Origin of the sequence: Microbacterium sp. MYb62, assembly GCF_002979475.1 — a bacterium.
Taxonomy (GTDB): domain Bacteria; phylum Actinomycetota; class Actinomycetes; order Actinomycetales; family Microbacteriaceae; genus Microbacterium.
Map to the genome: position 1 here is coordinate 114,668 of NZ_PCOY01000007.1, position 55,520 is coordinate 170,187.

Here is a 55,520-nt window from a genome sequence, read left to right on the forward strand (position 1 = left end):
CCTTTCGGCGGTGCGGGGCCCTCTCACTCGGAGTGTCTTCGAGTGTGAACTCAGACGCTGGCGTCCTGACGCTTCAGACGCGCGGTCTCGCGCGCACGGGTGTTCGCGTCGAGGTTCACCTTGCGGATGCGGACGACCTCGGGGGTCACCTCGACGCATTCGTCGTCGCGGGCGAACTCGAGGCTCTCCTCCAGCGTCAGCTGGCGCGGAGGCGTCATCGACTCGAAGGTGTCGGAGCTCGCCGCACGCATGTTGGTGAGCTTCTTCTCCTTCGTGATGTTCACGTCCATGTCATCGGCACGGGAGTTCTCGCCGATGACCATGCCCTCGTAGACCTCCTGCGTGGGCTGCACGAAGAACGACATGCGCTCCTGCAGGGCGATCATCGCGAACGGGGTGACGACACCCTGGCGGTCGGCGACGATCGAGCCGTTCTGACGCGTCGTGATGGAACCGGCCCACGGCTCGTAGCCGTGGGAGATGGCGTTCGCGATGCCGGTGCCGCGCGTGGTGGTGAGGAACTCGCTGCGGAAGCCGATCAGGCCACGCGACGGGACGACGAACTCCATGCGGACCCAGCCGGTGCCGTGGTTCGTCATGTTCTCCATGCGGCCCTTGCGGCCCGCCAGCAGCTGCGTGATCGCGCCGAGGTGCTCCTCCGGCGTGTCGATCGTGAGGTGCTCGAACGGCTCGTAGGTCTTGCCGTCGATCTTCTTCGTGACCACCTGCGGCTTGCCGACGGTGAGCTCGAAGCCCTCACGGCGCATGTTCTCGACGAGGATGGCGAGGGCCAGCTCTCCGCGGCCCTGCACCTCCCAGGCATCCGGACGTCCGATGTCGACGACCTTCAGCGAGACGTTGCCGATGAGCTCCTTGTCGAGACGGTCCTTGACCATGCGAGCGGTGAGCTTGTGGCCCTTGACCTTGCCCATGAGCGGGGAGGTGTTGGTGCCGATCGTCATCGAGATGGCGGGATCGTCGACCGTGATGGCCGGCAGCGGACGCACATCCTCGGGGTCGGCGATGGTCTCGCCGATCGTGATGTTCTCGAACCCGGCGATGGCGACGATGTCGCCGGGGCCGGCGGAGTCGGCCGGGTAGCGCTCGAGCGCACGGGTCTTCAGGAGCTCGGTGATGCGCGCGTTCTGATGCGTGCCGTCGGCGCGGACCCAGGCCACGGTCTGGCCCTTCTTGAGCGTGCCGTTGAAGACGCGCAGCAGCGCGAGACGGCCGAGGAACGGGCTGGAGTCGAGGTTCGTGACCCAGGCCTGCAGCGGGTGCTCGTCGTCGTACGACGGCGCGGGAACGTGCTCGAGGATCGCCTCGAAGAGCGGCTCGAGGTCGTCGTTGTCGGGCAGCGATCCATCCGCGGGACGGTTCTGCGATGCGGCACCGGCACGACCGGAGGCGTAGACCACCGGCACGTCGAGCAGCGCGTCGACGTCGAGGTCGGGCACGTCGTCGACCAGGTCCGAGGCGAGACCGAGGAGCAGGTCATGCGCCTCTTCCTCGACCTCGGCGATGCGCGCGTCGGGGCGGTCGGTCTTGTTGACCAGGAGGATGACGGGGAGCTTCGACTCGAGTGCCTTGCGCAGCACGAAACGGGTCTGGGGCAGCGGGCCCTCACTCGCGTCGACGAGCAGCACGACGCCGTCGACCATGGAGAGGCCGCGCTCGACCTCACCACCGAAGTCGGCGTGGCCTGGGGTGTCGATCACGTTGATCGTGATCTCCTTGCCCTGGGCGTGCTTGCCCTTGTAGGTGATCGCCGTGTTCTTGGCGAGGATCGTGATGCCCTTCTCACGCTCCAGATCGTTCGAGTCCATGGCGCGCTCATCGACGTGGGCGTGTTCGCCGAAGGAACCCGTCTGACGCAGCATGGCGTCGACGAGAGTGGTCTTGCCGTGGTCGACGTGCGCGACGATTGCGACGTTGCGGAGGTCAGAACGGAGGGCGTGCGCCATGCAGGTGTCCTAAAAGATGTGGGGTTTCGCCGGGAAGCCGACGTTCCAGGATAACGCAAGCTCAGGGCGTGTTCCTGAATACAGGTCGTAGCATCGAGATCGTGACACGACCGCAGGCCCACGGAGACCTTCCGGAACTCTCCCCCACGCCCTCCCGCGCGCGCCTCTGGTGGGAGATCTCGATCGTCCTGGCCCTCGGCCTCGGCCAGTCCGCCGTGTACGCGATCGTGCAGCTCGCCTACCGCCTGACCGACGAGACGCCGATCGCCGACCAGGTCGCGAAGCTCAATCCGTCCCGCAGCGACAGGGAGGTCTTCGACCTCGTGTATCAGGTACTGTCGATCGGATTCTCGCTCGTCCCGGTGCTGCTGGTGTGCTTCCTGCTCTGGCAGTCGCGTCGTCCGCACCTGGAGCGGCTGGGTCTGGACGGCACCGGGATCGGGAAGGATGCGGGTCGCGGGGTCCTCCTCGTGCTCGTGATCGGCGTCCCGGGCCTGGGGCTCTATCTCGCCGGGCGGGCGCTGGGGCTCACCGTCGCGATCGACCCCGCGGGGATCGACGCCTACTGGTGGACCGTCCCGGTCCTGCTCCTGGCGGCGGCGCGCGCGTCGCTGCAGGAGGAGATCGTCGTGCTCGGATACCTCTTCACCCGGCTCAGGCAACTCGGCTGGAGCCCGTGGTCGATCATCCTCGGCACCTCGATCCTCCGCGCGAGCTACCACCTCTACCAGGGCTACCCCGCGTTCTTCGGGAACCTCGCGATGGGGCTGCTGTTCGGCTGGCTGTACCAGCGCACGGGACGGCTCATGCCGTTCCTCGTGGCGCATTTCCTGATCGACGCGGCCGCGTTCGTCGGCTACCCGTGGGCGGCCAGCATGTGGCCCGACCTGTTCGGGCTGCCCGGCTGAGCAGGATCAGCCCGCGTTCGCGACGAGGATGGCGATGACCGCCCACACGACGATCACGCCCAGCGCGATCACGGCGGGACGATCCCAGCTGCGGCGGATCGGAGCATCGGCGGTGTCCGGCGCCGCCTGCCAGCGCTCCTCGATCTCGGTGAGAGCACGGATCCCCGCAGGCACCTTCTCTTCGCCGTCACTGCGTGAAGGCATCCGGATCGAGCCGGCTTTGGCGGGGCCGCCGTAGCAGGACAGGTCCTTTCCGTCATCGAGGGAGAACACCAGCTGCCAGCGCAGATCGACCGCGCGCACACGCTGCCATCCGAACTCGATCCGGCGCAGGGCGTTCTGCACCCGCACGCCGTCGTCGTCGACACGGATCGACGACGCGAAGGAGTTGACGTACACGATCCAGAGCACCAGCAGCACCCAGGGCGCCAGCAGCATCATCTGCCCCCACCCGGCGCGCACGACGGCGTCGCCCAGCAGGAACAGCGCGAGCAGCGTGCCGATCAACAGTGCGGCGGGGCCGGAGGGCGCACGGAATGTGCGCACGCCCTCCGACTGTTCGTCGGACATCACCGTCAGCGACCGCCGAGGGCGATCGATGCGCCGGGGATCGCCTGGAGCAGACGATCCGTGTACTCCTGCTGCGGGTTGGCGAAGATGTCGTCGACGGTGCCGTGCTCGACGACGCGCCCCTGCTCCATCACACAGACCCGGTCCGCGATCACACGCACGACTGCGAGGTCGTGCGTGATGAAGAGGTACGTCAGGTCGAGTTCGGACTGGAGCTCAGCGAGCAGGTTCAGCACCTGGGCCTGCACGAGCACGTCGAGCGCCGACACGGCCTCGTCGAGCACCACGATCTCCGGTTTGAGTGCCAGCGCCCTGGCGATCGCCACGCGCTGACGCTGACCCCCGGACAGCTCGTTCGGATACCGGTCGGCCACGCTCGAAGGGAGCGCCACCTGATCGAGCACCTCGAGCACCCGCTTCCGACGCGAGGCGGTGTCGCCGACGCCGTGCACGCGCAGCGGCTCCGCCACCGTGTTGCCGATGTTGTGCAGCGGATCCAGCGACCCGTAGGGGTCCTGGAACACGGGCTGCATCTCGCGGCGCAGCGCCTGCAGCTCGGACCGCGAGAGCGTGTCGGTGTCCCGACCGTTCACGAGGATCGAGCCCGACGTCTTGGTCTCCAGGCGCAGCAGCATCTTGGCCGCGGTCGACTTCCCGGATCCCGATTCGCCGACGATGGCCATCGTGGAGCCCTTGGGCACCTGGAAGGACATCTTGTCGACGGCCGTGAAGTCGCTGGAACGGAAGCCGCTCCCCCGGATCTTGTAGACCTTCGTGACGTCACGGAACTCGATCACCGGCTCGGCGGGAACCACCTCGGTGTGCGCGATCGACGCGAGGTCGACCGTGCCCGTGGTCTCCGTGAGCACCTCGGCGAGCGGGTCCACATGACCGCTGACCGCGGTCTGGATGCGCTTCGACGCCAGGCTCGGCGCCGCTGCGACCAGTCGCTGCGTGTACGGGTGCTGCGGGTTCTGCAGGATCTCGAGCGCGGGGCCGGACTCCACGATGCGGCCTCGATGCATCACGACGAGGTTCTCCGCCCGTTCCGCGGCGAGCCCGAGGTCGTGGGTGATGAACAGGACCGCGGTGTTGCGCTCCTTCGTGAGGGTGTCGAGGTGATCGAGGATCCGCTTCTGCACGGTGACGTCGAGCGCGCTGGTGGGCTCGTCGGCGATGAGCAGCTTCGGATCGGAAGACAACCCGATGCCGATGAGCACGCGCTGGCGCATGCCTCCCGAGAACTCGTGCGGGAACTGACGCAGTCGTCGATCGGCGTCGGCGAGACCCGCTTCCTTCAGCACGGCGATCGCCCGCTTGCGCGCAGCCTTGCGTCCGTCGGCCTGCCCGTTGGCGAGGATCGTCTCCTCGACCTGGAAGCCGATGCGGTGCACGGGGTTGAGGCTGTTCATCGGGTCCTGGGGAACCAGGCCGATGAGGTTGCCCCGCACGTGCTCGATCTCGGAGCGCGTGAGCTTCGTCAGCTCGCGCCCTTCGAACTTCACGGCGCCGCCGGTGACCGTCCCGCTGCCGGGGAGCAGGTTGATGATCGCGTGCGCGGTCGTCGACTTGCCCGAACCGGACTCGCCGACGATCGCCATGGTCTCGCCGGGGTAGATGTCGAAGCTCACGCCGCGCACCGCCGGCACGAAGCCGTCCTGCGTCTTGAACGCGACCTCCAGGTTCTCGATCGAGAGCAGGGGGACGTCAGGGGTGTAGTCGGCGGTCATCGCAGTGCCCTCGCCTTCGGGTCGAGTGCGTCTCGCACCGTCTCGCCGAGCATGATGAACGACAGCACGGTGAGCGAGAGAGCGATCGACGGATAGATCAGCGGCATGGGGTCGGTGCGCAGGCGCTGCTGCGCCTGCGCGATGTCGTTGCCCCAGGAGATGAACTCCGGGGGCAGTCCGACGCCCAGGAAGGACAGCGTGGCCTCCGCGGTGATCGCCGCGGCGAGACCCACCGTGCTGAGCACGATCACCGGGGCGATCGAGTTCGGCATGACGTGCGAGAACATCGTCCGCACCCGGGAGACCCCGAGCGCCTCGGATGCCATCACGAAGTCGGCGGAGCGTACCCGCAGGATCTCGGCCCTCAGGATGCGGGCCACAGCCGGCCACCCGAAGAAGCCGATCGCCAGCGAGACCACGAGGATGTTCCGGTTGTCCAGGAACATCGACATGATGACGACCGCGGCGAGCACGTAGGGGATCGCGAAGAACATGTCGCCGATGCGCATCAGCAGCGAGTCGATCCAGCCGCCGAAGAATCCGGCGAATGCACCGATCACGATGCCCATGATCGCGATGATGATCGTCACGAGGATGCCGACCGAGAGCGAGGTACCCGCGCCGTGCACGACACGGGAGTACACGTCGCAGCCCTGGAAGGTGTACCCGAAGGGGTGTCCTTCCGAAGGACCGTCGTTCGAGAACTTCAGTTCGCAGGCGAACGGATCGACCGGAGCGAACAGATCGGGGAACGCAGCCACGACGACCAGGATCACCACGAAGGCACCAGCGGTCCAGAACATCCAGCGACCGCGGAGGTCGCGCCACGCGTCGAGCCACAGGTTGCTCTTGCGCTCGCTGACGCGGACGGCGTCGACGGCTCCGAGACCGACTTCGTCGGACTCGGCCACATAATGCGCCATACGGCGGACGGAAGGCTTATCGGACATAGCGGATCCTCGGGTCGAGCACACCGTAGAGCAGATCGATGAACAGGTTGACCAGGACGTAGATCACGACGAGAACGGTCACGATCGAGACGATCTCCGGGCCGTCGTGCTGGTTGATGGCCTTGAAGAGCTCGTTACCGATACCGGGCACGTTGAACACGCCCTCGGTGACGGTGGCGCCGACGATCAGGATGCCGAAGTCGGCAGCGAGGTTCGTCGTCACGGGAATGAGCGAGTTGCGCAGCACGTGCACGGGGATGACGCGCCGTGTGGGAAGCCCCTTGCCGAACGCCATCCGCACGAAGTCCTGCTGGCGCGTCTCGATGACCGAGTTGCGCGTGAGGCGGACGACGTAGGCGAAGTTCAGGGCAGCGAGGACGATCGCCGGGAGTATCAGGTCCGACCATGGTGCGCCTCTGCCGACCGTGGGTCGGAACAGATGCAGCTCGATGGCGAGGAAGTACTGCGCGATGAAGGCGAGGACGAACACCGGGATCGAGATGAGCACGAGGCTCACCAGCATCGACGCGTGGTCGAACAGACTGTTCTTGCGCAGACCGGAGATGAGGCCGACCACGACGCCGAAGAGCAGCTGGATGATGATCGCGAGCAGCGCGAGACGCAGCGTCACCGGGAACTTCGCGGCGAGGATCTCGTTGACGCTCTGACCTCGGAAGGTCGTTCCCAGGTCGCCCCGGAACAGATCGCCGAGGTAGATCAGGTAGCGCGTGAAGAACGGCTGGTCCAGGTGGTACTGCGCCTGCAAGGCCGCGTACTGCGCGTCGGTCGGCGTCTTGTCGCCGAACAGAGCGAGGATCGGGTCGCCAGGGAGGAGGAAGACCATCGAGAAGATCAGGAAGGTCGCCCCGAGGAAGACGGGTATCGCCTGAAGCAGGCGACGAATGATGTAGGCAGTCATAGCGTGAACCGAACCGCGCCGTGCGGGGCGACGCATGAGCATCGCCCCGCACGGCGGGTTCAGATCAGAGCGGGAGTGTTACTCGCCGGCCTTGCTGATCTCGTACACGATCGGCCAGCTGTCCCAGCCGTACTCGACGTTGTCGACGAGCGTGGAGAAACCGGCGTTGGTCGAGCGGTACCAGAGCGGCAGGACGGGCAGGTCCGCGAACAGGACCTCCTGCGCCTGCTCGAAGAGCTTGTTGCCCTCCTCGACCGACGGAGCCGTTGCGCCCTCCTGCACGAGCTTGTCGTACTCGGGGTTCGCGTAGTCGCCGTCGTTCGAGCCGGCACCGGTGATGAACAGCGCACCCAGGATGTTGTACGCACCCGGGTAGTCGAACTGCCAGCCCGAACGCGTCGCCGCGTTCAGCGTGCGGTTCTTGATCTCCTCGCGGAGCGTCGCCAGGTCGGGGAAGGACTGACCTGCGGCGTCGATGCCCAGCGTGTTCTTGATCTGGTTCGAGACTGCGTCGACCCATGCCTGGTGTCCGCCGTCGGCGTTGTACGCGATGGTGAACGTGCCGCTCCACGGCGCGATGGCGTCGGCTTGGGCCCACAGATCCTTCGCCTTGGCGGCGTCGGCGTGCGTGACCTCGGAACCGGCGATCTCGTCGTTCCAGCCCGCGATGACCGGCGAGGTGTAGTCGACGGCCGGCGTGCGCGTGCCCTCGAAGATCACATCTGTGATCTCTTCACGGTCGATCGCGTAGGAGATGGCCTGACGGCGCAGGTTGCCCTCTTCGTCGTTGCCGAAGTGGGCGAGGCGCGCCGGGATGGTCAGGCCTTCCCAGATCGCGGCCGGCTGGTCGACGGCACGGTCGCCCAGGTCGTCCTTGTACGTGGCCAGAGCCGTCGGCGGCACGCCGGGGTTGAGCACGTCGAGGTTGTCCGAGAGCAGGTCGGTGTACGCGGCCTCGGCGGTAGCGTAGCTGACGAGGTCGACTCCGCCGTTCTGTGCCTTGCGCGGACCGTCGTAGTTCTTGTTCGGGAGAAGCGAGATCACGGAGTCGTGCTCCCACTTGTCGAGCACGTACGGGCCGTTGCCCACGGGGGCCTGACCGAACGCGTCGGGGTCCTCGAAGAACGACTCGGGCAGCGGAGCGAACACCTGGTAGCCGAGCGTGGTCGGGAAGTCCGACTGCGGAGCAGCGAGCTCGACGGTGAAGGTCGTGTCATCGACGACCTCGAGGGCGAGGGAGTCCTCGACCACGATGGAGCCGTCTTCGCCACCGTCGTTGTACCCGGCGAAGTTCGCGAACCACCACTGGTTCTCGAACGAGGCATCCGACGCGGCGTACTGCCACGCGTCGACGAAGGACTCAGCGGTCACGGGGGTGTCGTCGCTGAACTTCTCCCCCTCCTTGATCTTGATGGTCCAGTTCTGGTTGTCGTCCGACTCGATCGACTCGGCGAGCTCGTTGGCGAGAGCGCCATCAGCTTCGTAGTAGACGAGACCGGCGAAGATGTTCTGCAGAACGAGTCCGCCACCGACCTCGTTGGTCACGGCCGGGAGGAGCGGGTTCTGGGGCTCGTTGCTCTGAACCGTGACGATTCCGGTCGACGCTTCGCCGCCTTCTTCGCCGCTGCCGTTGTCGCCGCCGGATGCGCAGCCGGCGAGAGCGATCGCGCCGACGGCGAGCAGAGCGGTGCCCGCGAGGGCAGTCCTGTTTCTTTTCACTTTTCGTCCTCCTGTGGACAGTGCTGAGTCTGCACGCTCACCGTCGAGCACGCAGGGATACCTGAGCGTAACCCGCGGCCTCCTCGTGGCCGTCCTCAGCTAACGAACTGTTACTGAGTGGTGACCATCCGAAACATCGGCGAAACACGGGGAAATGCGAGACGGTGCTGCGCTCCTCGACACCAGCGCAGCACCGTCTGCTCACAAGAGCACGCGACTCAGGCGAAAGCCTCCACCGGCGGGCAGGCGCAGACGAGGTTCCGGTCGCCGTATGCCTGGTCGATGCGGCGCACAGGAGGCCAGTACTTCCCGGCGACCAGCGCAGGCACCGGATACGCGGCGTCCTCTCGCGAGTACGCGTGGTTCCACTCCCCCGCGATGAGCGACACCGCGGTGTGCGGAGCGTGCACCAGGGGGTTGTCGTCCGCAGGCCAGCGACCGGCGGCGACCGCCTCCGCCTCGGCCTTGATCATGACCATCGCCTCGATGAAGCGCTCGATCTCGTCGAGGTCCTCCGACTCGGTCGGCTCGACCATGAGGGTGCCCGCGACGGGGAACGACATGGTCGGTGCGTGGAAGCCGTAGTCGATGAGGCGCTTGGCCACGTCGTCGACCGTGATGCCAGTCGCCTCCTTGAGCGGACGCAGGTCGAGGATGCACTCGTGCGCCACTCGCCCGTTCTCGCCGGTGTACAGCACCGGGAAGTGGCTGCCGAGGCGCTCGGCGATGTAGTTCGCGGAGAGCACCGCCGCCGCGGTGGCGCGGCGCAGACCATCGGCCCCCATCATGCGCACGTAGGCCCACGAGATCGGCAGGATGCCGGCCGATCCGTAGGGTGCCGCCGAGATGACGCCGCCCTCGAACGTGTAGCCCCCGAAATGCTCGGCACTCTGGGCCAGCGGGTGCGAGGGCAGGAACGGCGCGAGGTGCGACTTCGCCGCGACCGGTCCGATGCCGGGGCCGCCGCCGCCGTGCGGGATCGCGAACGTCTTGTGCAGGTTGAGGTGCGAGACGTCGCCGCCCAGGTCGCCGAAGCGCGCATAACCGAGCAGCGCGTTGAGGTTCGCACCGTCGACGTACACCTGCCCGCCCGCGTCGTGCACGGCGGCCGTGATCTCGACGACCTGTTCCTCGTACACCCCGTGCGTGGAGGGGTAGGTGATCATCAGGGCCGAGAGGTCGTCGGCGTGCAGGGCGATCTTCGCGCGCAGGTCGTCGAGGTCGACGTTGCCGAGTTCGTCCGTCGCGACGACGACGACCTTCATGCCCGCGAGCACGGCCGAGGCCGCGTTCGTGCCGTGCGCCGACGACGGGATGAGGCAGACCGTGCGGTGCACGTCGCCGTTCGCGTGGTGGTAGCCGCGGATGGCGAGGAGACCCGCGAGTTCCCCCTGCGAACCGGCGTTCGGCTGCAGCGAGACCGCGTCGTACCCCGTGACCTCGGCGAGCCACCCTTCGAGCTGGTCGATGAGCTCGAGGTAGCCCTGCACGTCGGCGGCCGGTGCGAACGGGTGGATTCCGGCGAACTCCGGCCAGGTGATGGCAGCCATCTCGGTGGCCGCGTTGAGCTTCATGGTGCACGAGCCCAGGGGGATCATGCCGCGATCGAGCGCGTAGTCGCGGTCGGAGAGGCTCTTCAGGTACCGCATCATGGCGGTCTCCGAGCGGTGCGAGTGGAAGACGGGGTGCGTGAGGTAGTCGTCCTGACGCCGCAGGTCTTCGGGGAGTGCCCGCAGCTTCTCGTTGCCGAAGAGGCCGAACGCCCGCTCGTTCCTGCCGCCGAAGACCATGGCGACCTGGTGCAGCTCGCCGAGCGTGGTGGTCTCGTCCACCGCGATGCCGACCGTGTCGGCGTCGGCGACGTGGAGCAGGATGCCGTAGCCGTCGTGCGCCTGCGCGGCGTACTCGGCGGCGCGGCCGGGCACGCGCACCTGCAGGGTGTCGAAGAAGTTCGCGTGCACGATCTCGACACCGGCCTCGGTCAACCAGTCGCGCAGCAGCGCGGCCTTCGCGGTCGTCTGGGTCGCGATCTCGCGGAGCCCGTCTGGACCGTGGTAGACCGCATACATCGAGGCCATGACGGCCAGGAGCACCTGGGCGGTGCAGATGTTCGACGTGGCCTTCTCACGACGGATGTGCTGCTCACGGGTCTGCAGCGACAGGCGGTATGCGGGCTTGCCGTCGGCGTCGACGGACACTCCGACCAGGCGGCCGGGGAGCTGACGCTCGAGGCCGGAGCGGACAGCCATGTAGCCGGCGTGCGGCCCGCCGAAGCCCATGGGCACACCGAAGCGCTGGGTCGTGCCCACAGCCACATCCGCGCCGAGAGAGCCGGGTGAGGCGATCAGGGTCAGCGCGAGCAGGTCGGCGGCGGCGACGGCGAGAGCACCGGAGAGGTGCGCGGCATCGAACACGGCCGACGGATCCCAGACCCGTCCCGATGCCCCGGGGTACTGGACGAAGACGCCGAACAGGTCTGCCGGCAACTCCTCCCCTGCGGCGAAGTCGACCGGGACGATCTCGATGCCGAGTGCCTCTGCCCGCGTGGCGAGCATGGCCTTGGTCTGCGGAAGCGCATCCGCATCCATCGCGAACACGGTCGACGATGACTTCGAGGCACGCCGCGCGAGCAGCATCGCCTCGACGACAGCCGTCGACTCGTCGAGCATCGACGCGTTGGCGGTGGTGAGGCCGGTGAGTTCTGCGACCATCGTCTGGAAGTTGATGAGCGCCTCCAGGCGCCCCTGGGAGATCTCCGGCTGGTACGGGGTGTACGCCGTGTACCAGGACGGGTTCTCCAGCACGTTGCGCTGGATCACCTGCGGCGTGATCGTGCCGTAGTACCCCAGGCCGATCATCGGCCGGTTCACGGTGTTGCGCGCGGCGAGCGTGCGCAACTCGGCGAGGGCCTCGGTCTCGCTCGCGGCGACCGGGATGCGCGAAGGCGCCTCCGCGGCGTCCGACGACGGTCCGGTGTAGATCGACGCGGGAACGGCCTGGCGCATGAGCGCCTCGACCGGGCTCAGCGCGTCGTCGACTCCGGTGGTGTCGAGACCGAGAGCGGCGAGCATCCTGCGCTGCGCGGCATCCGTTGGTCCGATATGACGATCGGCGAAAGTGACCACGGGTGGATCAGCCCTCCGTGAGCGCGACGTAGGCGTCGCGGTCGAGCAGCCCGTCGAGCGCGTCGGCGGCGACGGAGACCTTGAGCAGCCAGCCGCCTTCGAACGGCGCCGCGTTGACGAGCGACGGGTCGTCGATGACCGCGTCGTTGATCTCGACGACGGTGCCGGAGACGGGCGCGTACAGCTCGCCGACCGACTTCGTCGACTCGATCTCTCCGACCACCGCCCCCGCGGCGACCTCGGTGCCGACGGCGGGGAGCTCGACGAAGACGACGTCCCCGAGCTTCTCGGCGGCGTAGTCGGTGATGCCGATGGTCACGGTGTCGCCCTCAGCGGCGATCCACTCGTGCTCTTCGGTGTACTTGAGTGCGGCGAGGTCGGTCATTTGGTCCTCCGGTAGAAAGGCAGGGCGGTCACGGTCGCGGGGATGCTGGTCCCCCGCACATCAAGGAATACTGCGGTTCCCTCTTCGGCGGAAGAAGGGTGCACGTAGGCCATCGCGATCGGATGGCCCAGCGTCGGGCTGAGGGCGCCGCTGGTGATCTCGCCCAGCTGCGCTCCGTGTTCGTCGATCACGGAGTATCCGGCACGTCCGGCGCGCTTGCCCTCGGCGACGAGTCCGACCAGCACCGGAGCTTCCGATGCTTCGGTCGACTCCTCGGCCGCGGAGAGCGCTTCCTTGCCGACGAAGCTCTCCTTCGCGGTCACGACGACGCGCCCGAGGCCCGCCTGCGAGGGCCGGGTGTCGAGGCTCAGCTCGTGCCCGTAGAGCGGCATCCCGGCCTCGAGCCGAAGGGTGTCGCGCGCGGCGAGGCCGGCGGGAACGAGGCCGTGCGGCGCGCCGGCCTCGAGCAGGGCGTCCCAGAGCGCGGCCGCGTCCTCAGCCGTGACGAGGAGCTCGAAACCGTCCTCGCCCGTATAGCCGGTGCGCGCGAGCAGGAGCGGTTTCCCCTGGTAGTTCGCGGACGCCCAGGCGTAGTACTTCTGCTCGGACCAGGGAATGCTCACGTCGGTGATGTCGCCGGTCGCGGCGAGGATCGCCTCGGCGTTCGGGCCCTGCACGGCGATGAGTGCGTAGGAGTCGGACACGTCTTCGACGTCGACTCCGCGGTCACCGAGGAACCCCGCGAAGCTGCGCTCCTCGCCCGGTGCTCGAGGGGGGAGATCGCGCTCGACGAGCGACGGGAAGTCACGGACGCGTTTCGCGAATGCCGAGTCGACGAATCCCCGGTTGCCGGCGTTCGCGATCACGAGGTAGCGGTCATCGGCCAGCCGATACGCGATGACATCGTCGATGATGCCGCCGGCCTCCGCGAGCAGGAGGGAGTACTTCGCTTTGCCGACCGGCATCGCCGAGATGCGGCCGGCCAGCGCGTAGTCGAGGAAGGCTGCGGCGGCCTCGCCCGTCACCAGGAACTCGGCCATGTGCGAGATGTCGAAGATGCCGGCGCTCTGCCGCACGGCGTGGTGCTCGGCGAGGTCGGATGTGTAGCGCACCGGCATCTGCCAGCCGCCGAAGTCTGTGAACGACGCGCCGAGCGCCTCGTGGCGTTCGCGCAGCGGGGTGTAGCGGGGGTCGGACATGGAGTTCTCCCGGGCTGTGTCGGGCGGAACGGCGGCATCGCCGTTCCTCGGAACTCCCCCTCTGTCATGGGCCTGAGAGCTTCACCCGTGCGCGGAGGCGGGGCTTTCACCGTCGGCGGATCCGAGGTGTCGCCGGATCGCTTTTCAGAGTGGCCGGAACCGCGCGGTACGCGTACCTGAGAGATTGGCGGGGAGGCTTGCTCCTTCGGTGCCCGGCTGCGTTCGCCGGGGCTCTCCCGCGTGGGTCATTCGGCCTGTCTTCAGTTGTGGGTCCAGTCTAGCCGGTCTGCCCGCCCGTGCCGTGGCCGGGCGGGCAGATCGGTCAGTGCGCGATGCCGAGTTCGGCACGGACCTCGTCGCGGAGGCGTCCGAGGTTCTCGGGCTCGGGAGCCGCGCCCAAGAGCGTCTTCGTGTACTCGTGCTGCGGGTTGAGGATGACCTCGTCCGCGGGACCGCGCTCCACGACGTCACCCTTGTAGAGCACCATGATCTCATCGGAGAAGTGCCGGGCCGTGGCCAGGTCGTGGGTGATGTAGAGAACGCCCAGGTTCTCCTCACGCTGCAGCTCCGCGAGCAGGTTCAGCACTCCCAACCGGATCGACACGTCCAACATGCTCACGGGCTCGTCCGCGACGATGAACCGCGCTCCCGGCGCGAGCGCCCTGGCGATCGCGACACGCTGCCGCTGCCCACCCGACAGCTCGTGCGGGCGACGCTCCGCGTAGCTCTCCCCCGGAGTCAACCGCACCCGCTCGAGGAGCTCCACAGCCCGCTCGCGCACCTGCCCGCGAGAGAGTTCCGGGTGGTGCAGGCGGATCGGCCTCTCGAGGTGGTGGACGATCGTGTGGTACGGGTTCAGCGATGCGAACGGGTCCTGGAACACCATCTGCACGTCGGAGCGGTATCGCTCGAGAGCGCGGCCGCGGTCACCCGACTCGGCACCGTCGAGAAGGATGCTTCCCGAAGTCGGCGTCTCGAGCTTCATCAGCATCCGGGCGATGGTCGACTTGCCCGAGCCGGATTCGCCCACGAGCGCGACCGTCTTGCCGGCCTCGATCGTGAACGACACGTCCTTCACGGCGTGGAGGATGCTGGTCTTGAAACCGGAGCGCAAGTGGAAGTCCTTCACCAGGTTCCGTGCCTCGAGGGTCGCACTCGAGGTCGAGACGTCGGCGATGGCGGTCATCGGGTTCCCTCCTGGCTCACTCCGGTGCGGACGAAATCGCCGCGTTCGCCCGTCAGCGACGGGAAGCTCGACAGCAACCGCTTCGTGTACTCATGCTGCGGGGTCCGATAGATCTCCTCCGCCGTGCCCTGCTCCACGATCTGCCCCTGGAGCATGACCGCGATCCGGTCACTGATCTCGATCAGCATCGGCAGGTCATGCGTGATGAAGATCACCGCGAACCCCAGCTTCTCGCGCAGCCGCATGATCTCTCGGATGATGCCACGCTGCACCACGACGTCGAGCGCCGTCGTGGGCTCGTCCATGATCATCACCTGCGGGTCCAGCGCCAGCGCCATCGCGATCATCATGCGCTGCCGCATTCCGCCGGACAACTCGTGCGGGAAGCTCGTGAGCCGGCTCGGGTCGACACCGACCAGTGTCAGCAGCTCCTCGGCGCGCTCCTGCTTGGCCTTCTTGCTCATGCCGGGACGATGCGTGTCGAAGATGTCGAAGATCTGCGCCTTCACACTGATCACCGGGTTCAACGAGTTCATCGCGCCCTGGAACACCATCGAGATCTTGTCCCAGCGGAACGCTCGGAGTCCCTCCCCATCCAGGCCCACGATGTCGATGTCATGACCATCCCGGTCATGGAACACGATCTCGCCCTCGGTCATCAGCGCCGGCGCCTTGAGAAGCCGGTTCATCCCGTACGCGAGCGTCGTCTTGCCGCAGCCCGACTCGCCGGCGAGGCCGAGGATCTCCCCACGGTGCAGGGTCAACGACACGTTCCGCACCGCCTTCACCGGCGGATCCACCTCGTATTCGATCGACACATTCCTTGCGGAGAGCACAGCCTCGTTCATGCGGTGACCCCCTTGGTCTTGGCGGCCTTGCGCACGCGGCGGGCGGCCTCCGGCGCGTTGCGCAGCTTCGGATTGATGACCTCGTCGATCGCGAAATTGATCAGGGCGAGACCGGCGCCGAGGATGGCGATCATCAACCCAGGCGGCACGAACCACCACCATGCGCCACGACCGAGTGCTTGCCCGGACTGCGCGTCGTTGAGGATGGTTCCCCACGTGATCGAATCCGTCGGTCCCAAACCGAGGTACGACAGCCCTGCCTCACCGAGGATCGCGAAGATCAGCGCGAACAGGAACTGCGCGGTCAGCAACGGCAGGAGGTTGGGCATGATCTCGACGAGGATCACACGGAACGACCGCTCTCCCGCGACCTTCGAGGCGTAGACATAATCCCGCGTGCGCAGTGACCGGGTCTGCAGACGCAGCACGTACGCGGCGCCCGCCCACGACGTGATGCCCAGGAAGATCGCGACGAGCTGCCAGGTGCGCTGCGGGACGAAGGAGGCGATCACCATCACGAGCGGCAGTCCCGGAATCACGATCATCACGTTGGTGAGAAGGGCGAGTCCGTCCTCGCGCCACCCGCCGAGGTATCCCGCGAGCACGCCGAAGACCAGCGAGAGCACGATGGCGATCGAGCTCGCGACGATGCCGACGAGCAGAGAGCCCTGGGCGCCGATCGCCAGCTGCGCGAACATGTCGTTACCGAGCTTGGTCGTGCCGAGCCAGTGCTCCGCCGATGGCGGTTGGAGCGCGGGGTTGGCGGTGCTGCGCGGGTTCTGCGAGAAGATCGGCGCGATGATCGCGAACAGCACGATCGCGGCCACCAGGATCACGCCGACGATGAACTTCGGCGAGGTGCTGGGAAGGATGCGGCGACGCTTGCGTCCCTGCTGCGTGGCCAGAGAGACCGTGCTGGCCGGGGCGGTGACGGGAGGCTCCTGCGTGAGGAGCGGGTTCTTCGTGTCAGACATTCTGGCGAGCCCTCGGGTCGATGAAGCCATAGACGAGGTCCATGATGAAGTTGGCGGCGAGCACCGTCAGGGTGATGACGAGGAACAGGCCCTGCATCAGCGCGTAGTCGTTGTTGGTCACGGCCTGGAACATCAGCTTGCCGATGCCCGGGTAGGTGAACACCTGCTCCATCACGATGGAGCCGGCCACCACGAACCCGAGAGTGATCGAGAAGCCGGCGATCGAGGGGATCGCGGCGTTGCGCGCGGCGTAGGCGGTGAGCACCCGGCGCGGGCGCAGGCCCTTCGCCTCGGCAGTGAGGACGTAGTCCTCGGCGAGCGTGGAGACCATCATGTTGCGCATGCCGAACATCCAGCCGCCCACCGAGCTGATGACGATCGTGAGAGCCGGGAGGACCGCGTGCGCCACGGCATCGCTGAAGAACGCCCAGGTCGGCTCGGGGCCATCCGGATAGTCGAAGATGTCGTACCCGCCGAAGATGGGGAACCATCCGAGACCGACCGCGAACACGGCCACCAGGATCAGCGCCATCCAGAAGTACGGGATCGACTGCAGCACGGTCGTCGCGGGGATCAGATGATCGACCCACGTGCCGCGTTTCCATCCGGCCCAGGCGCCGAGCACGACGCCGAGGACGAAGGAGATGACGGTCGCGGTGCCGACGAGGACGAGCGTCCACGGCAGCGCTCCCGCGATGAGCTCCGTCACCGGGGTGGGGAACTTGGTGACCGACACCCCGAGGTCACCTTGGAACATCCGTCCCCAGTAGGAGAGGTACTGCTCCCAGAGGGGCGAATCATCACCGCCGAGCAGCAGCTTGATGTTGCGGATCGTGGTCTCGGAGACCTCACCGCCCGCCCGCTGCAGCTTGGCGATCATGATGTCGGCCGGGTCGCCCGGCATGAGCCGGGGAAGAAGGAAGTTGATGGAGATCGCGGCCCAGAGCGTGAACGCGTAGAACCCGATTCTTCGTGCATAGAACTTCATGTCACTGTTTCCTGACTTCCTACTTCCCCGACTCCTCTCGTTACTTGACCGGTTGCAGCTGCGTCAGGACGTAGCCTGCCGCGATCGCACCCCAGGACGGCGGGAAGGCGTAGAGGTCCTCCTCCGTCGGCCATCCGGTGTAGTCCTGCGTGTTGTAGAAGGTCTGCGTCGCGTTGATGATGAGCGGGATGTAGGGCAGGTCACGCACGATCTCGGTCTGGATCGTGGCGTACAGCTCCTTCTTCGTCGCCTCGTCGTTCGTGCTGACGGCAGCCTGGATAGCGGTGTCGACCACCGGGTTGTTGTAGCGGCTGAAGTTCCAGCGCGTCGCGGGGATCTCCGCGCCGACCGGGCCGGTCGAACCGACGGTGGTGCCGCCGAACCAGTCACGGTAGATCTGGAAGGGGTCGGCGACGGACGTGCCGATGACACCGCCGACGATGAGCTGGAACTCGCCGCCCTGACGCGCGTCGGAGAACTCCTGCCACTGCACGGTGGAAGCGGTGATCTTGATGCCCGCGGCCTCGGCCTGCTCGACGATCAGCTTCGCGGCGTCGTTGTAGTCCGTCCAGCCGTCGACCGAGATGAGGCTGATCTCGACCGGAACCCCGCCCTTCTCGTAGATGCCGCTGGCACCCTTGGTGTAGCCGGCGGCCTCGAGGATCGAGCCTGCTTCGGCGACGTTCGCCTCCTGCGGGCTGACCTCGTTGGCGGGGTCGGCGACCCACTTCTCGTCACGCGGCAGCAGCGCGAACGTGGGCGAGATGTCGCCGGAGAGACCGACGAACGCCTTGTCCTTGATGGTGGCACGGTCGATAGCGACGTTGAGCGCCTGACGCACGGCCACGTCGGTCTGCGGACCGGTGCAGCCGAGGTCGGCGTTCGAGCAGGTGTACAGGACCGTCGGGTCCTGCGGCGTGTTGATCCACTCGATCTTGCCGTTGCCGGTCACGTCGTCCGGGTTCGGGATGAACATGCCGGCCCAGTCGAGCTCACCCGCGGCGAGCAGGTCCTGCGCGGTCTGGTTGTTGTCCACCGCGATGTACTGGACCTTCTTGATACCGAGCTTGTCGGCATCGCGGAAGTTCTCGTTCGCGACGAGGGTGTACGACTCGCTGGTGGTCTTGTCGACGACGTATGCGCCGGACCCGACGGGGTTCTCGTTCGTGAAGTTCGCGAAGTCGGTGATGTCGGCCCAGATGTGCTCGGGAAGGATGTAGGTCGAGCCGAGACGCTGGAATTCCGTCGTGTACTGCGCGGACGCGTAGGTGAGCACGACGGTGGTGTCATCGGTTGCCTCGGCGGAGACGAGGCCGTTGCCCTCGGGGTTGTTGCCCTCGTACTTGAACGAGAAGGCGACGTCCTTCGCGGTGAGCGGCTTGCCGTCGCTCCACTTGAGGTCGGGCTTGATGGTGATCGTGATCGCCGTGCCGTCCTCGTTGTACTCGAACGAGTCGCCGATCAGGCCGACCGGCTCGGAGTCCGCGGTCTTGTTGTAGAAGAACAGGGGCTCGTAGATCGGGCCGAGCGCACCGTGGAGCACGGTCGGCACGAACGGGTTGTAGTTCGTGGCGATCGGGGTCTGGCTTCCAGCCCAGACGCGAAGGGCACGATCGCCGTCGGCGTTGCCGTCGTCGCTGCCGCCGCTGCCACAGGCGGTGAGGCCCAGGGCGAGGACGGATGCTCCGGCGATCGCGGTGAGCGCGATTCTGCGCTTTCCGTTTCGGATCATTTCTCTTGTTTCCTCTCGGTGCTGCACTGCAGGAGGGATCGCTCCGGATGGAGCCGAACCCCGGAGGTGGGGTTCTCGGGCCCAGGGAGACGACCGGTCGGCCACTCCCGAAGGGGTTTGTTAGGACAGTAACCTAACAAACCCTGCGTCGACGAACAACCCTCCCCGCGCTCGCCAGATAACGTTTCGGACTCGACCGGGAATACCGTCATCTGCGCACACTAAGTGTCCGCATGACACTAAGATCGATCTCGGAGGTTAAGGTACCTATGACTCGAAGTGCGGACATCCGCGTCGCCGTCTCGACCGTCATCCTGACGCTGCGTCGCACGGACGACGGCCGCGCCGTCCTCTCGCTGCCCCTCGTTCGACGCACTCGCGAGCCCTTCGCCGAGCAGTGGGCGCTCCCTGGCGGGTGGCTCACTCCGACCGAGTCGCCCGTCGACGCCTCGGCGCGCACGCTCGCGGAGACGACAGGCCTCGCCCCGAGCTATCTGGAGCAGCTCTACGCCTTCGGCGCCGTCGACCGCTCCCCCACGCGTGTCGTCTCGATCGTGTACTGGGCGCTGCTCCGACAGGACGATGTGACGGCGCAGAGCGCGGCGCACCGCGCATCGGGCCACGCGCCGGAGAACGTGCAGTGGTTCGACGTGGATCAGCTGCCCGTGCTCGCCTTCGACCACGCGGAGATCATCGAGTACGCCCTGTGGCGCCTGCGCAACAAGGTCGGCTACAGCCGCGTCGCTCAAGGCTTCCTCCCCGAGGAGTTCACGCTCGCCGAACTGCGCGAAGCCTACGAGGCGATCCTCGACCGGACCCTCGACCCGGCCAACTTCCGCCGCCAGGTCGAGGCCGCCGGCAACCTGCTTCCCACCGATCGCTTCCGCACCGGGAGCCATCGTCCCGCACGTCTGTACCGCGACAACACCGACGTCGAGCTTGCCGACCGCGGCCCGCTCGGTCCCGAAGAAACGAGCCCCCGATGAGCATCACGTTCGTACCCGCTCCCCCCGTCCCTCCTCTGGACGCCTCGGTCGACCACGCGATCCAGGCGATCGTCAGCGGCGCATCGACCGATGCCACCTGCGCCACCGACCTCGCCGCAGGCCCCTGGGACTTCGATGCGCGCCCGGGATACGGGCCCGGCTCGTCCATGGGCGACGTGATCCCGACCGGCGCCCCACGACAGGGTGAGCTGCCCGCCGAGTACCGGGAGGCGTCGGAGGACGAACTGGACCGACGCATTCGCGCGGCGAAGGCCACCCTCGGCGACCGGGTCGTGATCCTCGGCCACTTCTACCAGCGCGAAGAGGTCGTGCAGCACGCGGACTACGTCGGCGACTCCTTCCAGCTCGCGACGGCCGCGAAGGGGAGGGCCGACGCGGAGGCGATCGTGTTCTGCGGCGTGCACTTCATGGCCGAGACCGCCGACCTGCTGTCGCAGCCGGATCAGGCGGTGATCCTGCCCAACCTCGCCGCCGGATGCTCGATGGCGGACATGGCGGACATCGACCAGGTCGAGGAGTGCTGGGAGCAGCTCGAGGATGTCTTCGGCGACCTCGACACCCCTGATGCGGATGGTCGCGTGCCGGTGATCCCCGTGACCTACATGAACTCCTCCGCAGCGATCAAGGGCTTCGTCGGACGGCACGGCGGGATCGTCTGCACCTCGTCCAACGCCCAGACGGTGCTCGAGTGGGCCTTCGAGCGCGGACGGCGGGTGCTGTTCTTCCCCGACCAGCACCTGGGCCGCAACACCGCCAAGGCCATGGGCGTGCCGCTCGAGCAGATGCCGATGTGGAATCCGCGGCGAGCGCTCGGTGGATCGTCGGAGGCAGAACTGCTCGACTCCCGCGTCATCCTGTGGCACGGCTTCTGCTCGGTGCATCGCCGCTTCACGGTCGACCAGATCGACCAGGCTCGTGCCGAACACCCCGGCGTGCGCGTGATCGTGCACCCGGAGTGCCCGATGGAGGTCGTCGACGCCGCTGACGAGGCCGGTTCGACGGAGTTCATCCGTCGCGCGATCGACGCGGCGACCGAGCCCACGGCCTTCGCGATCGGGACCGAGATCAACCTCGTCCGACGACTCGCGGCACAGTACCCGCAGCACGAGATCTTCTGCCTCGATCCGGTGGTCTGCCCGTGCTCGACGATGTACCGCATCCACCCCGGCTACCTCGCCTGGGTGCTGGAGGAGCTCGTGGCCGGACGCACGCCGAACCGGATCACCGTCTCCGCCGACGTCGCCGACCCCGCGCGCGTGGCGCTGGAGCGTATGCTCGCCGCGAAGCCCCCGGTGGTCGCAGGCGCGCGATGAACGTCATCGTCGTCGGATCGGGCATCGCGGGACTCACCGCGGCGCTTCATGCGCACGAGTCCGGCCACGAGGTGACGATCGTCACCAAGGGCACCCTCGGCGACGGCTGCACCGCGCTCGCCCAGGGCGGCGTCGCCGGGGTCTACGGACCCGACGACTCCGCGGCCTCGCACGCCGCCGACACGCTGGATGCCGGTGCGGGACTCTCCGACCCCGACGCCGTGCGGACACTGGTCACGGACGGTGCCCTCCGCATCGCCGAGCTGATCGCGCGCGGCGTCGGCTTCGACCGCATGGCCGACGGCTCGTTGCAGCTCGGGCGTGAGGCGGCGCATCGTCACGCCCGCATCGTGCACGCCGGCGGGGACGCCACCGGAGCGGCGATATCCGCAGCTCTCGTCGCAGCCGTGCAGCGCACGTCGATCAACATCGTCGAGCACGCGTTCCTGGTGGATCTCGTGGCGGACGGCGGCGGCGTACACGGTATCCGGATCCTGACCGGCGGCGCGATCTCCGACGCCTCGGCCGACGCCGTGATCCTTGCCACCGGAGGCGCCGGCCGGCTCTACGCGCACACGACCAACCCGTCGGGCTCCACGGGAGACGGCATCGCCGCCGCGCTGCGGGCGGGAGCCGCCGTCGCCGACCTGGAGTTCGTCCAGTTCCATCCGACGATCCTGGCCGCAGGCCCCGCATTCCTGATCTCGGAGGCGGTACGCGGCGAAGGCGCGACGCTGCTCGACGACGACGGCCGTCGATTCACGTTCGACAGCCACCCCGACGGCGAGCTCGCACCGCGCGATGTCGTGTCGCGGGCGATCGCCCGGCAGGCATCCGCGCAGGGCTCCCTTGTGCGACTCGACGCCACGATGCTCGGCGCCGAGACGCTCGCGCGACGGTTCCCGACCATCGACCGGGTGACGCGGGAGCGCGGTTTCGACTGGGCACGCGAGCCGATCCCCGTGACGCCGGCGGCGCACTATCTCATGGGCGGGATCGTCACCGATCTCGATGGCCGCACCACGGTGCCGCAGCTGTTCGCCGTCGGCGAGGTCGCCCGCACGGGCGTGCACGGGGCCAACCGCCTGGCATCCAACTCTCTGCTCGAGGGCGCGGTGTTCGGTGCCCGCGCTGCAGCGGCGCTGACGGGTCCGTGGGTCGGGAGCGCGCAGGCCTCCCCTCCCGTCCGCCGCCAGGGTACCGGCGGTTCCGCCGCATCCCCGTTCACGCGCGACGCCCTGCAGCGACTGATGTGGGACGAGGTCGGACTGCTGCGGACAGGTGACGGCCTCGCGCACGCACGCGACACGCTGCGGGCGTGGTCCACAGCGAGTTCGACGCCGACGACGGTGACGGCGCACGAAGACGCGAACCTGCTGCTGCTCGCCGAGGCCACGGCCGCAGCCGCCTCGGCCCGCCTGACATCCGTCGGTGCTCATCATCGCGTCGACACGCACACCGACGAAGCCGCTGCACCTTCGCACACCTCGTCATCGATCCTGGAGACCGTCTGATGCTCACCCGCGCCACTGTGAATCGCGTCGTCGGCGCCGCCCTCGAAGAGGACGCCCCCTGGGGCGATCTCACCAGCACCACGCTGCTGCCCGCCGATGCCACCGCCACCGCCGATCTCGTCGCCCGTGAATCCGGAGTCTTCAGCGGCGGAGAGGTCTTCACCACGGCCTTCCTGCTCACCGACGCGTCTCTCGGCGTCGACCTTCACGTCGGCGACGGCGACGAATTCGCAGCGGGCGACGTCCTCGCCTCGGTCTCAGGCTCGGCACGCGGCATCCTCACCGCCGAGCGGGTCGCACTGAACTTCACGCAGCGGATGAGTGGCATCGCCACTCTCACGGCCGCGTACGTCGCGGCGATCGACGGCACGGATGCCCGCATCGCCGACACCCGCAAGACGACCCCTGGTCTGCGCGCATTCGAGCGCCATGCCGTCGAGTCGGGGGGTGGCCGCAACCACCGGTACTCGCTGTCCGACGCCGTGATGGCCAAGGACAACCACCTCGCCGTCCTCACCCGCTCGGGCCTGGACCTCGCGACGGCGCTCCGCGAAGCGCTCTCCCGTCTGCCCCACACGACACACGTCGTCGTCGAGGTCGACGGCCTCGAACAGATCCCTGCGGTCCTCGACGGCGGCGCCCACACGGTGCTGCTCGACAACTTCTCGCTCGACGACCTGCGCACCGGCGTCGCTCTGATCGGCGACCGCGCGATCGCCGAAGCCTCCGGGGGCGTGAACCTCGACACCGTCGGAGACATCGCCCGCACCGGGGTCGACGTGATCTCGGTCGGGGCTCTGACGCACTCCGCGCGCGCCCTCGATCTGGGCCTGGATCTGCGGATCGCCTGACCGGCGCGATCGACAGGCCTTCCCTCGACATGCTCTCCCTCGACATGCTCTCCCTCGACATGCTCTATCTCGACAATGCGGCGACATCCCCGGTGCGACCGGAGGTGCTCGAGGCGATGCGTCCGTACCTCACCGGCGTGTTCGGCAACCCGTCCAGCCACCACACGGCAGGAGAAGCCGCGGCGAGCGCGCTCGATGACGCACGTGCCAGGGTCGCCCGCGTGCTGGGGATGCGTACCGGGGACATCGTGTTCACGGCGGGCGGCACCGAGGCGAACAACCTCGCGGTCAAGGGCATCGTGCTCGGGGCGCTCGAGGCAGGGCGGCGTCATCTGGTGATCTCGCCGATCGAGCACGAATCGATCCTGGAGTCGGCCGCCCATCTGCAACGCTTCCACGGGGTCGAGGTGACCGAGCTGCCGGTGGATCGGAACGGCCGGATCGCCCCGGAGTCTCTCGGCGCGGCGATCCGGGACGACACGGCACTCGTCTCGATCGGTCATGCGAACAACGAGATCGGAACGGTGCAGGACGCCACGGCGCTGGCAGCCGTCGCCCGCGCCGCCCGTGTGCCCCTGCATCTGGATGCCGTGCAGTCGGCCGGATGGCTTCCCCTGACCGGGCTCGGGGCCGACGCGGTGTCGATCGCCGGCCACAAACTCGGCACCCCCAAAGGCACCGGCGCGCTGGCCGTGCGCGGGCGCGTGCCCGTCGAGCCGGTGCTGCACGGCGGCGGCCAGGAACGCGGGCGACGCTCCGGCACCGAGAACGTCGCTGGCGCGGTGGCACTCGCGACCGCTCTGGAACTCGCGGAGCGCGAGCGCGACGTCGTGGCGGCCCGTGTCGGCTCGTCGACGGCGCGGTTCATCTCCCTGGTGCTCGGTCAGGTCGCCGAGGCCGCGCTCACGGGTGACCCCGTGCATCGTCTGCCCGCGACGGCCAGCTTCACGTTCGCCGGCACCAGCGGCGAATCGGTCCTGCTCGAGCTGGAACGCCGCGGCGTGATCTCGTCGAGCGGCTCCGCATGCGCAGCGGGTAGCGACGAGCCCTCTCATGTGCTGCTCGCCTGCGGAGTGGCCCCCGGAGTGGCCCAGACCTCCGTCCGCTTCACGTTCGGTCGCGAGGCTCTGCCCGCCGATGCCCCCGAGCGATTGGCAGCGCTCGTCACAGAGTCCGTGCGCGCGGCCGGAGGATGATCCGCGGCCATAGACTCGGCTGGTGACCGCCTCCGCCCCGATCGTGACGCTGATCGTCCCTGGACGCGACATCGCCGCCTTCGCCCCCGCCGCACTCGACTCCCTGCGCGCGCAGACCGAATCGCGGTGGCGTGCGGTCCTCATCGACGACGGATCGACGGATGACACCGGAGCGATCTTCGAGGCCGCCGCGGCCGATGATCGCCGGTTCACGACGCTCCGCCACGAGGCGTCGCGTGGCCTCGGCGCCGCCCGCAACGTCGGCCTCGCGCACGTCGACACCCCGTACCTCGGGTTCCTCGACGGCGACGACGAACTCCTTCCCGACGCCCTGGCCCGGCTGACGGGAACCCTCCACGAGACGGGAAGCGACTTCGTGGCCGGTGCGTACGTGCGATCGCGCCCGCAGGGCGACGGATACGCTGCCGGCCGCGTGCAGCCCTGGGTCGCCGCGGCGACCTCGCCGGAGCGATGGGGCACCACGCTCTCCGCGCACCCGCTGGCGGTGTCGAACATCGTCGCATGGTCGAAGGTGAGCCGCACCGCGTTCTGGCACGACCTCCGGTTCCCCGAAGGGGTCGCCTACGAGGATCAGGTGGTGGCGCAGCTGATGTACACCCGCGCACGCGCCTTCGACGTGATCCCCGACGTCGTGGTGCACTGGCGGCTCCGCGCCGACGGCACCTCGATCACGCAGAGCAAGGCCCAGCTGTCCGTGCTGCGCGACTACCTCGCGGCGCTGCGCGGCGGCATCCGGGTGCTGCACGAGGCCGGCGCACGCGCCGCCGTGACCGCCCGGCTCGAGCTGATCCTCGCGATGGACGTCGCACCGCTTCTCGAGATCGCCGGCAGCCATCCCGATCCGGCCTACGCAGCCGAGGTCGACTCGTTCATGGCCGAGCTGCAGGCGCTCCCCGAGTTCGCGGGTGTCGCGCCCGACCCCGCCATCGCCGCCGCGCTCGCGTGGTGACCGCGCCCCTCGCCGACCGACACGGATGACCGCATGAACGACTACCTCTCCTCCCTCTTCTCGCTGGAAGGCCGCACCGCGGTCGTGACAGGCGGCAGCTCCGGCATCGGCCGCGGCATCGCGACGGCGCTCGCACGAGCCGGGGCCGCGACCGTGGTCGTCGCCCGCGGAGAGGATCGGCTCACCGCGACCGTGGATGAGCTGCGAGCGCAGGGGTGCCGCGTCGCGGGGGTCGTGGGCGACCTGAGCTCCCGGGCCGGCATCCACGCCGCCGCGGATGCCGCGGCCCACCCCTTCGGCGATCCGGACATCCTCGTGAACTCCGCCGGTATCAACATCCGACCGCCGTTCGCGGAGATCACCGAGGACGACTGGGATGCGACCATGACGGTCAACGCGCTCGCGCCTTTCCTGCTCGGGCAGCGCTATGCCCGGACCATGACGACACGCGGGTACGGCAGGCTCATCCACATCAGCTCGCAGCAGGCCCACCGCGCTTTCGTCGGCAGTGGCATCTACGGGGCGTCGAAGGGCGCGGTCGAGTCGCTGATGCGCTCCGAGGCCGAAGCCTGGGGTGGGACCGGCGTCACGAGCAACACCCTGGTCCCCGGGTTCGTCCTCACCCCGTTGAACGCCCGTCTGCAGCAGGACCCCGAGAAGGTCGCGGAGCTCGCCGCACGCACGATGATCGGACGCAACGGGATGCCGAGCGACTTCGCCGCCGCCGCGGTCTTCCTCGCGGGAGCGGGCTCGAGCTACGTGACCGGCCAGTCGCTGTTCGTCGACGGCGGGTTGTCGGTGCACTGACGAGGCTCAGGGTTCGGGCGGGTAGATCCGCTCATCCGGACGAGGCTCGGCGAGCAGCGGCACCGCGGCGGTGATCGCGGCGACGGCGTCAGCCCCGGCCGAGTCGTCGGGGGCGCGATCCGCGCGGCGGTCCGTGAGCGCCGCCTCGGTGCCGCCGGCGACCGCTTCCTCGACCGCGGCCTCGGTGTCGAGCACCCGCGACGCCGCCACCTGCTCGGCGGCGAGTTCGGCATAGAGCCCGCCGTGCGCGAGCAGCTCGGAGTGCGTCCCCGACTCGACGATGCGTCCGGCTTCGAGCACGTGGATCACATCAGCCCCCATCACGGTCGAGAGGCGGTGCGCGATCGACAGGGTCGTTCGCCCCTTCGCCGCCTCATCCAGCGCCTCCTGCACCACGCGCTCCGACACGGTGTCGAGTGCGGAGGTCGCCTCGTCGAGAAGCAGCACCGGCGGGTCCTTCAGCAGCACGCGGGCGATCGCGATGCGCTGCTTCTCCCCGCCGGAGAGCCGGTACCCGCGCTCCCCCACGACGGTGTCGTAGCCCTGTTCGAAGCCGGCGATGATGTGGTGGATGTTGGCTGCCGTGCACGCCGCGATCAGTTCGTCCTCGGTCGCGTCCGGCTTGGCATAGCGGAGGTTGTCGCGGATCGTCGCGTGGAACAGGTAGGTCTCCTGCGACACGATGCCGACATGGTCGATGATCGACTCCTGGGTGAGTTCGCGCACGTCGGCGCCCGCGAACAGTACAGCGCCGCCCTTCGCCTCGTACAGACGCGGAGCGAGGTACAGGATCGTGGTCTTGCCGGCGCCGGAGGGGCCGACGAAAGCGACATGCTGCCCCGGTTCCGCGGTGAAGGACACGCCGTCGAGCGTCGGCCGGGCGTCGGCCGAGGCGTCCGGGTAGCGGAAGACGACGTCGGCGAATTCGATCCGCCCGCGCGGCCCCGGTGCCTCGTCGACGGTGATCGCGTCGGGAGCGTCCTCGATCTCGGGCACCAGGTCGAGGTACTCGAAGATGCGGGCGAAGAGCGCCGACGACGTCTGCAGATCGAGCGACACCCGCATCAGTCCCATGAGCGGCATGAGCAGCCGCGCCTGCACCGTGGTGAAGGCGACGACGGTTCCCGCGGTGATCGCTCCGGTGCCTCCCGCGATCAGGTATCCCGAGACGAGGTAGATGACGGCGGGCACGCTGGCCATCAGCACCTGGACGACGGCGAAGAACCCCTGGCCGCTCATCGCCCGTCGCACCTGGAGCGTCACCTGGTTGCGGTTCTCCGTCTGATACCGCTCCGACTCCGTGCGCTGACGGTTGAACGCCTTCGACAGCAGCATGCCCGAGACGCTCAGCGTCTCCTGGGTGATCGAGGTGAGCTCGGACAACGACTCCTGCGTCTCCCCCGCGATACGCGCCCGCACCTGGCCCACCTTGCGCTGGACGAAGATGAGGAACGGCATCATGATCACCGCGATCAGCGTCAGGCGCCAGTCGATCAGGATCATCGCGACGAGCGAGGCGATCACGGTCACGACGTTGCCCACGATGCTGGTGACGGTGTTGGTCAGCACCCCCGAGACGCCGCCCACGTCGTTCTGCAGGCGGGACTGGATGACGCCCGTCTTGGTGCGTGTGAAGAATCCGAGCTCCATCGCCTGGAGGTGCTCGAACAGCCGCACGCGGAGGTCGCCGGTGACGCTGTTGCCGACGGTCGACGTCAGCCAGGTCTGCGCGACCCCGAGGACCGCGGAGATCAGGAACAGACCGATCATCGCCGCGACGAGCCAGGCCAGCAGTTCGAGCTGCGGGCCTCCGCCGTCGACCGGGAACAGCGCGTCGTCGAAGATGCGCTGCACGATCAGGGGCGGGATGACGGCGATCGCGGCGCCGACGACCACGAGGATCCCGGTGAAGAAGATGCGCCATCGATACGCGCGGAACAGGGAGACCACCCGTGCACCGAGTCCGCTGATCCGCGGAGCCTCGGCGTTCAATCTCCGCTGCGCGTCTTCGTCGACACCGCGGAAGCCGCCCCGCTGTCCACCGCCCATGCCGCCGCCCATGCTCATGGCGCCAGCGTACTCAGCCACGGGGACATGGAGCGCCGGGATATCCGCCGTCAGCGGATTTCTGTGAGTTCGGAATGAAATGTCCGCGGTCGCCGTTACGCTGAAGGACTCTTGCGAACTCTCGCGATATCCATCTCTTCTTCGCCCTGGAGGCCGCCCATGTCTGCCGTCGATACCGGCTCCATCACGACGCCCCCCAGCGCGACAGGGGGCGAGATCTCCCGCAAGGACATGCGGGTGATCTGGCTGCTCCTCGTCGCCGCCTTCGTCGCCATCCTCAACGAGACCACGATGGGGATCGCGATCCCGCATCTCAACACCGATCTCGGCATCCCGCCCGAGCTCGGACAGTGGCTCACCAGCGCCTTCATGCTGACCATGGCCGTGGTGATCCCGACGACCGGGTTCATCCTGCAGCGCTTCACGACCCGCCAGGTCTTCATCGCCGCGATGATCGCCTTCTCCCTCGGCACCCTCGTCGCGATGGTCGCCCCCGGCTTCACCGTGCTGCTCGTCGGTCGTGTGATCCAGGCCGCCGGTACCGGCATCATGATGCCGCTGCTGATGACGACGATCATGAACGTCGTCCCGCCGCAGTCCCGTGGTCGCATGATGGGTCGCGTCGGCCTCGTGATCTCACTCGCACCCGCGATCGGTCCGACCCTTGCGGGTGCGGTGCTCTCGTTCGCGAGCTGGCGTGCACTGTTCGCCATCATCCTCCCGATCGCCCTGATCGCCCTGGCCATGGGTGTGAAGTGGATGACGAACCTCGGTGAGACCCGGGTCGTGCCGCTCGATGTGCTCTCGATCCCGCTCGCCGCGCTCGGCTTCGGCGGCATCGTGTTCGGACTCAGCCAGTTCGGCGGCGAGGGCGGATCGGGCGAGACCACCGGCATCATCTCCCTGGTCGTCGGCGCCCTGTCGCTCGGCCTGTTCGTCTGGCGTCAGCTCCTGCTGCAGCGCATCGACGACGCGCTGCTCGACCTGCGCGTGTTCCGCTCCAGCAACTTCACGCTCTCCGTGATCATCATGTCGATCCTGGCGCTGTCGATGTTCGGCACCCTGACACTGCTTCCGCAGTATCTGCAGAACGTCGCCGGCCTCGACCCGCTCCAGTCCGGCCTGATCCTGCTCCCCGGCTCGCTGCTGATGGGTCTGCTCGGACCGCTCATGGGTCGTGTCTACGATGCCCGCGGCACCCGCCCGCTGCTCATCCCCGGCACGATCCTGGTGTCGGCGTCGCTGTTCTTCTACTCGACGGTCGGCGAGCACACCGTGTGGTGGGTCCTGATCATCGTGCAGGCGGCCATGTCGGTCGGGCTCGCGATGTCGTTCACTCCGCTGTTCTCCGCCTCGCTCGGTTCGCTCCAGCGCTCGCTGTACTCGCACGGTTCCGCCGTGCTGAACACGCTGCAGCAGGTCGGCGGCGCGGCGGGCGTGGCGCTGCTGCTGGTGACGTACTCGTCGATCCTGCATGCGGGAGAGCAGGAGGGCCTGACGACCGCGGTGGCCGGTGCCCCCGGCGCCCGGATGGCTTTCCTGATCGCGGCGATCATCTCGCTCGCCGCCGTGGCGCTCAGCCCGTTCGTCCGCAAGCCCGCCGACGATGCCGGCGAAGGCTTCCACGGAGGGCACTGACCGTCCGGAGACGACCTGCGATGGCGTCTGCCTCTTACTTGGCCTTCGGGGCGGGGAAGTGGCAGACGCCATTGCTGCAGTAGCCGGCGGCGTCGCCCTCGAGCAGGTTCGGAGAGTCCAGGAGCGGCTGCAGCCCGATGGGCGCTTCCTGCTGCACGGAGTCCTGCTGCGTCTTCTTCATCCCTCGATCGTACGCCTGCCTCGGACGGGTGGCGCCGAAGCCGGGCAGGTCGATGCCGACAGCGGATCGACAGCCGTTCTCCCCTACGGTTGATCCATGCTCAAACGATTCCTCGCTCGCGTGTTCTGGGCGTTCAGCAGATGGACGCTCGTGAGCGAGGCCGCTCCCACCCGCCCGACCGTGCTCGTCGGGGCACCCCACACGTCCAACTGGGATTTCGTCCTGATGCTCGCCATCGCCTGGCGACTCGACATCGACGTGCACTGGCTCGGGAAGAAGAGCCTCTTCCACGGCTGGCGTGGGCCGATCATGCGCCGGCTCGGCGGCATCCCCGTCGATCGCACCGATCCCGCGCGCGTGGTGAACGACGTCGTCGGGCAGGTCCATGACGGCACGGTCTTCGGACTCGTCGTCACGCCCGACGGCACCCGCGGCGGCAACGAGTACTGGAAGTCGGGCTTCTACCGGATCGCGCGGGAGACCGGCATGCCGGTGACCCTCGGGTTCGTCGACCGCACGACCATGACGAGCGGGCTCGGTCCCACGATCGATCTGACCGGCGACGTCGCCGCCGACATGGACCGGATCCGGGCGTTCTACGCCGACAAGGCGGGCGTGCGTCCCGAACGGCGCACCGAGCCGCGGCTGCGTGAAGAACGTCCCGCCACGACCGAACCCGACGCGGCATAGGCTCCCGTTCCGGGGCTCAGTCCGTTTCAGCGTGGGCGCGGGCGTAGTCGAGGTCGTCGTCGCTCAGCGACTCCACCATCCCGACGACGGCGCCGGTGATCACGCGGATCTCCTCCCGCACCGCTTCCTCGAGATGCGGGGTGTCGCTGTCGAGCACGGCCCGACGCCCGTCTTCCGAGAGCTCGGGCCACCAGTCGCGGATCGGCGGGAGCGTCATCATGCCTTCTTTCGTTCTGCGGGTGCAAGCATCTGGACAACGCTCGAGCGCGGAATCCATACTGAGACCATGACACCAGATCCTCCGCGGGGCGACCACGACCTGGACGACCGTGCCGACGGGCGCGACGAGACCGCGAACGAACGCGCGGATCGCAACTGGGACGAACTGCTGCAGGAGCTGCGCGTCATGCAGACCGGAACGCAGATCCTCACCGGCTTCCTCCTCGCGGTCGCCTTCCAGCCGAGGTTCACCGACATGGATGCGCTCCAACGCGATCTGTACGTCATCCTCGTCGCTCTCGCGGCGGTCGCGACCATCCTCGCGCTCGCGCCCGTGGGAATGCACCGCGCGCTGTTCGGACGCCGGCGCAAGCCCGACCTCGTGCGCATCGCGGCGCGGATCGTCCGTATCGATCTGATCGTGATCGGCGCGCTGACCATCGGCGTGACCACGTTGATCGTCGACTTCACGGTGAACCGCACGGCGGGAATCGTCGCGCTCGTCGCGGCGCTCGTCCTCGTGGCAGCACTGTGGGTGGCTCTGCCCCGCATCATGCGCGGCAGACCCGTCGCCCGCGGAGCCGCACAGGAGTGACGCCGTCCTCCGCGGGCGCGAGGGCGCTCAGCGCCCCGCCGGGCTCCGGTTCTCCGCGCTGACCATCCACGCGAACTGCTCGAGCCGCTCGATGACGGCATGCAGGAGGTCGGCCGAGGTCGGGTCTTCTTCGTCGACGGCATCGTGCACGTCTCGTACCGTCCCCACCGCGGCCTCCAAGCGCTCGGTGACCAGGTCGATCGTCTCCGTCGTCGACACCTCACCCGCCGGGAATTCGGGAAGCGAACTCGTCTTCGCGATGGTCGCGCTGCGTCCGTCGGGAACCGCGTGCAGAGCGCGCATGCGCTCGGCGATGGTGTCGCTAAACGTCCGTGCGTCGTCGATGATCTCGTCGAGCTGGCGGTGCGTGTCGCGGAAGTTGCGTCCCACGACGTTCCAGTGCGCCTGCTTCCCCTGGATCGCGAGATCGAGCAGGTCGACCAGCACCCTCTGCAGGTTGTTCGCGAGCGTCGTCGAGGCTGTGAAGCCCTTCTCCGCGTTCTGCTGCCTGGTCGTCTTCACCGCGCCCTTCGTCGAGCCGCCGGTCTTCTTGGTCTTCGTGCTTTCAGCCATGGTGTGACCTCCTGCGGGTGACGCTAACCCGGGTTGCGGCCCGGGGCGAGGGGGTTGACACTCCGCGCACGTCTCCCGGAACGTGACTCGGGTGAGTGAGACAGACGCCGTGGGCGAAGACCAAGGCCAGGACCGAGAACAGAGCAGGACGCGACCGGAGATCGTCATCTCCCCGATCAGCGACGACGACGCCGGCGAGGTGCTGACCGTCCAGCGCGCTGCTTTCGTCTCGGAGGCGGCGATCTACGGCAGCGTCGACATGCCGCCCCTGACACAGACGCTCTCCGAGCTCGAAGCCGAGCTCCGATCCGAGTCCGGGTTCACGGCGCGCATCGGAGGGCGTCTCGTCGGCGCGATCCGCTTCGTGGAGAAGGACGGCGTGCTCCTTATCGGCAGGATCGCGATCGCTCCCGACATGCAAGGCGAGGGGATCGGACGACTGCTGCTCCAGAGGGCCGAGAGCTCGTCGGATGCCGCCGTCGCGGAGCTCTTCACGGGCAGCCTGAGTGCGGCCAACATCCGCCTCTACGAGTCGTGCGGATATGCGGAGCACGAGCGCGTCCCCGACGGAGACGGGACGGCGCAGGTGTTTCTGCGCAAGCAGCTGCGAGCAGGGTAAGAGCCTCCTCCGAATCCGCGCAAGGGGGTTGAGGGCATCCGCCGGTTCCGGCATCGTTGCCCGGACATGTCGCGACCGCGGCATGCCCCAACCGGAAGGAGAGTCTCGTGCTCACCCTCACCGACAACGCCTCCGCCATCGTGACGACCCTCGTGAGCCGTCAGACCGATGCCCCGGATGCCGGGCTGCGCATCCACACGACCGAGCCTCAGAACGCGGAGGGCGGCGCACGACTCGCTGTGCTCGTCGCCGCGGATCCGGAGCCTCAGGACCAGGTCGTGGAGGTGTCCGGCACGCGGATCTTCCTCGACGAGTCCGCCGTCGTCGCGCTCGACGACAAGATCCTCGACGCAGGTGTGGACGACGAGGGGTCCGTGTCTTTCGCGGTCATGCCTCAGGTCGTCTGACCGAAGGATTCCGGATGCCGCGGCCGATCAGGTCGCGGCATCCGTCGCGTCCGGCCGACGACGCGCATGCGGCACGGCACCGCGTAACCTGGGTCTTGCTCGCAACCCCGTGCGAATAGTCGAAGGGCCACCGTGAAGATCTCTCTGCTCCGCCGTTTCGTCGTCCTCGCGGAAGAGCTCCATTTCCCGCGGGCGGCGGAGAAGCTCGGTATCCCGCTGGCGTCGTTGTACACGTCGATCGACAAACTCGAGGCCGAGGTCGGGCAATCGCTGGTCCACCGCGAGGGTCAGACGCGGCTGACGCACGTCGGCGAGCTCTTCCTCGCGGAGGCGAAGGCGGAGGTCGCGGCAGCCCCCGCGCCGGTGCGCAACGCCCCCGCGCCGGCCGGGGGAAAGGCCAAGGCTTCGAAGGGCAAGGGGCGTGCACCCGCGGTGAAGGGGCAGCCGAAGCCGTACAAGAAGCGCCAGGGACGCTAGCGGCTCGACCGGACGGGGCTCAGTCCCAGTCCAGGTACTCCTCGAGGTTGACGGCGGTCTCGATCGGGTGCGTCATCGGGAACAGGTGGTCCGCGCCGTCGATGCTCTTCACACTCGCGCGCTCCGGTGCGGTCGCCTGCAGGGCCTCGCCGTTGGCGGGCGGCGTGGTCGTGTCGGCCGAGCCCTGGATGATGAGCACCGGGATCACGGGTGCGAGCGGAGTCCCGTCCTCCTCGACGCCGAGCAGCGCCAGGCCGTTCACGCGGTCGGGGTGCGCGACGGCGAAGGCCCGCGCGACGGTGCCGCCGAAACCATGGCCGCCGATCCAGGTGTCACCGAGTCCGATACGGTCGATCACCGCGAGGGCATCCTCGACGCGATCGTCGAGCGAGGGGTGCTCTCCCTTGGCCTCGGCGCGGTGGCCGATGCGCACGACATGGAATCCCGCCTCCTCGGCGAGATAGTGTCCGACCACACCCAGCACGTCGGCCGCGAGATCGCGCTCCTGGATCAGGACCAGTTTGACGGGTCCGTCGCCCTCATCGACGAAGGGGATCGCACGACCATCGGGCTCGAAGATCTGGGTGTCGGTCATCGGCGTCAATCTCCTCGTGCCGTCGGTGTCAGGAACTCAGGCGGAACGTCCACGGCGGACGCCAGCGACCGGACCGCGGCCGGAGCCGCCGTGCACCAGCCTAACCGCATGCGGCCGGGCCCGACGGCTCGCCTCAGCTCTCGGTGACCGCCCCGGACTCCACCTGCCACTGGCGATCGGTCCGCACGGTCGCGAGCATCCGCCGATCATGGGTGACGAGCAGGAGCGTCCCCTCATAGGACTCGAGCGCCTGTTCGAGCTGCTCGATCGCGGGCAGGTCGAGGTGGTTGGTCGGCTCGTCGAGCACGAGCAGGTTGATGCCGCGGGCCTGCAGCAGCGCCAGCCCTGCCCGAGTCCGCTCACCCGGCGACAGCTCATCGACCGCGCGCGTCACATGATCGGCCTTGAGCCCGAACTTCGCGAGGAGGGTGCGGATCTCGGCCGAAGCCATCTCGGGGACGAGCTCCTCGAATGCCGAAGCCAGCGGCTGCGACCCGGCGAGCTGCGCACGGGCCTGATCTATCTCACCGATCTGCACGCTCGCCCCGAGGCTCGCGGTGCCCTCATCCGGGAGCTGCCGCCCCAGCAGCCCACGGAGCAGCGTCGACTTCCCTGCACCGTTGGGGCCGGTGATGCCGATCCTCTCCCCCGCGTTCACTTGGAGCGACACCGGCCCGAGTTCGAACGTCCCCTGCCGGAACACCGCCGAGCTCAGCGTCGAGACGACCGAGCTGGAGCGCGGCGCCGACCCGATGGTGAACTCGAGCTGCCATTCCTTGCGCGGCTCCTCCACCTCCTCCAGCCGGGCGATCCTGCTCTCCATCTGACGCACCTTCTGCGCCTGTTTCTCACTCGACTCGGCCGAAGCCTTGCGCTTGATCTTGTCGTTGTCGGGCGACTTCTTCATGGCGTTGCGCACGCCCTGGCTCGACCATTCGCGCTGCGTGCGGGCGCGCGCCACGAGGTCGGCCTTCTTGTCGGCGAACTCGTCGTACTTCTCGCGCTGGTGCCGCCGAACCGTCGCCCGTTCCTCCAGATACGAGTCGTAGCCGCCGCCGAACACCCGGTTGCTGCCCTGCGCGAGATCGAGCTCCAGCACCCTGGTCACGCAGCGCGCGAGGAACTCGCGGTCATGGCTGACCACCACGACACCGCCGCGGAGCCCGCGCACGAACGCTTCGAGCCGCTCGATGCCGTCGAGGTCGAGGCCATTGGTCGGCTCGTCCAGCAACGCGATGTCGAACCGTGAGAGCAGCAGCGCGGCGAGACCGACGCGGGCCGCCTGACCACCGGACAACGACGTCATCATCGTCTCCGCAGGGTCGTCTCCCAGGTCGAGGCCGAGGTCGGCGAGCACGGCGGGAAGCCGCTCGTCGAGGTCGGCGGCACCGCTGGCCAGCCAGCGGTCCAGCGCCATCGAGTAGGTGTCGGCGGGATCTGTGCCGGGAGCCGCGAGCGAGGGGTCGCCGAGAGCGGCGGCTGCGGCATCCATGTCTCGGGTCGCGGCAGCGCACCCGGTGCGACGCGCGATGTAGTCGGTCACGCTCTCACCGTCGACACGCTCGTGCTCCTGCGGAAGCCAGCCGACGAAGGCGTCCGCCGGAGCGAGCCTGATCGTTCCCGCCTGCGGCTCGCCGACGCCTGCCAGCAGCCGCAGCAGCGTCGACTTCCCCGCGCCGTTGGCGCCGACGAGCCCCACGACGTCACCCGCCGCGACGGTCAGATCGAGCGAATCGAACAGGGTGCGATGGCCGTACCCGCCGGCCAGCCCTTGGGCCACGAGAGTTGCGGTCATCCGTCAATCCTGTCACCCGCTGGCGCTGTGCGCGGACGCGGCCTCCCCGCTGGCGTCGGCACGCGATCCGGCGAGCCGACGCGTCAGCACGAACGCGATGACGAGCGGCACGGCGGCGATCACGCCGAAGGAGATGTCGATGAGCTGCCATCCGATCGGCAGACCGCGGACCGATCCGGCGATCAGCGCCAGCGGGACGATGCCGGCGCACATGATGAGGCCCCAGATGGTGACCCACACATTGCGCACCGGGTCGAGGAGGGGGCCGACGAAGGCGACCGCGATGGCCAGGTGGGCGAATGCCAGCCAGTCCGTGCCGTAGGCGAGGAACGGGTAGGCCCTGGCCGTCGCATCGAGCCCCTCGGCGACCCGCTGCACCCAGAAGGCCAGATCGGGGAACGTCGTGCTCAGCCCGGTGCTGCTCAGGATGTCGCGCCCGAGCATGAGCTCCTCCCGCAAGGGGAAGGCGGTGACGCCGCTCACGACGAGCCCGACGATGACGATGACCAGGCAGATGCGGATCGTGATCAACCGTCGCCTCACAGGGACCTCCTCGATGTCGTCAGGTCGCCGTCATGGACGCGTGCGGCGTTCCTCCCCCTCTGAGCATTATGGGGCGTGGGACCTCACCCCGAACCCGCCGCAGGGAGTCATGAGCGCACGCGATCGTCTTTCCTCCGCAGCGGCAGGATCGCCGCCGTCAGAAGCGCCGGGCCTCCGACGAGCGTCCACGGCCCTGGTCCGGCAGGCGAGAGAACGATCTCAGGGTGCACCCGCAGGACGTTGATCGCCATCAGACAGCAGAGGAAACCCACCACGGCGATGGCCACGCGCCGGATGCGTCCACCTCCGTGACGTGAGAAGCGCCAGGCGACGACCGCGATCGCCCCCAGCAGGATGCTGACTCCGACGCCGAAGATCAGGAACAGCGGCCAGGAGGCGTCCGGGTCCGTCGCGAAGCCGACGGCATTGGTCGCCGTATGGGCCACGCCCAGCCCGACCAGGGCGAGAGCGCCGATGCCACCCGCCGCGCGACGGGAACGGAGGAACCGGACGGCCGGAATACGTGTGCTTGTGTCTGTCGATGAGAGCATGTCCCCCAGGCTGGTGCGTGCCGGGCGACTCGACCATCCCCCGGAGGTGTCGGAGTACTCCCCCGTGCGGGTGAGATCAGGCGCGCAGCATCCGTTCCCCGACGGCCCCGCTCCCTGCAGCCCTAGCCGTCCGTGGGCGTCGCCAGTGCCGCGAGTGCGGTGATGTGCTGCTGGAAGGCGCGTCGCCCTGAGGTCGTGAGCTGCACCCACACTCTGCTCTTCCCGCCGCGAGCTGCACGGCGTTGGGAGACGTAGCCCGCGTCGGCAAGAGCCGAGAGCTGTTTGCTCAACGCGGAGTCGGACATCTGGAGGAGGTCGCGCAGCGTCGCGAATTCCTCTTCGGTGACGGGATCGAGCAGCGCGCAGATCCGCAGCCGCGAGATCGGGTGGATCACCGCATCGAACACCGGTGACGCGGAGCCCGTCATTCGCGGACGCGGCTGACCTGGCGCGCCCAGGAGCGATCCATGAGAGGTCCCACGGTCGTGACGAGAGCGAACATGACGATCGCTGCGACCATCGGCACCCACCACCACCCCTGCTCGGAGTACACCGCCCGGCTGGCGCCGGCGAGGATCCCCGCGACCACGGCGAATCCGATGAGCTGCGCCGACATGCGGCCCGACAATCTGATCTTCCTCACCGCTGTCGGTTGTTTCCTCGCCGCGACGACGGCGATCACGACCACGGCGATGAGCGGAGCGGCGAACTGCAGCAACGGGGGCCAGCCGGAGAAGTAGGGCAGGAGCGCGAAGATCGACAGGAACGATCCGAGCATGATCCAGTAGCGCTTCGGACGACGCAGACGCTCGGCGTTCAGCGCCTTCGCCGCCTCGACCGCATCGAGCGCTCTGCGGGCCTCGAATTCGTCAGTTTCCATGTTGGCAACTCTAGCGCTCCTTTTCCTCTCTGGAAAGAGACGTTCAGGATCCCGGACGCTGCCGCTGACGCGCCCGATAGGCGCGCGTCTTCTGTCGATTGCCGCACTCCCCCATCGAGCACCATTGGCGGGATCGGTTCTTGGAGACGTCGTAGAACGCCAGCAGGCAGTCGTCTGCGGCGCACAGTTTCACGCGCCCCCAGGTGCCCTCCGCCTGCGCCTCGGCGATCGCGACCAGGATCCGGGCGAGCCCACCCCGAGCACCGAGCTGCGCAGAGGTCAGCCGGGGGCGGGTCCCGTCGAAAGCAACCAGAAGTGGGAGATCGGCGGCCGCGGTGTCCAACGCGGGAACAGGCGACGTGTCATCGCGCTCATGGTGCAGCGTCATCGCCGCACGTAGCCCGGAGCGAAGAGTGATCGCGAGGTCGAGGTCGCGATCATCCGCCGATTCGTCCCCGTCGATCAGTTCGCGCCCACGGAGCCAGCGGGTCAACGCCGCCGCATCCGGGAACGCTTCCGGAGGGTCGGCGTCGACATCCACATCGAGCGTGTTCGCGAAAGCGCAGAGCAGTTCCGCATACGCCGGTGCGGTCGTCATCGTGTCGGACTTCGCCATCGCTCCACCTCCGGGTCGTCGCCTTGCACACTCGAGTCTCCGCATCCGAGCCGCAACACCAGCATAGTGAATATGATGGTTGCGGGATCAGATGTAACCAGCATACGATCTTTGCAGGTGTCGAGTGATGCTCCTCGCACCTGCCACTGCCGGTGGCGAACACCTCCTCCTCTCCCGCCGTCGAAAGAGGCTCACGTGCACACGCCGGACGTCGAACCGCGAGGTCCGGAGCGCGCGAGCCGGTTCGTCCCGGTGGCGCTGACCAAACCCGTGCTCGCTTCGGCGCTGGGGATCGACGGCGGCGCGGTCTTCCAGATCCTCGCGGTCGAGAATCTGGGGCTGTCACCATCCGCCATCGGGATCGCGTTCGGGTTGGGTCTCCTCTCACTGCCGTTTCAGCTGTGGGCTGCGCGGATGCCGCTTCGCTTCGCCAGGCGCAACGTGCAGATCTTCCTGCTGCTCGCCGCACTCCAGAGCGGGCTGCTGGCCTGGCTCGTCGCGATCGGGGCCACAGGAGGGCTCGCCGCTACGGCTCTGGCAGTGACGATCACAGCCGAGATCGCCATCTCCGTGCTGTACGTGACGGCATGGCAGCCGCTGCTCTCCACCCGCGTCCGAAGCCGCGACCGGCAGCGGATCAACGCCGGGTGGAACGCGGCGGGGCGGGGACTGCTGGCCGGATTCCTGATCGTCTTCTCCGCGTTCGAAGGCATCGGCAGGTCGCTGCTGCTCGCCGCCCTGGCATTCATCGCCATCGGCGTGGCGGTGAGCTTCGGACGCGTCACCGTCCCGGCGACGAGCACTCCTGCACCGCGCGAATCGCCCACGAGACAGCGGCCACCGCGCCTTCCTCCTGTCCTGTGGTGGATTCTCGGCAGCTTCGCAGCGCTTCACCTGGGTGCTCTGCCGTTGTGGCTGGTGTACCTCTCCGCGGCGATCTGGCCGACGGCCGACCTCGGCGCGATCGGCGCGATCCAGACGGTCGCCGTCGTCGCCGCTCTTCTCGTGTGGCGACCGACCAACGGCGGTCTGGGCTCACGGGCGATGATCGGCGTGCTGCTGGTGGTGGCCGGCAGCATCGCCCTCGTCGGGGTCGGGGAGTCGGCGGAGGGCGTCGGCGAGCACGTCGGCGTCGTGCTGGTCACCATCTCGATGACGTTCGGGATGACGTACGCCGGTCTGGCGTTGCTGGAGATGGCTCACCGCATCGTCGAGCGTCAGCAGCACGTGGTGCGGGTGTTCACCATCATCGACGTCGTCGACTCGTCGGCCTTGCAGCTCGGTCTGTTCATCGGCGGCTTCCTGGTGACGTCGTCCGTTCAGACGGGCACCTCCACCCCGTACGTCGCGTTCGTCGTCGCGATGAGCATCCTGGCCCTGGCCGCCGTGTGGCGAACCGTGAGGCTCACCGCGAAGACCGCCCCGGGCGACGGCGCGAACGAGCGGTGATGAGCGGGGTCGTGCGACGCATGGCGACATGCGGGCGGATGAACGCCCGCCGATGCGGCCGGCGCCCCGGGCCGGTCAGTTGTTGAAGCGGAACTCCACCACGTCGCCGTCCTGGCCGTTAGAAGTCCTCAGCACTGATCTTCAGACGCTCGCGCACCAAGCCGGCGGCGTGCCCATCGAGCCAGTGGAAGTCGTACCTGCCGCGGTGGGCATCCGTACTGATCCACTCCAGATACCCGTCCTGCATCTCCTTCACGGCCGACCAAGGCGGGTAGTCCTCCGTGGATCGCTCGCGCGAACCATCCGCCCATACGACGATGTACCACACCCACCATTGCCGCCTCAGAGGACTGAACGGAGACCAAAACCACGAGCGAATTGTGGCGACGTGTCCCGCAATCTCGCCGTTGCGCGAAAGGACACCGACCCCCTCGTCGAAGACTTCGAGCGCGGGGTCGGGTTTTGGTGGCTTGATCAATCCCATCGTGACGGGAGGCCTAACTGCGACGGAATAAGGCAGTTGCGAGGTCGGCGATCATTGGGAATCGCCAGGTGTGTTTCCGATACGGAACTCCACGAGAAAATTGTCGTGCGTCAACCGGTGGCAGCCGCTTCGCGGTGATGTCTTCCGCATCGAATTCGGGCCAATGCGTTCGAACGAACTCGATGAGCCTGTCGGGCTCCACCCACTCGATGCCCCACTTCGACCATTCCACGTTCGGCTGGTCATCGTGCGGCCAGTATGAGTCCTCGCACCCAGCTTCATCGGACACGTCCCAGGGCTTGTCGTGAAACTCCCACACTCGGTCCTCCATCGGCACGACAAGCACCGCCCGACCCGCAACTTCGCCTGTCGTCGCCCGGCCATCACCGGTCAGGTTGGATTCGAGAGGACTCTGCGCGGACACCTGACCTACTTGGATCCGCCAGATGTGTTTCCGATACGGAACTCCACGACGTCGCCGTCCTGCATGACGTAGTCCTTGCCCTCGAGACGCGCCTTGCCCTTCGCCCGCGCTTCGACGACGGAGCCCGTCTCGACCAGGTCGTCGAACGAGACGATCTCGGCCTTGATGAAGCCCTTCTCGAAGTCGGTGTGGATGACGCCGGCGGCCTGCGGAGCCTTCGAGCCCTGGGGGATGGTCCAGGCGCGAGCTTCCTTCGGGCCGGCCGTGAGATAGGTCTGCAGCCCGAGGGTGTCGAAGCCGATGCGGGCGAGCTGGTCGAGTCCCGACTCGTCCTGACCCGTCGAGGCGAGCAGTTCGGCCGCATCCTCCGGGTCGAGGTCGATCAGTTCGGACTCGATCTTCGCGTCGAGGAAGATCGCCTTCGCCGGGGCGACGAGGGCGGCGAGCTCCTCCTTGCGCGCGGCATCCGTCAGCACACCCTCATCGACGTTGAAGACGAAGATGACGGGCTTGGCGGTGAGCAGGCCCAGCTCGCGGATCGGCGTCAGGTCGATGCCCGCGACCGACAGCAGCACCCCGCGCTCCAGCGCATCCTTCGCGCTCTGCGCCGTCTCGAGCACGACGGGCTCGATCTTCTTGCCGCGGACTTCCTTCTCGTACCGGGTGATCGCCCTGTCGACGGTCTCGAGGTCGGCGAGCATGAGCTCCGCGTTGATCGTCTCCATGTCGGATGCCGGGTTGACCGCACCGTCCACGTGCACGACGTCGTCGTCGGCGAAGCCGCGCACGACCTGCGCGATGGCGTCGGCTTCACGGATGTTCGCGAGGAACTTGTTGCCCAGGCCCTCACCCTCGCTCGCACCGCGCACGATGCCGGCGATGTCGACGAACGACACCGCGGCGGGGAGGATCCGCTCACTGCCGAAGATCTCCGCCAGCTTCTCCAGGCGCGGGTCGGGCAGGTTCACCACGCCGACGTTGGGCTCGATCGTCGCGAACGGATAGTTCGCTGCGAGCACGTCGTTCTTGGTGAGTGCGTTGAAGAGGGTGGACTTGCCGACGTTGGGCAGACCGACGATACCGATAGTGAGAGCCACGGGGCACGAGTCTACCTGGCTCGAGTCCTGCGGCCCTGCGGTCCGGCGGCGGGACTCTGGATCAGGCGGACACACAGGGTCAGGCGGATGCCGCCGAGCTCGGCCTGATGCGGCGAGATCGCCTGATGCGACGCCTCAATCGCGCACGGCGCGGAACGCCCTGGTCACGTACGGCAGATCGATGGTGCCGACTTCGTCGAGCCCGAGCCCGTCGAACAACTCATCCATCTCCCGTCGGATCCGCGCCCGCTCCACGTCCGACGCCGTGATGACATAACTGCGCGATGCCGCCATCCGGTGCAGGCTGTCGCGAGTGATCGGGCGCACCCAGTCCCACGATCTCTCCTCGAGCGGCCCGAAGGGCGCGGCGACGTCGGGTCCTCCCTCGGCGAGCATGATCTCGGCGTTGCTCCCGTGCATGATCTCGGTGAGGCGGCGCACCCAGTCGACACGGTCGTCCCGGATGTTCCAGATCAGGCCGAGCACTCCCCCGCTGCGCACCACGCGGCCGATCTCCGCCGAGCCCGCGACCGGATCGACCCAGTGCCAGGCCTGCCCGAGCACCACGGCGTCGACGCTCGCGACGGGGAGCGGAAGGGATTCCGCGGTCCCGGCGAACGTCGGCACACCGGGCACCACGTCACGCAGAGTCGCGAGCATCTCGGGATCGGGATCGATCGCGATGACCTCGGCGTCCGGAGCCTGAGCGAGCACCCTGGTGAGTTTGCCCGTCCCGGCGCCCACATCGACGATCCGGCGGGAGTCCCCGGGCATCTGCTCGAGCATCCAGGCCACTGCTTCGAAGGGGTACTCGGGCCTTCCGACCTCGTAGTCCCCGGCCTGTGCTCCGAACGACGTCGCCATGTCCTCAGCCATGTCGCCAGCATACGGCGAGTCTTCGACCCGTCGCCGGGCACGCGGGAGAAGGTGGAGATGTGCCACTGGACTTCACCGCGATCGACTTCGAGACCGCGAACTCCAGCCCCGCCTCCGCGTGTTCCGTCGGGCTCGTCCGCGTACGCGGCGGAGAGGTCGTCGCCACCACCGGGTGGCTGATCCAGCCTCCACCCGGACACGACGACTTCCAGGAATGGAACGTGCGCATCCACGGCATCCAGCCGGAGGACGTGCTGTCCGCAGCCACCTGGGTCGACCAGTTCGACCGTCTCTGCGCCTTCGCCGGAGCCGACGTGCTCGTCGCGCACAACGCCGGCTTCGACCTCAACGTGCTGCGCCGCGCCTCGGAGGCCACCGGGCAGCTCTGCCCGCCCTACCGCTCGCTGTGCAGCCTGCAGGTCGCCCGCAAGACCTACACGCTCGACTCGTACCGCCTGCCGATCGCCGCGGCGGCCGCCGGGTTCGAGGAGTTCTCGCACCACGACGCTCTCGCCGATGCTCGCGCGTGCGCGCAGATCGTCATCGATGCGGCGGCCAGGGCGGGTGCCGCCGACGTCTTCGCGCTGGCGGACGCTCTGAAACTGCGGGTGACCGCCCCCGTCGCACCGGCGCTGGAACGCGCCGTCGCCTGAGCGGACACGCCACGCCTGTGCGCGGCGACATCGGAATGTCGGATGCCGGCCGCATCATGAACACATGGATGCTCTGGCTGTCGTTCTCGTCCTCGTCGCCCTTGCGACGGGTGTCGCCGTGGGCTGGTTCCTGCGCGCAGGGCGCGGAGCCGCCGATCTCGCGCGCACCCAGGCCGAGCTGACCGCCGCACGCGACGATCGCGACCGTCAATACGATCTCTACCGCGATGCGGTCGAGCACGCGCGCAACGAACAGCGTGCCGAGGCGCAGCGTGTGCAGCAGCAGAACGCCGTGCTGACCGCGCTCGCACCGGTTAGGGAGAGTCTGCAGCAGATGCAGAACAAGGTCACGGCGATCGAGCGCGAGCGGCATGCGCAGTTCGGCACACTCGAAGAACAGCTGCGCCGCGCCCAGGAGTCCGACGAGGCGCTGCGCGCGACGACGGAATCGCTCGCAGGCGCTTTGCGCTCGACCGCCACGCGAGGCGTCTGGGGCGAGACGCAGCTTCGGCGAGTGGTCGAGGCCGCCGGACTCACACGGCACATCGACTTCGATCTGCAGGCGACGATCTCCTCCGATCACGGCCAGGGGCGGCCCGACATGGTCATCCGCCTCGCCGGAGGGAGCTCGATCGCCGTGGACGCCAAGGTGCCTCTCGATGCGTACCTCGAAGCATCGGCGCTCCCCGGTGGCGATGCGCAGGAGTCACAGCGACGCGGTCTGATGCAGAAGCACGTCAAAGCGGTCCGCGCCCACGTCGACGCGCTCGCGAAGAAGGCCTACTGGGCCGGACTCGACGCGAGCCCGGAGTTCGTGATCTGCTTCCTGCCGAGCGAGTCTCTGCTGGCGGCCGCCATCGACGAAGATCCGACGCTTCTCGATTATGCGTTCAGCCGGCGGGTGGCACTCGCCTCGCCCGTGAACCTCTGGGCCGTCCTGAAGACGGTGGCCTTCACGTGGACTCAACAGGATGTGTCGACCGAGGCACGCACACTGCTGTCCCTCGGCACCCAGCTCTACGATCGCCTGGGCACGCTCGCCGGGCACGCCGACGACCTGCGTCGAGCCCTGGAGCGCACGGTCGACAGCTACAACCGCTTCGCCGGCTCTCTCGAGACCCGTGTGCTCGTCACGGCGCGGCAGTTCCCGGGTGTCGATGCCTCAGCCCTGGCGACAGCACCGGCCGTGACCGCGAGCGCGACCAGAAGGTTCACGGCGCCGGAACTCATCACCGAGGAGCAGGTCGCACTCGACCCCGCGGAGGACGAGGAGGAGTCCACCGTCCGCGCCGATGTCGGTGACGTGCGCCTCCGGTTCGACGGACAGTAGCCCTCGAGCGGACGCGAGCCCGCGGCCCGAGCGCGCGCCTCACAGCGCACAGTTGCGGAGCAGGATCAGGCGATGCCGGGCACGCCGCTGAGCAACAGGATGACGAGACCGCTGGTGGCGAGGAATGCGCCGATCATCCACCAGGCGCTGATCTCGTGTCCCTCGTCGCGACGGACGCGGAACAGCACGTCGGCGCGGCGCGCGGGATCGACGGTCGCCGCAGCGGGCGGCGTCGTCACCGGCGGCGTCGGAACGGATCCCGCATCGGCGCTCACCCGGAGGATGCGCCCCGTGTTGGTCGTGACGATCTTCGTCGGGGCGGCCTTGGAGCCGCTGGTGTGCTGCGTTGTCATCTGTTCGCCCTCCTGTGCCTGCGGTGCCTGGCGGCTCCGTCGACGGCGACAAACCCAGTGACAATTGTCACACGGCGCTCCCGATAACCGTGGATCGTCCTGCAGCGAAGCGATACCGGCTCGGTAACGATGCCGCGTCCTTCCGCGGCGATCCCCACCACCCCGGAGAGTTCGTGCGGGTGCTCAGAGCCACTTCGAGACGAGGTGCTCCGAGGCGATGCGACGGAGCGTGCCCGATGCACCGCGGAGCACCACGCTCTCCGTGTACACATAGCCGCGCTCGCGGCGGACCCCGGCGACGAGTTGCCCGTCGGTGACCCCGGTCGCGACGAAGATCGTGTTGTTCCCCTGCACCAGGTCGTCGGCCTCGTAGACCTTGTCCATGTCGAGGCCGGCATCGATCCCGCGCTGGCGCTCATCGTCGTCGCGCGGCCAGAGGCGTCCCTGGATGTGTCCGCCGAGCGCCTTGATCGCGCACGCCGTGACGATGCCCTCCGGGCTGCCACCGACACCGACGCACATGTCGGTCCTGGCGTCATGGCGAGCCGCGTTGATACCGCCGGCGACGTCACCGTCGCTCATCAGTCGCGTACCGGCGCCGGCGTCCCTGATCTCCTGGATCAACTGTTCATGGCGTGGTCGGTTCAGCACGGAGACGACGATCTCATCGACGGGCTTGTCGAGCGCGCCGGCGAGCTTGCGGATGTTCTCGCCGATGGGCAGACGGATGTCGACAACACCGACGCCCGCGGGCCCGGTGACGAGCTTGTCCATGTAGAAGACCGTCGAGGCATCCAGCATCGTCCCGCGATCCGAGACCGCGATCACGGAGAGGGCGTTCTGCCGGCCGGCCGCCGTGAGGGAGGTTCCGTCGATCGGGTCGACCGCGATATCGCAGAGCGGGCCACGCCCGGTGCCGACGACCTCGCCGTTGAAGAGCATCGGGGCGTTGTCCTTCTCGCCCTCGCCGATCACCACGCGCCCCTGGAAGTCGACGGTGCCGAGGAACGCGCGCATCGCATCGACCGCGGCCCCGTCCGCCGCCTCCTTCGCGCCGCGTCCGATGAAGGGCACCGCACGGATGGACGCGGCCTCCGTCGCACGCACCAGCTCCATCGCGAGGTTGCGGTCGGGACGAAGAGGGCTCAGATCCGCTGTCAGACTCACCATGCGGTCAGCCTAGCCATCGGCGCATCCGAACAGCTCGCCTTTCGGCGCCGAAACGGAGAAGGAATCGCGATTCTTAACGGCAGGACAGGAGCGAGGGCGCTCACGTCGGGTCCCGGCTGCGGTATCACCGCGTGCGCCCCGATAGAGTGGCAGCTGTCCCGGCTTCCCTATCGCAGGAGTTCTCATGCCCGTCGCCACCCCGGATCAGTACGCCGAAATGCTCGACCGCGCGAAGGCCGGCGGCTTCGCGTATCCGGCATTCAACGTCTCCAGCTCGCAGACGATCAACTCCGTCCTCCAGGGCCTGACCGAGGCCGGATCGGACGGCATCATCCAGGTCACCACGGGTGGTGCGGACTACTTCGCCGGCCACACCGTCAAGGCACGCGCGACCGGCGCACTCGCCTTCGCACGTTTCGCGACCGAGGTCGCGAAGAACTACCCGATCACCGTCGCGCTCCACACCGACCACTGCCCGAAGGATGCCCTCGCCGGCTTCGTCGAGCCGCTGATCTCCGCCTCCGAGGAAGAGGTCAAGGCCGGTCGCAACCCGATCTTCCAGTCGCACATGTGGGACGGTTCGGCCGTTCCCCTCGCGGAGAACATCGAGATCGCGCAGAACCTGCTCCCCCGCATGAAGAATATCAACGCCATCCTCGAGGTCGAGATCGGCGTCGTGGGCGGCGAAGAGGACGGCGTGCAGCACGAGGGCTCGAACGAGGCCCTCTACACGACCTTCGCCGACGTCGACCAGGCCGTGCAGGCGCTCGGTCTCGGCGAGCAGGGACGCTACATCGCGGCCCTCACCTTCGGCAACGTGCACGGTGTCTACAAGCCCGGCGGCGTGAAGCTGCGTCCGGAGCTCCTCGGCGAGATCCAGGCTCAGGTCGCCGCGAAGTACAACACGGGCGCAAAGCCGCTCGATCTCGTCTTCCACGGCGGCTCGGGTTCCACCGATGAGGAGATCGCGCTCGCGGTCGCCAACGGCGTCATCAAGATGAACATCGACACCGACACGCAGTACGCGTACACGCGTGCCATCGCCGACTACATGTTCAAGAACTACGACGGCGTGCTGAAGGTCGACGGCGAGGTCGGGAACAAGAAGCAGTACGACCCGCGCGCCTGGGGCAAGATCGCCGAGTCGGCGATGGCCGCCCGCGTCGTCGAGTCGACTCGTCAGCTGGGCTCCTACGGCCAGTCGAAGAGCTGATCTCTCCGAGACACGCAGAGAAGGGGCCCGGCATCATCGCCGGGCCCCTTCTCTGCGTCTCCGAGGTGCCGACGTTTCGCAGGCAGCGCTCGCGAGATCAGCGCGTCGTCATCTGCTCGACATACGCCATGAACGCCGGGTCTCCGGTCATCGGCACCGAGATGCAGATGACCACGACGATCATGGTCGCGATCGCGCCGACGATCGGCAGCCACCAGGTGAGGCGACCGCGTCGCAGGCGACGGACCGAGAGCGCTGCGGTGATCGCCCATCCGACGACGAGGACGACCGCCGCGATCGTTCCCCACGTCTTCCCGGCTGCGAAGTTCGTGAACTCCCCGTCGATGCCGAGGACGTTCATCGCGTCGTTCATCACGCGCGGCAGATCGAGATACGACAGACCGGTGATGATGACGTTGATCAGTCCATAGGCGAGCATCGCGATCGTCGCGAAGCGGTCGAGGGGATGCGACCTCGCGGAAGGCGCGGTCGCACCGGACGTCTCGCGCGCGGGCTCGGGGATCGGCGCCACCGGCGGGACCGTGACGACCTCTTCGAGCGGCGGCAGGCCGGCGGCTCGTCGCTGCTCCTCGGGAGTTGCGAGTTCCCCGTACTGGGGCCGTTGATCGGTCATCTCGCAATGCTAACCGCACCAGCTCCGGCCGGTTCACAGCGGGCGCCGCACCGCGTGGACCCCGGAAACGATAGCGGCCCCGGGGAAGTGGGGACTTCTCGGGGCCGCGGACGTGGAGCGCTGGGGACGCTCCTCATCCAGATCGACTGCCAGCGCTGGGGACGCTTGGCGCGATCAGCAGCGTTCATGTATGCCGCTACTCTCTCGATCATAGGAAAACGCATGCCGCCGCGCCAGGGGTCGTCCTTCAGATAGTGAAATCGGCTCCGGAACTTCCGCCGCCCAGGAGGTCGGCGCCCAACTGCAGGGCGAGACGGTGCGCGGTGCGCTGGAGAGTCGAGACGAGCTTTCGATCCACCACGGCACGATTCGCCGGCAACGAGATCGCCAACGACGCGGTGACACCGGGAGCGATGACCGGCACGGCGACACACGTCGCACCGATCGCGTACTCCTCCTGATCGATCGTCCACCCCGGTGAGCGTTCCAACTGCGTCAGCAGGGTCCTGCGGTCGCTGATCGTGCGCCGTGTCAGCTCCACCAGGCGATGTCTGGACAGATAGTCGAGACGGTCGGCATCCGGCAGGTCAGCCAGGATCTGCTTGCCCAACGCGGTGGCATGCGCGCTGGACTGCAGTCCCACCCACAACTCGATCCGCGGGTTTCGGACCGCGTCGACGATGTCGACCAGATGCATCTCCCCGTCGTCGAAGCGAGAGAGATACGCCGTCGCGCCGACATCCTCCGTGACGTCCCTCAGCGCGGCGCGAACCCGCGCCAGGAACACCCCCCGCGAGTCGATCTGCTGCTGGAAGGACGGAAACCGGGAGCCGAGCACCAGACCATCGGGCTCGGACGTGAAGTATCCCTCATGCACGAGGGTGCGCACCAGGTTGTAAGTGGTCCCCGATGTCAACCCGGTGATCGCCGCCAGCGTCTTGGCGGGCAGCGGGCGAGGCGAATTGGCGACGATGTCGACCAGTCGCAGAGCGCGTTGCACCGACCCGATGAGGGTGGGCTCCGCTTCCGCGGCGCTCAACGCTACGCGCCTCCTCCGGAAGCACGTCCGCCGAGCGCCCGTGCGTCGCGCTGACCCGCAGCGTCCTGACGAAGCTCCTTGGGCAGGGAGAACATGAGGTCCTCCTCCGCCGTCTTCACTTCCTCGACGTCGCGGTAGCCGGCGTCTCCGATGGCGTCGAGCACCTCGCGCACGAGGACCTCGGGCACGGAGGCGCCGCTGGTGACGCCGACCGTCTCGACCCCGTCGAGCCACTCCTGCTGGATCTCCTCGGCGTAGTCGACCCGGTACGCGGCCTTCGCCCCGTACTCGAGTGCGACCTCGACCAGGCGCACGCTGTTGGACGAGTTGGACGAGCCGACGACGATCACGAGGTCTGCTCCGGCCGCGACCTTCTTGATCGCCACCTGGCGGTTCTGCGTGGCGTAGCAGATGTCGTCGGAGGGCGGGTTCTGCAGTTCGGGGAAGCGCGTGCGCAGACGGTTGACCGTCTCCATCGTCTCGTCGACGGAGAGGGTGGTCTGCGAGAGCCAGACGACCTTGTTCGGGTCCTTCACGACGACCGTGTCGGCCTCTTCCGGGGAGTTCACGACGGTGACGTGCTCCGGTGCTTCGCCGGCCGTGCCCTCGACCTCCTCGTGACCTTCGTGGCCGATGAGCAGGATCTCGAAGTCATCGCGAGCGAAGCGCACGGCTTCGCGGTGGACCTTGGTGACGAGAGGACAGGTCGCGTCGATCGCGTGCAGACCCCGATCGGATGCCGCGTTCACCACCGCCGGCGACACCCCGTGCGCGCTGAAGACGACATGCGCCCCCTCGGGGACCTCGTCGACCTCTTCGACGAAGATCGCGCCCTTCGCTTCGAGCTCGGTCACGACGTGGATGTTGTGCACGATCTGCTTGCGCACGTAGACCGGGGCGCCGTAGCGCTCGAGCGCCTTCTCGACGGCCACGACGGCACGGTCGACACCGGCGCAGTACCCCCGCGGCGCAGCCAGCAGAACCCGCTTGTGTCCGGCCACCGGGTTATCCTGAAGCCGCCCGGCCGCCGCACGAACTCGTGGGAGGCGGGGGACGGGGAGATGAACAGCAGTCGAGGTCACCCCTGAATTCTACCGCCGCGCAGCTGTGCGAGGCCGGAGAGACTCCGGGGAGGGAACGGGAGCGGATGACAGTCTTCGAAGCGACGACGGGCCAGGGCGAGACGCCCCCGGCCGACTCCGTCGCACCCCGTGACTCGACGGCCGACGCCCCGACCTCGGTCACGCGACTGAACGCGACCATCCGCGACTTCATCGCGCGGTGGAACACCGTCTGGGTCGAGGGGGAGATCACGTCATGGAACGTCCGCGCCGGCAACGTCTTCGCCCGGCTGAAGGACACCCGGTCCGACGCGCAGATCTCCATCAGGGTGTGGTCCAGTGTGCGCGGGCGCATCCCCTCCGATATCGGCGTCGGCGATCATGTCGTCGCCGCGGTGAAGGCCGACTACTTCGTCAAGGCCGGCGATTTCAGCTTCGCCGTCTCGGCGATGAAGCACGTGGGGTTGGGAGACCAGCTCGAACGTCTCGAGAAGCTGCGCATCCAGCTGCGGCAGGAAGGACTGTTCGACCCCGCTCGCAAGAAGCGACTGCCGTTCCTCCCCCACGTGATCGGCCTGATCACGGGTGAGCGCTCGGATGCCGAGAAGGACGTCCATCGCAATGCCGAGCTGCGATGGCCGCAGGTGCGATTCCGCACCGAGTACGCCGCGGTGCAAGGCGACCGCTGCGTACCGGACACCCTCGCCGCCCTCGCACGGCTCGATGCCGACCCTGAAGTCGATGTCATCGTCATCGCCCGAGGAGGCGGAGACCCGCAGACGCTCCTCGGCTTCAGCGACGAGAGGCTCGTGCGGGCAGTGGCTGCGGCATCCACGCCGGTGGTGAGTGCGATCGGTCACGAGAACGATCATCCGCTGCTCGACGACGTCGCCGACCTCCGTGCCTCGACACCGACCGACGCCGCGAAGCGGGTGGTGCCCGACGTCGGAGAGCAGCGCGCTCTCATCGCGCAGCTGCGGTCGCGCGCCACGACGAGGCTCACGCAGCGCCTCTCCCACGACATCGCACAGTTGGATCAGCTCCGCTCCCGCCCCGTCCTGCGCTCGCCCGCTCCCATCATCGACGCCCGCGCCCAGGAGACGTGGCTGCTGCTCGCGCGCGGCCGCGACGCCGTGAACAGACATCTCGACGACGCGGCCCGCCGCACCGGGGAACTCCGCGCATCGCTCAGAGCCCTCTCCCCCGCAGCGACCCTGGCCCGCGGCTATGCGATCGCACACCTCGACGGGGGCGTGATCCTGCGCGATGCCGCCGACGCCCCGACGGGAAGCGCGCTCACGATCACGCTCGACCGGGGCTCGTTGACCGCCCGGTCCGAGGGCGAGATCCCCGAAGGCCCCTGAGCCGGGCGCCCCTGACGCACGACGTAAGATGGAGGAGTGAGCGCCCTGAACGACACCCCTGTGGACACGCTGTCGTTCGAGGCGGCCCGAGACGAGCTCGTCACGGTCGTCGCCGAGCTCGAGCAGGGTTCTCCGACCCTCGAGCACTCGCTCGCACTCTGGGAACGCGGTGAGGCTCTCGCCGCCCGCTGCGAGGAGTGGCTCCTCGGCGCCAAGCGACGCCTCGACGCCGCCAGGGCCGCGGCCTCGGACGTCGAGACGCCTGCGGGAGAATCATGAGCAAACGGCCCCCGATCATCGCCGAACTCGGCCGCCCCGAGACTCCGGACGAGACCGCCGCACGCAACGCCGCGTCCAGCAAGGCGTACCGCTCCAGCCAGACCTTCAGGAATCTCGTCGCGGCGCTGCTCGTGACCGTCGCCGTGGTCGCCGTCATCATCTTCGCCGTCCCGCGCGGCGAACCGGTCGAGCAGAAGCCCCTCGACGTCGCCGCCGTCGCGGAAGGCGTCGAGTCGTCGATGGATCGCCCGGTGCTCGTCCCCGAACTCGGTGACTTCTGGCGTGCGAACAAGGCGGAGATGCAGGGGGGCGCCACCGTCGTGTGGGAGGTCACCCTCGCCCCGAAGTCCGACAGGGAGCGCGGCTTCATCAAGGTCGCGCAGGCCTTCGACGCGGACTCCTCGTGGGCGCCTCAGCGTCTGAACGGCATCGCCCCGACCGACACCGTGCGCATCGGCGGCCTGGAGTGGGACGTCTTCAAGCCGGGCAGCGCCGAGTCGAACGCCAACGTCACCTACGCCATCGGCACGCAGGCGGGAGATGACTACATCCTGCTCTACGGCGCACGGTCACCGGATTCGACCGCCGAGCTCGCCGAATCGCTCGTTCCGCAGATCCGCACCATCTCGGAGGCCTCATGACGCACCCGCTCACTCCCGCCGCCGCGTGGCAGCAGATGCAGGAGGGGAACCGTCGCTTCGTCCAGGACGAGCCCCGACACCCGAACCAGGACGTCGCCCGCCGCAAAGACCTGACCGTGGCGCAGCACCCGGTCGCGACGCTGTTCGGCTGCTCGGACTCGCGGCTCGCCGCGGAGATCATCTTCGACCTCGGTCTCGGCGATCTGTTCGTGGTGCGCAACGCCGGCCAGGTGATCGGCGAGTCGATCGTCGCGAGCCTGGAATACGCCGTCGCCGTGCTCGAGGTGCCGCTGATCGTCGTGCTGGCACACGACTCCTGCGGAGCGGTCCGCGCGGCCATCGACGGCACGGCGATCGACGCCGCTCCCCTGCCTCCGCACATCTGGAAGCTGATCGCACCGATCGTCCCCGCCGCGCGGAAGGTCCTGGCCGAGAACGGCGGGACGACCGTGGCCGAGATCGACTCGGAACTCGTCGGCATCGAGCACCTGCGCAACACGGTGAGCGACCTGCTGCAGTCGTCCGAGGTCATCAGCAACGCCGTCGCCGCCGGTCGACTGGGCATCGTCGGCGCCAACTACCGTCTGGCCGAGGGCACTGCCGTGCCCGTGATCACGGTCGGCATCGACACCGAGGACGCCGCTATCCCGGGGACTGGCCCCGCAACCAAGGAGGGTTCGGAATGACCGATACCGAGTACCGCATCGAGCACGACACCATGGGTGAGGTGCGGGTGCCCGTGAACGCGCTCTACGGAGCGCAGACCCAGCGCGCCGTGGAGAACTTCCCGATCTCGGGCAAGGGGCTGGAGTCGACGCAGATCGCCGCCCTCGCCCGGATCAAGAAGGCCGCGGCGCTCGCCAACAAGGAGCTCGGCACTCTCGACGGCGCCGTCGCCGATGCGATCGCCCAGGCCGCCGACCAGGTCGCCTCGGGCGCACACGACGGCGAGTTCCCGGTCGACACGTACCAGACCGGATCCGGCACCTCGTCGAACATGAACATGAACGAGGTGCTGGCGACGCTCGCGACGCGCATCCTCGGAGCGACCGTCCACCCCAATGACCACGTGAACGCCTCGCAGTCGTCGAACGACGTGTTCCCGACCTCGGTGCACATCGCCGTCACCCAGGCGCTCATCGACACACTCATCCCGGCGCTCGACCACCTCGCCGTCGCCCTCGAGGCGAAGGCGGAGCTGTGGAAGGACGCGGTCAAGTCCGGCCGCACGCACCTCATGGACGCGACGCCGGTGACCCTCGGCCAGGAGTTCGGCGGCTACGCCCGCCAGGTCCGCCTGGGCATCGAGCGCGTGCAGTCGGCCCTCCCCCGCGTCGCCGAGGTTCCGCTCGGCGGCACCGCGGTCGGCACCGGCATCAACACACCGCTCGGTTTCCCGCAGAAGGTCATCGCGCTGCTCGCCGCCGAGACCGAGCTGCCGATCACGGAGGCCAAGGACCACTTCGAGGCGCAGGCCAACCGCGACGGTCTGGTCGAGGCCTCCGGCGCACTGCGCACGATCGCGGTCTCGCTGACCAAGATCAACAACGACCTGCGCTGGATGGGCTCCGGTCCCAACACCGGTCTCGGCGAGCTGCACATCCCCGACCTGCAGCCCGGCTCCTCGATCATGCCCGGCAAGGTCAACCCGGTCGTTCCCGAGGCCGTGCTCATGGTGTGCGCCCGCGTGATCGGCAACGACGCGACGGTCGCCTGGGCCGGAGCATCCGGTTCCTTCGAGCTGAACGTCGCGATCCCGGTCATGGGTACGGCAGTGCTCGAGTCGATCCGTCTGCTGTCGAACGCGTCGCGCGTGCTCGCCGACAAGACGATCGACGGACTGCAGGCCAACACCGAGCGCGCCGCAGCGTTCGCGGGCATGAGCCCCTCGATCGTCACGCCGCTGAACAAGCTCATCGGTTACGAGGCGGCGGCGAAGATCGCCAAGCACTCGGTCGCGAAGGGCATCACGGTGCGCGACGCCGTGATCGACCTCGGCTACGTCGAGCGCGGCGATCTCACCCTCGAGCAGCTCGACGAGAAGCTCGACCTGCTGTCGATGACGCACCCGGGCTGACCCCGCACGCGCATCACCGGATGCCGCGAGGACTCGTTCCTCGCGGCATCCGGCGTCTCCACCGCCTCCGGCCTC

At 68.1% G+C, this 55,520-nt stretch carries 56 protein-coding genes and 1 riboswitch; of the genes, 23 read left to right on the forward strand and 33 right to left on the reverse strand.

The features are described from left to right. Positions 1 to 50: 50 nt before the first annotated feature. Complete coding sequence (typA, locus tag CQ042_RS09685; protein WP_105670268.1) at positions 51 to 1,964, reverse strand: translational GTPase TypA; 1,914 nt, start codon at positions 1,962 to 1,964, stop codon at positions 51 to 53. 101 nt (positions 1,965 to 2,065) lie between these two features. On the opposite strand from typA, the gene CQ042_RS09690 reads away from it, so the two are divergent. After that, a complete protein-coding gene (locus tag CQ042_RS09690) occupies positions 2,066 to 2,872 on the forward strand; it encodes a CPBP family intramembrane glutamic endopeptidase (protein ID WP_105670326.1) in 807 nt (268 codons plus the stop codon). Between the two features lie 6 nt (positions 2,873 to 2,878). Here the strand turns inward: CQ042_RS09690 and CQ042_RS09695 are convergent, their stop codons facing one another. From CQ042_RS09695 to CQ042_RS09755, 13 genes are all read right to left on the reverse strand, one after another. Continuing rightward, complete coding sequence (locus CQ042_RS09695) at positions 2,879 to 3,442, reverse strand: PH domain-containing protein (RefSeq protein WP_258132199.1); 564 nt, start codon at positions 3,440 to 3,442, stop codon at positions 2,879 to 2,881. A gap of 5 nt (positions 3,443 to 3,447) precedes the next feature. Beyond that, on the reverse strand, positions 3,448 to 5,172 hold the full coding sequence (locus tag CQ042_RS09700) for an ABC transporter ATP-binding protein (protein WP_105670270.1): 1,725 nt from the start codon (positions 5,170 to 5,172) through the stop codon (positions 3,448 to 3,450). After that, positions 5,169 to 6,122, reverse strand: a complete 954-nt coding sequence (locus tag CQ042_RS09705; protein WP_105670271.1) for an ABC transporter permease — start codon at positions 6,120 to 6,122, stop codon at positions 5,169 to 5,171. The genes CQ042_RS09700 and CQ042_RS09705 overlap by 4 nt, the downstream gene beginning before the upstream one ends. Next, positions 6,112 to 7,041 (reverse strand): ABC transporter permease, encoded by a 930-nt coding sequence (locus CQ042_RS09710; protein ID WP_105670272.1) that lies wholly within the window; start codon positions 7,039 to 7,041, stop codon positions 6,112 to 6,114. Before CQ042_RS09710 ends, CQ042_RS09705 begins: the two co-directional genes overlap by 11 nt. 78 nt (positions 7,042 to 7,119) lie before the next feature. Further along, positions 7,120 to 8,760, reverse strand: a complete 1,641-nt coding sequence (locus CQ042_RS09715) for an ABC transporter substrate-binding protein (protein ID WP_105670273.1) — start codon at positions 8,758 to 8,760, stop codon at positions 7,120 to 7,122. A 218-nt stretch (positions 8,761 to 8,978) separates the two neighbouring features. Then, positions 8,979 to 11,831 carry an aminomethyl-transferring glycine dehydrogenase gene (gene gcvP, locus CQ042_RS09720; protein ID WP_374954466.1) on the reverse strand — a complete coding sequence of 951 codons (2,853 nt, stop codon included), beginning with the start codon at positions 11,829 to 11,831 and terminating at the stop codon, positions 8,979 to 8,981. Between the two features lie 61 nt (positions 11,832 to 11,892). Further along, positions 11,893 to 12,270, reverse strand: coding sequence for a glycine cleavage system protein GcvH (gene gcvH, locus CQ042_RS09725; RefSeq protein WP_105670275.1), 378 nt, complete (start codon positions 12,268 to 12,270; stop codon positions 11,893 to 11,895). After that, complete coding sequence (locus tag CQ042_RS09730) at positions 12,267 to 13,469, reverse strand: glycine cleavage system aminomethyltransferase GcvT (RefSeq protein ID WP_105670276.1); 1,203 nt, start codon at positions 13,467 to 13,469, stop codon at positions 12,267 to 12,269. Before CQ042_RS09730 ends, gcvH begins: the two co-directional genes overlap by 4 nt. Before the next feature lie 154 nt (positions 13,470 to 13,623). Then, a riboswitch (glycine riboswitch) is annotated at positions 13,624 to 13,718 on the reverse strand. Positions 13,719 to 13,791: 73 nt separating this feature from the next. Next, on the reverse strand, positions 13,792 to 14,655 hold the full coding sequence (locus tag CQ042_RS09735) for an ABC transporter ATP-binding protein (RefSeq protein WP_105670277.1): 864 nt from the start codon (positions 14,653 to 14,655) through the stop codon (positions 13,792 to 13,794). Further along, the gene (locus CQ042_RS09740; RefSeq protein ID WP_105670278.1) at positions 14,652 to 15,503 is read right to left on the reverse strand and encodes an ABC transporter ATP-binding protein; all 852 of its coding nucleotides are present in this window, start codon (positions 15,501 to 15,503) and stop codon (positions 14,652 to 14,654) included. The genes CQ042_RS09735 and CQ042_RS09740 overlap by 4 nt, the downstream gene beginning before the upstream one ends. Beyond that, positions 15,500 to 16,477, reverse strand: coding sequence for an ABC transporter permease (locus CQ042_RS09745; protein WP_105670279.1), 978 nt, complete (start codon positions 16,475 to 16,477; stop codon positions 15,500 to 15,502). Before CQ042_RS09745 ends, CQ042_RS09740 begins: the two co-directional genes overlap by 4 nt. Further along, a complete protein-coding gene (locus CQ042_RS09750) occupies positions 16,470 to 17,465 on the reverse strand; it encodes an ABC transporter permease (RefSeq protein WP_105670280.1) in 996 nt (331 codons plus the stop codon). Before CQ042_RS09750 ends, CQ042_RS09745 begins: the two co-directional genes overlap by 8 nt. A gap of 40 nt (positions 17,466 to 17,505) precedes the next feature. Beyond that, the gene (locus tag CQ042_RS09755) at positions 17,506 to 19,197 is read right to left on the reverse strand and encodes an ABC transporter substrate-binding protein (protein ID WP_105670281.1); all 1,692 of its coding nucleotides are present in this window, start codon (positions 19,195 to 19,197) and stop codon (positions 17,506 to 17,508) included. Between the two features lie 269 nt (positions 19,198 to 19,466). Here CQ042_RS09755 and CQ042_RS09760 point away from each other — a divergent pair, with 269 nt between their 5' ends. Genes CQ042_RS09760 through CQ042_RS09790 form a run of 7 tightly spaced genes read left to right on the forward strand, consistent with a single transcriptional unit; the run spans position 19,467 to position 26,855 of the window. Continuing rightward, positions 19,467 to 20,183: an NUDIX domain-containing protein gene (locus CQ042_RS09760; RefSeq protein ID WP_105670282.1), complete on the forward strand. Its 717-nt coding sequence runs from the start codon at positions 19,467 to 19,469 to the stop codon at positions 20,181 to 20,183. Beyond that, on the forward strand, positions 20,180 to 21,517 hold the full coding sequence (nadA, locus tag CQ042_RS09765; protein ID WP_105670283.1) for a quinolinate synthase NadA: 1,338 nt from the start codon (positions 20,180 to 20,182) through the stop codon (positions 21,515 to 21,517). The genes CQ042_RS09760 and nadA overlap by 4 nt, the downstream gene beginning before the upstream one ends. After that, complete coding sequence (nadB, locus tag CQ042_RS09770; protein WP_105670284.1) at positions 21,514 to 23,031, forward strand: L-aspartate oxidase; 1,518 nt, start codon at positions 21,514 to 21,516, stop codon at positions 23,029 to 23,031. The genes nadA and nadB overlap by 4 nt, the downstream gene beginning before the upstream one ends. After that, positions 23,031 to 23,882 (forward strand): carboxylating nicotinate-nucleotide diphosphorylase, encoded by an 852-nt coding sequence (gene nadC / locus CQ042_RS09775; protein ID WP_105670285.1) that lies wholly within the window; start codon positions 23,031 to 23,033, stop codon positions 23,880 to 23,882. Before nadB ends, nadC begins: the two co-directional genes overlap by 1 nt. 59 nt (positions 23,883 to 23,941) lie before the next feature. After that, entirely contained in the window at positions 23,942 to 25,078 is a 1,137-nt protein-coding gene (locus CQ042_RS09780; protein ID WP_105670327.1) for a cysteine desulfurase family protein, read from the forward strand. A gap of 22 nt (positions 25,079 to 25,100) precedes the next feature. Then, entirely contained in the window at positions 25,101 to 26,048 is a 948-nt protein-coding gene (locus CQ042_RS09785) for a glycosyltransferase family 2 protein (RefSeq protein WP_105670286.1), read from the forward strand. Positions 26,049 to 26,081: 33 nt separating this feature from the next. Next, the gene (locus CQ042_RS09790) at positions 26,082 to 26,855 is read left to right on the forward strand and encodes an SDR family NAD(P)-dependent oxidoreductase (protein WP_105670287.1); all 774 of its coding nucleotides are present in this window, start codon (positions 26,082 to 26,084) and stop codon (positions 26,853 to 26,855) included. 6 nt (positions 26,856 to 26,861) lie between these two features. Here CQ042_RS09790 and CQ042_RS09795 read toward each other — a convergent pair whose 3' ends face one another. Further along, a complete protein-coding gene (locus CQ042_RS09795) occupies positions 26,862 to 28,916 on the reverse strand; it encodes an ABC transporter ATP-binding protein (protein ID WP_105670288.1) in 2,055 nt (684 codons plus the stop codon). Positions 28,917 to 29,081: 165 nt separating this feature from the next. Here CQ042_RS09795 and CQ042_RS09800 point away from each other — a divergent pair, with 165 nt between their 5' ends. Beyond that, positions 29,082 to 30,560, forward strand: a complete 1,479-nt coding sequence (locus tag CQ042_RS09800; protein WP_105670289.1) for an MDR family MFS transporter — start codon at positions 29,082 to 29,084, stop codon at positions 30,558 to 30,560. A gap of 34 nt (positions 30,561 to 30,594) precedes the next feature. On the opposite strand, the gene CQ042_RS20435 is transcribed toward CQ042_RS09800, so the two are convergent. Beyond that, positions 30,595 to 30,741, reverse strand: a complete 147-nt coding sequence (locus CQ042_RS20435) for a hypothetical protein (protein ID WP_181157518.1) — start codon at positions 30,739 to 30,741, stop codon at positions 30,595 to 30,597. A gap of 96 nt (positions 30,742 to 30,837) precedes the next feature. Between CQ042_RS20435 and CQ042_RS09805 the strand changes: the two genes are divergently transcribed. Then, on the forward strand, positions 30,838 to 31,431 hold the full coding sequence (locus tag CQ042_RS09805) for a 1-acyl-sn-glycerol-3-phosphate acyltransferase (protein ID WP_105670290.1): 594 nt from the start codon (positions 30,838 to 30,840) through the stop codon (positions 31,429 to 31,431). Between the two features lie 16 nt (positions 31,432 to 31,447). Here the strand turns inward: CQ042_RS09805 and CQ042_RS09810 are convergent, their stop codons facing one another. After that, positions 31,448 to 31,648: a hypothetical protein gene (locus CQ042_RS09810; RefSeq protein WP_181157519.1), complete on the reverse strand. Its 201-nt coding sequence runs from the start codon at positions 31,646 to 31,648 to the stop codon at positions 31,448 to 31,450. A gap of 69 nt (positions 31,649 to 31,717) precedes the next feature. On the opposite strand from CQ042_RS09810, the gene CQ042_RS09815 reads away from it, so the two are divergent. Further along, a complete protein-coding gene (locus tag CQ042_RS09815) occupies positions 31,718 to 32,245 on the forward strand; it encodes a DUF6328 family protein (protein ID WP_105670292.1) in 528 nt (175 codons plus the stop codon). A 27-nt stretch (positions 32,246 to 32,272) separates the two neighbouring features. Here CQ042_RS09815 and CQ042_RS09820 read toward each other — a convergent pair whose 3' ends face one another. Beyond that, on the reverse strand, positions 32,273 to 32,818 hold the full coding sequence (locus tag CQ042_RS09820; RefSeq protein ID WP_105670293.1) for a Dps family protein: 546 nt from the start codon (positions 32,816 to 32,818) through the stop codon (positions 32,273 to 32,275). Between the two features lie 109 nt (positions 32,819 to 32,927). Between CQ042_RS09820 and CQ042_RS09825 the strand changes: the two genes are divergently transcribed. The 3 genes from CQ042_RS09825 to CQ042_RS09835 all read left to right on the forward strand — a co-directional run bounded on the left by CQ042_RS09825 (position 32,928) and on the right by CQ042_RS09835 (position 34,321). Next, a complete protein-coding gene (locus CQ042_RS09825; RefSeq protein WP_374954467.1) occupies positions 32,928 to 33,437 on the forward strand; it encodes a GNAT family N-acetyltransferase in 510 nt (169 codons plus the stop codon). Between the two features lie 107 nt (positions 33,438 to 33,544). Continuing rightward, complete coding sequence (locus CQ042_RS09830; RefSeq protein WP_105670294.1) at positions 33,545 to 33,844, forward strand: Fe-S cluster assembly protein HesB; 300 nt, start codon at positions 33,545 to 33,547, stop codon at positions 33,842 to 33,844. A gap of 132 nt (positions 33,845 to 33,976) precedes the next feature. Next, entirely contained in the window at positions 33,977 to 34,321 is a 345-nt protein-coding gene (locus CQ042_RS09835; protein ID WP_105670295.1) for a LysR family transcriptional regulator, read from the forward strand. 19 nt (positions 34,322 to 34,340) lie between these two features. Here CQ042_RS09835 and CQ042_RS09840 read toward each other — a convergent pair whose 3' ends face one another. The 7 genes from CQ042_RS09840 to CQ042_RS09870 all read right to left on the reverse strand — a co-directional run bounded on the left by CQ042_RS09840 (position 34,341) and on the right by CQ042_RS09870 (position 39,301). After that, positions 34,341 to 34,916, reverse strand: a complete 576-nt coding sequence (locus CQ042_RS09840; RefSeq protein ID WP_105670296.1) for an alpha/beta fold hydrolase — start codon at positions 34,914 to 34,916, stop codon at positions 34,341 to 34,343. A gap of 133 nt (positions 34,917 to 35,049) precedes the next feature. After that, positions 35,050 to 36,711 (reverse strand): ABC-F family ATP-binding cassette domain-containing protein, encoded by a 1,662-nt coding sequence (locus tag CQ042_RS09845; protein ID WP_105670297.1) that lies wholly within the window; start codon positions 36,709 to 36,711, stop codon positions 35,050 to 35,052. Between the two features lie 12 nt (positions 36,712 to 36,723). After that, on the reverse strand, positions 36,724 to 37,254 hold the full coding sequence (locus tag CQ042_RS09850; protein ID WP_105670298.1) for a hypothetical protein: 531 nt from the start codon (positions 37,252 to 37,254) through the stop codon (positions 36,724 to 36,726). A 107-nt stretch (positions 37,255 to 37,361) separates the two neighbouring features. Next, complete coding sequence (locus CQ042_RS09855; protein ID WP_105670299.1) at positions 37,362 to 37,805, reverse strand: hypothetical protein; 444 nt, start codon at positions 37,803 to 37,805, stop codon at positions 37,362 to 37,364. Positions 37,806 to 37,927: 122 nt separating this feature from the next. After that, positions 37,928 to 38,233, reverse strand: a complete 306-nt coding sequence (locus tag CQ042_RS09860) for a transcriptional regulator (RefSeq protein WP_105670300.1) — start codon at positions 38,231 to 38,233, stop codon at positions 37,928 to 37,930. Beyond that, positions 38,230 to 38,685 (reverse strand): hypothetical protein, encoded by a 456-nt coding sequence (locus CQ042_RS09865; RefSeq protein WP_105670301.1) that lies wholly within the window; start codon positions 38,683 to 38,685, stop codon positions 38,230 to 38,232. The genes CQ042_RS09860 and CQ042_RS09865 overlap by 4 nt, the downstream gene beginning before the upstream one ends. 43 nt (positions 38,686 to 38,728) lie before the next feature. Beyond that, a complete protein-coding gene (locus tag CQ042_RS09870; protein ID WP_219844837.1) occupies positions 38,729 to 39,301 on the reverse strand; it encodes a CGNR zinc finger domain-containing protein in 573 nt (190 codons plus the stop codon). Between the two features lie 195 nt (positions 39,302 to 39,496). Between CQ042_RS09870 and CQ042_RS09875 the strand changes: the two genes are divergently transcribed. After that, on the forward strand, positions 39,497 to 40,750 hold the full coding sequence (locus CQ042_RS09875) for a hypothetical protein (RefSeq protein ID WP_105670302.1): 1,254 nt from the start codon (positions 39,497 to 39,499) through the stop codon (positions 40,748 to 40,750). Between the two features lie 118 nt (positions 40,751 to 40,868). Here the strand turns inward: CQ042_RS09875 and CQ042_RS20295 are convergent, their stop codons facing one another. From CQ042_RS20295 to CQ042_RS09890, 3 genes are all read right to left on the reverse strand, one after another. Further along, positions 40,869 to 41,078, reverse strand: a complete 210-nt coding sequence (locus CQ042_RS20295) for a hypothetical protein (RefSeq protein ID WP_146115372.1) — start codon at positions 41,076 to 41,078, stop codon at positions 40,869 to 40,871. A gap of 585 nt (positions 41,079 to 41,663) precedes the next feature. After that, positions 41,664 to 42,755 carry a redox-regulated ATPase YchF gene (gene ychF / locus CQ042_RS09885; protein ID WP_105670304.1) on the reverse strand — a complete coding sequence of 364 codons (1,092 nt, stop codon included), beginning with the start codon at positions 42,753 to 42,755 and terminating at the stop codon, positions 41,664 to 41,666. 135 nt (positions 42,756 to 42,890) lie between these two features. Continuing rightward, the gene (locus CQ042_RS09890; RefSeq protein ID WP_105670305.1) at positions 42,891 to 43,631 is read right to left on the reverse strand and encodes a class I SAM-dependent methyltransferase; all 741 of its coding nucleotides are present in this window, start codon (positions 43,629 to 43,631) and stop codon (positions 42,891 to 42,893) included. A gap of 59 nt (positions 43,632 to 43,690) precedes the next feature. On the opposite strand from CQ042_RS09890, the gene CQ042_RS09895 reads away from it, so the two are divergent. Beyond that, a complete protein-coding gene (locus CQ042_RS09895) occupies positions 43,691 to 44,284 on the forward strand; it encodes a 3'-5' exonuclease (protein WP_105670306.1) in 594 nt (197 codons plus the stop codon). 64 nt (positions 44,285 to 44,348) lie between these two features. Further along, positions 44,349 to 45,614 (forward strand): DNA recombination protein RmuC, encoded by a 1,266-nt coding sequence (locus tag CQ042_RS09900; RefSeq protein ID WP_105670307.1) that lies wholly within the window; start codon positions 44,349 to 44,351, stop codon positions 45,612 to 45,614. Between the two features lie 65 nt (positions 45,615 to 45,679). Here the strand turns inward: CQ042_RS09900 and CQ042_RS09905 are convergent, their stop codons facing one another. Next, on the reverse strand, positions 45,680 to 45,967 hold the full coding sequence (locus tag CQ042_RS09905; RefSeq protein WP_105670308.1) for a hypothetical protein: 288 nt from the start codon (positions 45,965 to 45,967) through the stop codon (positions 45,680 to 45,682). Positions 45,968 to 46,150: 183 nt separating this feature from the next. Further along, positions 46,151 to 47,137: a class II fructose-bisphosphatase gene (gene glpX / locus CQ042_RS09910; RefSeq protein WP_105670309.1), complete on the reverse strand. Its 987-nt coding sequence runs from the start codon at positions 47,135 to 47,137 to the stop codon at positions 46,151 to 46,153. A gap of 184 nt (positions 47,138 to 47,321) precedes the next feature. On the opposite strand from glpX, the gene fbaA reads away from it, so the two are divergent. After that, positions 47,322 to 48,350 carry a class II fructose-bisphosphate aldolase gene (fbaA, locus tag CQ042_RS09915; RefSeq protein ID WP_105670310.1) on the forward strand — a complete coding sequence of 343 codons (1,029 nt, stop codon included), beginning with the start codon at positions 47,322 to 47,324 and terminating at the stop codon, positions 48,348 to 48,350. Positions 48,351 to 48,447: 97 nt separating this feature from the next. Here the strand turns inward: fbaA and CQ042_RS09920 are convergent, their stop codons facing one another. From CQ042_RS09920 to CQ042_RS09930, 3 genes are all read right to left on the reverse strand, one after another. Beyond that, positions 48,448 to 48,984 carry a DUF6264 family protein gene (locus tag CQ042_RS09920; RefSeq protein WP_105670311.1) on the reverse strand — a complete coding sequence of 179 codons (537 nt, stop codon included), beginning with the start codon at positions 48,982 to 48,984 and terminating at the stop codon, positions 48,448 to 48,450. A gap of 247 nt (positions 48,985 to 49,231) precedes the next feature. Beyond that, a complete protein-coding gene (locus tag CQ042_RS09925) occupies positions 49,232 to 50,023 on the reverse strand; it encodes an IclR family transcriptional regulator (RefSeq protein ID WP_105670312.1) in 792 nt (263 codons plus the stop codon). Between the two features lie 2 nt (positions 50,024 to 50,025). Further along, positions 50,026 to 51,105: a 4-hydroxy-3-methylbut-2-enyl diphosphate reductase gene (locus CQ042_RS09930; protein WP_181157520.1), complete on the reverse strand. Its 1,080-nt coding sequence runs from the start codon at positions 51,103 to 51,105 to the stop codon at positions 50,026 to 50,028. Positions 51,106 to 51,170: 65 nt separating this feature from the next. Between CQ042_RS09930 and xseA the strand changes: the two genes are divergently transcribed. From xseA to CQ042_RS09955, 5 genes are read left to right on the forward strand one after another with little or no spacing between them, the layout of a single operon-like run. Further along, complete coding sequence (gene xseA, locus CQ042_RS09935; protein ID WP_105670314.1) at positions 51,171 to 52,448, forward strand: exodeoxyribonuclease VII large subunit; 1,278 nt, start codon at positions 51,171 to 51,173, stop codon at positions 52,446 to 52,448. Between the two features lie 36 nt (positions 52,449 to 52,484). Further along, entirely contained in the window at positions 52,485 to 52,727 is a 243-nt protein-coding gene (locus tag CQ042_RS09940; protein WP_105670315.1) for an exodeoxyribonuclease VII small subunit, read from the forward strand. Continuing rightward, positions 52,724 to 53,368: a DUF4245 family protein gene (locus tag CQ042_RS09945; RefSeq protein WP_105670316.1), complete on the forward strand. Its 645-nt coding sequence runs from the start codon at positions 52,724 to 52,726 to the stop codon at positions 53,366 to 53,368. Before CQ042_RS09940 ends, CQ042_RS09945 begins: the two co-directional genes overlap by 4 nt. Next, positions 53,365 to 54,054, forward strand: a complete 690-nt coding sequence (locus tag CQ042_RS09950; protein ID WP_105670317.1) for a carbonic anhydrase — start codon at positions 53,365 to 53,367, stop codon at positions 54,052 to 54,054. The genes CQ042_RS09945 and CQ042_RS09950 overlap by 4 nt, the downstream gene beginning before the upstream one ends. Continuing rightward, a complete protein-coding gene (locus tag CQ042_RS09955) occupies positions 54,051 to 55,445 on the forward strand; it encodes an aspartate ammonia-lyase (protein WP_105670318.1) in 1,395 nt (464 codons plus the stop codon). The genes CQ042_RS09950 and CQ042_RS09955 overlap by 4 nt, the downstream gene beginning before the upstream one ends. The last annotated feature ends 75 nt before the right edge of the window (positions 55,446 to 55,520 follow it).

What these genes read in the sequence shown, in the direction of transcription:
- CQ042_RS09705 (WP_105670271.1), bottom strand. Translation starts at nt 6,122, where the DNA reads ATGTCCGATAAGCCTTCCGTCCGCCGTATGGCGCATTATGTGGCCGAG.
- CQ042_RS09800 (WP_105670289.1), top strand. Translation starts at nt 29,082, where the DNA reads ATGTCTGCCGTCGATACCGGCTCCATCACGACGCCCCCCAGCGCGACA.
- CQ042_RS09945 (WP_105670316.1), top strand. Translation starts at nt 52,724, where the DNA reads ATGAGCAAACGGCCCCCGATCATCGCCGAACTCGGCCGCCCCGAGACT.
- CQ042_RS09900 (WP_105670307.1), top strand. Translation starts at nt 44,349, where the DNA reads ATGGATGCTCTGGCTGTCGTTCTCGTCCTCGTCGCCCTTGCGACGGGT.
- nadB (WP_105670284.1), top strand. Translation starts at nt 21,514, where the DNA reads ATGAACGTCATCGTCGTCGGATCGGGCATCGCGGGACTCACCGCGGCG.
- CQ042_RS09805 (WP_105670290.1), top strand. Translation starts at nt 30,838, where the DNA reads ATGCTCAAACGATTCCTCGCTCGCGTGTTCTGGGCGTTCAGCAGATGG.
- CQ042_RS09755 (WP_105670281.1), bottom strand. Translation starts at nt 19,197, where the DNA reads ATGATCCGAAACGGAAAGCGCAGAATCGCGCTCACCGCGATCGCCGGA.
- CQ042_RS09790 (WP_105670287.1), top strand. Translation starts at nt 26,082, where the DNA reads ATGAACGACTACCTCTCCTCCCTCTTCTCGCTGGAAGGCCGCACCGCG.
- CQ042_RS09905 (WP_105670308.1), bottom strand. Translation starts at nt 45,967, where the DNA reads ATGACAACGCAGCACACCAGCGGCTCCAAGGCCGCCCCGACGAAGATC.
- nadC (WP_105670285.1), top strand. Translation starts at nt 23,031, where the DNA reads ATGCTCACCCGCGCCACTGTGAATCGCGTCGTCGGCGCCGCCCTCGAA.
- CQ042_RS09695 (WP_258132199.1), bottom strand. Translation starts at nt 3,442, where the DNA reads ATGTCCGACGAACAGTCGGAGGGCGTGCGCACATTCCGTGCGCCCTCC.
- CQ042_RS09840 (WP_105670296.1), bottom strand. Translation starts at nt 34,916, where the DNA reads ATGACCGACACCCAGATCTTCGAGCCCGATGGTCGTGCGATCCCCTTC.
- gcvH (WP_105670275.1), bottom strand. Translation starts at nt 12,270, where the DNA reads ATGACCGACCTCGCCGCACTCAAGTACACCGAAGAGCACGAGTGGATC.
- CQ042_RS09870 (WP_219844837.1), bottom strand. Translation starts at nt 39,301, where the DNA reads ATGGCGAAGTCCGACACGATGACGACCGCACCGGCGTATGCGGAACTG.
- CQ042_RS09735 (WP_105670277.1), bottom strand. Translation starts at nt 14,655, where the DNA reads ATGACCGCCATCGCCGACGTCTCGACCTCGAGTGCGACCCTCGAGGCA.
- CQ042_RS09740 (WP_105670278.1), bottom strand. Translation starts at nt 15,503, where the DNA reads ATGAACGAGGCTGTGCTCTCCGCAAGGAATGTGTCGATCGAATACGAG.
- nadA (WP_105670283.1), top strand. Translation starts at nt 20,180, where the DNA reads ATGAGCATCACGTTCGTACCCGCTCCCCCCGTCCCTCCTCTGGACGCC.
- CQ042_RS09845 (WP_105670297.1), bottom strand. Translation starts at nt 36,711, where the DNA reads ATGACCGCAACTCTCGTGGCCCAAGGGCTGGCCGGCGGGTACGGCCAT.
- CQ042_RS09855 (WP_105670299.1), bottom strand. Translation starts at nt 37,805, where the DNA reads ATGCTCTCATCGACAGACACAAGCACACGTATTCCGGCCGTCCGGTTC.
- CQ042_RS09750 (WP_105670280.1), bottom strand. Translation starts at nt 17,465, where the DNA reads ATGAAGTTCTATGCACGAAGAATCGGGTTCTACGCGTTCACGCTCTGG.
- CQ042_RS09795 (WP_105670288.1), bottom strand. Translation starts at nt 28,916, where the DNA reads ATGGGCGGCGGCATGGGCGGTGGACAGCGGGGCGGCTTCCGCGGTGTC.
- CQ042_RS09865 (WP_105670301.1), bottom strand. Translation starts at nt 38,685, where the DNA reads ATGGAAACTGACGAATTCGAGGCCCGCAGAGCGCTCGATGCGGTCGAG.
- CQ042_RS09760 (WP_105670282.1), top strand. Translation starts at nt 19,467, where the DNA reads ATGACTCGAAGTGCGGACATCCGCGTCGCCGTCTCGACCGTCATCCTG.
- xseA (WP_105670314.1), top strand. Translation starts at nt 51,171, where the DNA reads ATGACAGTCTTCGAAGCGACGACGGGCCAGGGCGAGACGCCCCCGGCC.
- CQ042_RS09820 (WP_105670293.1), bottom strand. Translation starts at nt 32,818, where the DNA reads ATGGCTGAAAGCACGAAGACCAAGAAGACCGGCGGCTCGACGAAGGGC.
- CQ042_RS09745 (WP_105670279.1), bottom strand. Translation starts at nt 16,477, where the DNA reads ATGTCTGACACGAAGAACCCGCTCCTCACGCAGGAGCCTCCCGTCACC.
- CQ042_RS09860 (WP_105670300.1), bottom strand. Translation starts at nt 38,233, where the DNA reads ATGACGGGCTCCGCGTCACCGGTGTTCGATGCGGTGATCCACCCGATC.
- CQ042_RS09920 (WP_105670311.1), bottom strand. Translation starts at nt 48,984, where the DNA reads ATGACCGATCAACGGCCCCAGTACGGGGAACTCGCAACTCCCGAGGAG.
- CQ042_RS09700 (WP_105670270.1), bottom strand. Translation starts at nt 5,172, where the DNA reads ATGACCGCCGACTACACCCCTGACGTCCCCCTGCTCTCGATCGAGAAC.
- CQ042_RS09890 (WP_105670305.1), bottom strand. Translation starts at nt 43,631, where the DNA reads ATGGCTGAGGACATGGCGACGTCGTTCGGAGCACAGGCCGGGGACTAC.
- glpX (WP_105670309.1), bottom strand. Translation starts at nt 47,137, where the DNA reads ATGGTGAGTCTGACAGCGGATCTGAGCCCTCTTCGTCCCGACCGCAAC.
- gcvP (WP_374954466.1), bottom strand. Translation starts at nt 11,831, where the DNA reads ATGCTCGCCGCTCTCGGTCTCGACACCACCGGAGTCGACGACGCGCTG.
- CQ042_RS20435 (WP_181157518.1), bottom strand. Translation starts at nt 30,741, where the DNA reads ATGAAGAAGACGCAGCAGGACTCCGTGCAGCAGGAAGCGCCCATCGGG.
- CQ042_RS09815 (WP_105670292.1), top strand. Translation starts at nt 31,718, where the DNA reads ATGACACCAGATCCTCCGCGGGGCGACCACGACCTGGACGACCGTGCC.
- CQ042_RS09780 (WP_105670327.1), top strand. Translation starts at nt 23,942, where the DNA reads ATGCTCTATCTCGACAATGCGGCGACATCCCCGGTGCGACCGGAGGTG.
- fbaA (WP_105670310.1), top strand. Translation starts at nt 47,322, where the DNA reads ATGCCCGTCGCCACCCCGGATCAGTACGCCGAAATGCTCGACCGCGCG.
- CQ042_RS09810 (WP_181157519.1), bottom strand. Translation starts at nt 31,648, where the DNA reads ATGACGCTCCCGCCGATCCGCGACTGGTGGCCCGAGCTCTCGGAAGAC.
- typA (WP_105670268.1), bottom strand. Translation starts at nt 1,964, where the DNA reads ATGGCGCACGCCCTCCGTTCTGACCTCCGCAACGTCGCAATCGTCGCG.
- CQ042_RS09730 (WP_105670276.1), bottom strand. Translation starts at nt 13,469, where the DNA reads ATGTCCGACCCCCGCTACACCCCGCTGCGCGAACGCCACGAGGCGCTC.
- CQ042_RS09710 (WP_105670272.1), bottom strand. Translation starts at nt 7,041, where the DNA reads ATGACTGCCTACATCATTCGTCGCCTGCTTCAGGCGATACCCGTCTTC.
- CQ042_RS09950 (WP_105670317.1), top strand. Translation starts at nt 53,365, where the DNA reads ATGACGCACCCGCTCACTCCCGCCGCCGCGTGGCAGCAGATGCAGGAG.
- CQ042_RS09955 (WP_105670318.1), top strand. Translation starts at nt 54,051, where the DNA reads ATGACCGATACCGAGTACCGCATCGAGCACGACACCATGGGTGAGGTG.